The organism is Flavobacterium anhuiense (assembly GCF_900101855.1).
Classification (GTDB): Bacteria; Bacteroidota; Bacteroidia; order Flavobacteriales; family Flavobacteriaceae; genus Flavobacterium; species Flavobacterium anhuiense.
Genome location: NZ_FMVC01000004.1, coordinates 403,700 through 461,370 on the forward strand (window position 1 = coordinate 403,700; position 57,671 = coordinate 461,370).

Genomic DNA, 57,671 nt, shown 5'->3' on the forward strand with positions numbered 1-57,671 from the left:
CAACTTCCAATCCGAATACCTCCTGAAGCTGTTTCTTTCCATATTCATATCGGTGAGGCAATTCTCCTGCGCCTCCCCAAGAAAGCGATATTGTGGCAACTTTATCTCCCTTTTTTAGTACTTTTGGCTTAATAAGATTTTTCATAAAACAACTTTTGAAATACAAATATACAGAAGTAAAACTTTTTGTTCTGAAACCAAAAAAGCCTTTCTGAATTTTACTTCCGAAAGGCTTTTCCTCTACAAATTAATTGGCAAAATTATTTCCATCCGCCGCCCAAGTCTCTGTAAACATGAACTGCAGCATTTAATTGTTCTTTTTTCGTATCTATTAATTCTAATTTCGCTTCCAAAGCATCTCTCTGTGTCATCAAAACTTCGAAATAATCTACTCTAGCCGATTTAAACAAATCGTTAGAAACATCAATTGAAGTATTCAGAGCGTCTACTTGTTTCGATTTAAGATCGTAACCTTTTTGCAGATTCTCAATCTTAGACATTTGGTTTGAAACTTCTAAATACGCATTTAAAACTGTACGATCATAGTTGTACAATGCCTGAAGCTGTCTTGCATTAGCACTAGCAAACTCTGCTTTGATAGCGTTTCTGTTAATCAGCGGCGCCACAAGATCTCCTGCTAAAGAATATAAGAGCGATTCAGGCATAGTAAACAAATAAGAAGGTTTGAAAGCATTTACTCCTATCGCTGCTGTAATATCCAAAGAAGGATAAAACTCTGCACGAGCAACTTTTACATCTAATTTTGCAGCAACCAATTCCAATTCTGCTTGCTTAATATCTGGACGGTTCTGTAATAGCTGAGAAGGAATTCCAGAACTTACAGCAGCTGGCAATAAGCTTAAGAAGTTAGTGCTTGTCGTTCTTTTTATTTCCTGAGGATATCTACCCAACAAAAAGTTGATCTTGTTTTCAGTCTCTTTTATCTGCTGCAAAATATCAAACTCCATACTTTGTGAAGTTAGAACTTCTGCTTCAAATTTCTTAACTCCCAATTCTGTTGCTCTTGCCGCTTGCTTTTGAACTTTTACAATTTCTAAAGCGTTAGTCTGCAATTTAATGGTCTGTTTTACAATATCCAATTGATTGTCTAGAGCCAATAATTCATAATAAGAATCAGCAACTTCTGCGATGAGGTTGGTAATTACAAAATTTTTACCTTCCACTGTAGCTAAGTATCTGTTTAAAGCTGCTTTTTTAGAATTACGCAATTTTTTCCAGATATCTACTTCCCAATTTGCATAAGCTGCAATGGTAAAATCTCCCAGCGGGTCTGGCGTTTCTACTCCCGGCTTGATCTCTGTTGTAGCATCACCTGCACCTTGACTAGTATATCTACCCACTTTTTCTACTCCTGCTCCCGCACGCAGACCTGCTGTCGGCAATAAAAGTCCTTTTTTAACACGGATATCATTCTTTGCAATTTCGATTTCCTGTAAAGTGATATTCAGTTCCTGATTATTTTTGAGCGCAACATCTATTAAATCTATAAGATTTTGATCTTTAAAATAATCTCTCCAGTTTAATGCTGCCGTGTTGTTGTTTGCATCCTGCGTTTGAGCTGTTGCGCCAAACGATTCAGGAACTGGCGTATTTGTAGTAACTGCTGCCTCAGGCGCAGGGGTTTTACACCCTGCAAGTGCCAGACATACAGCTAATGCAATACTATATTGATATGATTTAACTTTATACATGATTGTTATCAATTTCTTCTGTTAATGGATTTTCTTCTTCATGTTTTACCAATTTGTATTTTTCTGCAATTTTGGCAAAAATGAAGTATAAGCCTGGAATTACAAATACACCGCAAATGGTTCCGATAAGCATACCTCCAGCAGCTGCGGTACCAATTGTTCGGTTACCAATTTTACCTGGACCAGTTGCAAAAGCAAGCGGTAATAAACCTGCAATAAAGGCAAATGAAGTCATCAAAATTGGACGGAACCTAGCTTTTGCTCCTTCCATAGCTGATTGTAAAACCGATAATCCTGCAGCATGTCTCTGTATCGCAAACTCCACGATCAATACCGCATTTTTACCTAATAAACCAATCAACATTACCATGGCAACCTGTGCATAAATGTTGTTTTCTAATCCTGTCAATTTCAATAAAAGGAAAGCTCCAAAAATACCTGCTGGTAACGAAAGAATTACTGATAATGGCAGAATGAAACTTTCATATTGCGCAGCTAATACTAAGTAAACAAATCCTAAACAGATTAAGAATACCCAAATAGCTTGATTACCTTGCGCTACCTCATCGGCAGAAATACCCGCCCAGTCAATGTCATATCCTCTTGGTAATTTTTCGGCAGCTACTCTCTGAATTACTTTAATTGCTGTACCAGAACTATACCCTGGAGCTGGCGAACCACTGATTTGAGTTGAGGTGTACATATTGTGACGCGTAATTTCTGAAAGTCCGTACACTTTTTCTAATTTCATAAAAGCAGAATAAGGCACCATTTCATCGCGATCGTTTTTCACATACAATTTCAAGATGTCATCTGGCTGTGCACGATATTCCGGTGAAGCCTGAACAATAACTTTATAGTTGATACCGAATTTAATAAAACTGATTTCGTAGTTACTTCCCACAAGAGTTGATAACGTATTCATCGCATTTTCGATAGAAACCCCTTTTTGCTGTGCCAAGTCGTTATCGACTTTCATCATGTATTGAGGAAAACTAGAGCTATAGAAACTAAATACGTTTGATAATTCCGGCTGTTTGTTTAATTCAGCAACGAAATCATTATTAACCTGCTCCATTCTCTTATAATCTACAGAACCGGTTTTATCTAACAAACGAAGTTCAAACCCTCCAGCAGCACCATATCCTGGTACAGCAGGCGGTTGGAAAAATTCGATATTTGCTCCCGTAATATCTTTACATTTTTCTTCCATTTCGTGCATAATCTCCAAAACAGATTCTTTTCTGTCGCTCCAGTCCTTCAAGTTAACCAGACATGTTCCAGAGTTGGCTCCTGTACCTTCAGAAAGAATCTCATATCCTGCTAATGAAGAAACAGATTTTACTCCATCGATATCTTCTGCAATTTTCTGAACTCTCTCTGCAATGTTATTTGTTCTTTCTAAAGATGAACCTGGAGGAGTCTGAATTACGGCATAAAACATTCCCTGATCCTCATTTGGAATAAATCCTGAAGGAACTGAACTGCTTATTAAAAATGTTCCAATACAGAAACCTACAAGCGCCAAAATGGTAACCACTCTTCTATCAACAATTTTACCCAATAGATTTTGGTATTTTCCTTGCGCTAGATTGAATTTTTCGTTGAAAGCATCAATAAATCTATTGGCTGGCGTTGGTTTTTTAGGTTTTCCATGATTGTTTTTTAACATCATTGCACAAAGCGCAGGTGTCAATGTCAAAGCCACAATACCAGAAAGAATAATCGCAGTTGCCATAGTTACAGAGAACTGTCTATAGAACACTCCAACAGGACCAGACATAAACGCAACTGGAATAAATACCGCAGCCATTAAGAAGGTAATTGCAATAATTGCCCCTGCGATTTCATGCATGGCTTGTTTTGTCGCTTTAAATGGCGAGAGATGTTCCTCTTCCATCTTGGCGTGAACAGCTTCGATAACTACAATCGCGTCATCGACGACGACTCCAATTGCCAATACCAAAGCGAATAATGTAATTAAGTTCAATGAAATATCAAAGAAAGTCATGAACACAAAAGTTCCGACCAACGATACTGGTACTGCAATTGCCGGAATAACCGTAGAACGCCAGTCTCCCAAGAAAAGGAAAACGACTAAACCTACTAGAATGAATGCTTCAACAAGCGTATGGATTACTTTTTCAATGGAAGCATCAAGGAATTTAGAAACGTCATACGAAATTTCATAATCCATTCCTTTTGGAAATCTCTGTTTGATTTTTTCAAGTTTCGCTTTAACTTCTTCAATAACTTGATTCGCGTTACTTCCAAAAGACTGTTTTAATACAATCGCTGCAGATGGTCTTCCATTCAAATTAGAATAGATGTCATACATTGAGCTTCCAAATTCGACTTTGGCAATATCTTTCAGACGTAAAAGTTCTCCATTTGGATTTGCTTTTACTACGATATTCTCATATTGCTCTTTTGTTGTAAAACGCCCAGAATATTTCAATACATATTCAAATGCTTGAGAACGTTTACCAGAACTCTCTCCAGTTTTACCTGGAGAAGCCTCTAAACTCTGACTTGATAATGCTTCCATTACTTCATCAGCAGAAATTTTATAGGCCAACATACGATCTGGTTTTAGCCAGATACGCATTGCATATTCACGTGTTCCTAAGATATCTCCAGAACCAATACCATTTACCCTTTTCAGCTCAGAAAGTACATTAATATCAGCATAGTTATATAAGAACTTCATGTCTGTATTTTTGTCTGTACTGTAAAGGTTCACGTACATCAACATACTTGGCACCTCACGGGTAATCTTGATTCCCTCACGAATTACCAAAGGAGGAAGTTTATTGGTAACAGAAGCCACACGGTTCTGTACGTTAATGGCTGCTTGGTTAGGATCTGTCCCTAAGTTAAAAACCACTTTGATTGTAGCTTCTCCATCGTTTCCTGCATCAGAAGCCATATATTTCATTCCTGGAACCCCATTTAAGGCTCTTTCCAAAGGAATAACAACTGCCTTAACCATCAATTCACCGTTAGATCCAGGATAATCTGCAGTAACGTTCACCATTGGAGGCGAAATTGTAGGGAATTGTGTGATTGGTAAATTTAAAACCGACAACACCCCTAAAAAGACAATAATCAACGATATTACTATCGACAGAACAGGTCTTTGTATAAATTTATTAAACATTTTTATATTTTTTAAATGATTAAACTTATTGAAGTTTAAAATGTTTCAAGTTTCAGGTTTCAAGTTTTTGGTTCAGTACGAAACCTGAAACTTGAAACTATTAAAACAAAAAACTATTCTGCTTTTAAGCGTAAATGATTGATTACTTCTTTAGGAGATTCGTAATCGAATTTAATCTTGTCGTTTTCTTTTACTTTCTGAACACCTTCAAGTAAGATTTTATCATTTTCTGTAATACCACTTTTGATTACGTATAAATCAGGAATTTCTCCTGTGATTGTAATCTCTCTAGAACTCACTTTGTTGTCCTTACCAACTACAAAAACATATTTTTTGTCCTGAATTTCGTAAGTCGCTTTTTGCGGAATTACAACAGCATTTTTAAGAGGAACATTCATTTGAACCTGTCCTGTTTCTCCATTTCTAAGTAATTTTCCAGAATTAGGGAACCTTGCTCTGAAAGCGATATTTCCAGTTTCATTGTTGAACTCACTTTCAATAACTTCAACATTTCCTTTTTCTTTAAAAAGCTCTCCGTTAGCCAAAACTAAATTCACTTTGTTATCAGCACGGTCTTTAATGTGCGTTTCGTAACTAATGTATTCTGGCTCAGAAACATTGAAATAAGCAAACATCTGACTGTTGTCTGAAAGACTTGTCAATAGTTCTCCTTCGTCAATTAAACTTCCAAGTTTTAAAGGAATACGGTCGATTGTTCCGTCAAACGGAGCTCTGATTTCCGTGAATAATAAATGAAGTTTTGCTAACGATACTTCAGCTTTTGCAGATTGCAGTTTTGCTTGCGCCACACTCAATTCGTTTTTAGAAACGATATTCTTGTCTGCCAATAATTTAGCATTTTGCAATTCGATTTCTGCCGATTTTTGTTCAGACTGCGCTTTTAATAGTTCTGCCTGATACATGTTTGGCATAATTTTGAACAACAATTGTCCTTTTTTTACAAACTGTCCTTCGTCAACATATATATTTTGTAAAAACCCTTTTTCTTGGGCACGAAGTTCTATATTTCGAACCGATTTTATTTGTGAAACGTATTCTTTAGTAAATGAAGTGTCGATTCTAACCGGATTAGTAACGGTAAATTTTTCAACTTCTTCTTTTTCTTCTTTTTTAGATGTACAACTCGTTAAGCACACCAAGGCCATTAAGCCTGTGAACACAATGATTTTTTTCATGATTTAGTTTGGAAATTAAGCGATTGAATGCTTTTGGAATAAAAATTCCTTTTGGATGTTAAAATGCATCAGTCAGCCTTAGTCCAGACCTTAACCTTCATATAAGCAGAAGTAGAAAAATATACAACAGCAAGATACGCAGAGATCAAAACTCAGGTAACCGATGTATACTGTAAAATCAAATTCTTAATACTCGTTGAGTAATATAGATAGGATTTGAATGCCCGAAGACAGGCGCAGAAAATTTTAAACGATTAGAATCATTCGCTGCAGACTGATCTGAAAGTGCCAGATACAAAGCGTCTACCAAACTATACGAAGCAGTAAAATACTTGTTCGTTAGTAAATTAGTGTCATCACCGCCAAGAAAATCCTCTTCAATATCAACATCGGCAACGTCTTCTATTATAGAACTGCCTCGATCTTGATTGGTAAATTTAACTCTATGTTTTTGCAGATGATGGTGATTATGAGGACCAAAAGTATTGGCATTCAAATATTGGCCTCCGCCAAACAGAAGCATATTCATGAATACTAAAAATACGATTAAATTTCTCATTTCGGTGCGAAAGTAATAAAAGAATTAAAACAAAAAAAGATTTTTTAACAAGCTTTAACAGTTAGATAAAATGAAAACGTTTTCGGTAGCTTTTTACATGAAGATTAGATGAAGAAAAATATTATTTCATTCAAAAAAAACACACATAAACAACTACAATACAATCATTTATAAAAACGAAATGGAATTTTATTTTTAAATTTTAATTTGCATTATTGTAAATTCTTGACCAGCTTTTACAAACATTTTATGAGTATCTATAAATCCTATTTTTTCATAAAATGTTTTTTTATTACTTCTGGCGTTACACCAGACTTTTTCTATTTTTTTACTTTTTGCAAATTCCAATATATATTTTAGAAGATAGGAAGCCATTCCTTTTCCCTGGTATTCTTCTAAAGTAGCTAATTTTCTAAACTGCATTTCTTTCCCTTCTATAAAACAAGAAACTATAGAAACTAATTTACCATCTTCAAAAACTCCAAAATGAAATCCTGAATCGTCTTCTTCTAGCTGAACAAAATCAAAAGGCTGGTCAGGCCACATTACTTCATGGCGGATCTGCCAAGTATCAGATGCTTTGATTGTTTTTATTTCCATAAGTTATTTAGTAATCTTTTCAAAAATAATTGATTTTAATCTACATAATAAAGGAAAAAAAAAGAAACATACAAAACTAACAATCAAATACTTATAAAAAATAAACCAGATAAATCATTCAATTTAAATCTATTATGTTTATTTTTATGGTACCAAAATCAAATAAGATCCTTATGAAAAAATTCTTTTTAGTAGCATTTTTATGTTTTTGTGTAAATGGATTTGCGCAATTAATACAAGTTGGACCGCAGTTTTCGACCAATATTACTTCCGTTGATGCAAAAAACTTTAGTTCCGACCATACCAATACAGGAGTTGGTTTTTCTGCTTTTGCTCGAGTAAATCTTACCGTTTTTTATGCGCAGGGCGAATTTGGTTATGCCCAAACTAATTTCAGCGTTTTCCAAGACGGTGTAGGAGAAACCGAATTTAAATTATCTGGAACCGATGCGACCTTAATCGCTGGTTTTAAAATCATTCCGCTTGGAAAAATAGGAAATGTAAGAGTCTTTGCAGGGTACAATTGGAAGAATTATTCGGACATAAACCCAAGCAATAATTTAAATCATATAGCATTTGAAAGAAACAATCACAGTGTGCTTGGCGGTGTCGGCGTAGATGTGTGGCGACTTACTTTTGACGTAAGGTATCTTGCAGGACTCAGCGACATAGATGCTTCTAGTGGCGAAATTAAAACTGGAATAACCAGTCTTTCACTTGGATTTAAATTTTTATAAAGTATAAAACATAAAAAAGGGAATCAATTGATTCCCTTTTTTTATTTAGATCTTAACATAATAACTTTCTTCATTATCATTATCTATCTTCTGTATTCCTGTTTTTGTTTTAACCGCAACATTAACGACATGAAGAATATTTGACTTTTCATTCAGACTGCAGTTCCAAATTGTTCCGTCTGAAAGGATGATTTCTGAGAATACTGATGCAGTGCAGTTTGCATCATTATAAACTAAATTTTCTGTTTTTAGAAGTTTCTTTACTTTTGTTTTTTTGTCTACTTCATAAAACGCTATTTCATTTTCTTTGATCTCAATTAATTCGTCAAAACTAGATTGATTGGCATTATCTGCCGTAGCTGCAGACCAAACTGGCTGATTCCCTGTTCGCTTCCAAGTTCCAATGGCTTGACTTAAAATTTCTTTTCTCAAAAGGCTACGTAAAGTATCCACTTTATTTACAGCATCTTTTCCAATTTCATTGTCTGGTATAATCTTTGCTGCTAAAGAAAATAAGTCGATCGCTTTTACAAACTCGGCTTTTTTGTAGTAAGAAACAGCTAATTCATATTTGCTTTTTTGAAATGCTGTTTTTTGGTCATTCTGTCCAAAGAACTTGAATGTACTTAGTAATACAATCAGGGCAAATGTGTTTTTCATTAAATTTTGTAGGTTTTTTATTATTTCACAAACCTAGTCTTTTTTAAAGAAATTCATTTACGGTTTTCCGTATTTTTGATTATTATTAATTATTCTAAACAAATAACGTTATTTTATTAAAAATAAAATAACGTTATTAACGAATTCATTAAAAACATCTCAATCTATTTAACAAGTAAAACATTGTTTTCTGGCGTTGCATCCATAAAAATCCCCCCATCGAGCTGAATTTGCAGTATTTTTTTTGTGCTTTTCAAAATGATTTTAGCCGTTTTCTGATTTTTTTCCCAAATTGCTGGTGTTTGATGTAAGATTACTTTCGATTTATCAGCGTAAGTAATTACAACGTCAAACGGAATGGCAAAACCTCCAATGTTTTCTACTGTTATCATTTTCTTGTCAGCAGAAATACCTTTTACTGCGATATCTAAATAATTGTTGGTAAAGAACCAATTATTAAAAAACCAATTTAAATTTTTACCTGTTGAGGTATTAAATGAATTAAAATAATCCCACGGAATTGGATGTTTGCCATTCCAAGTATCCATGTAATCGTGTAGTGCTTTTTTGAATAAGTCGTCGCCCAATAAATCTTTCAGTGCCAGATAAGAAAGCGAAGCTTTTCCATAAGAATTATTACCGTAACCAGCACCAGAAACCTGTGTAGACATTGTTATAATAGGCTGATCTTCTTCTGAAGATCGATCGTTTATATAATGTTTTACTCTGAATTCTTTATAAAAGTTATCCGCGGCCTCTTTTCCATGCTCAGCAATCCCGATTAAATATTCAAAAGTTGTTGCCCATCCTTCGTCCATAAAAGCATAACGTGTTTCATTAATTCCCATATAAAAAGGGAAATAAGTATGTGCTACTTCGTGATCTTGCACTAGCTGTGCAAAAACAGGATCTCCCATTTGTGAGTCGTTGCACATCATTGGATATTCCATATCGGCAAAACCTTGAAAAGCCGTCATCTTAGAAAAGGGATAAGGAACTCCTGGCCAATTATTAGAAAACCAATCTAAAGCATATTGATTGTTTTTTACAGAATTTACAAAGTCAGTTCCTTTAATATCGTAAGCTGCCTGAATACTCGCACGTCGATTTGTTTTCTTGTCTACAATTACACTGCTGGCATCCCATAAATAATGGTCACTTAAACCAAAACATACATCTGTGATATTTTTAGCTTCAAATTTCCAAACATTCCAATCGTACTGTTTGGTTACGATACCGCTTTTCATTTCTTGCTCGTTAGCGATATGCAAAATTTCATTGGTTGTATAAGATTTCTTCAAACGCGATGCAAATTCAGGCTGTAAAACCTCATCCGGATTTAATAAATCGCCTGTCGCGTAAACCACATAATTTTTTGGTGCTTTTACAGAAAAAACATAATCGTTAAAGTCATTATAGAATTCCTGACGGTCTGTGTGCGGCAATCTATCCCAACCATTGTAATCGTCAAAAACAGAAACTCTCGGATAACTATATGCTACAAAGAAAGTAGTTTCATCAATCTGACCTTCTCTTCCGCTCTCTTTAGACAAAGGATAATTCCACTCAATATTTATAGTTGTTTTTGAGTGCGGTAGAATCGGTTTTTGCAATTTTACATTTCCAACTGTTCCCCAATTTTTAGCATCTTCTTTATAGACTTCATTTTCTATCTTTAATGAAGTAATCGTCAATCCGTCGCTTAAAAAATCGCTGCTCACATCGCTTCCACGAGACGAAGTGGGTTTATGAAGATTATTTACAAAACGGATAACTAAATTTCTCAACGTATCCTTGCTATTGTTCTCGTAAATAATAGTTTCTGTGCCTGAAACCAATCTGGTTTTAGGATCAACAGAAATTTCCATATTATATTTTCCGCGGTTCTGCCAATAGTTTACGCCAGGTTTCCCGTCTTTAGAACGTGTTCCGTTTTCGTAGGCTTTTTTTATATTTCTCGGCACGTAAAGCTCTTGAGCAATAGTATCTTGGGCAAAAAGAACAAATGCTATTAATGCAAATTGCAAAAATCTCTTTTTCATAATGATTCTTAGGTCTTTAAATTGTTTGGTATATAACTAAGACTGCTTTTTTTAAATAATGTTACAAATTTAGTTATTAATTGTTAATGGTTTGTAGTTGATGGTTTGTAGTTGATGGTTGTTGGTTAATGGTGCTTTTTAATTTTTAATTTTTAATTTTTAATTTTTAATTTTTAATTTTTAATTAAAAAAACTTAGCATCTCAGAACCTTAGCATCTTTAAAAAAGAAAAAACCGTCTGTCACCAAAAGCAACAAACGGCATCTACAATTAATATATAACCTTGATGACTACAAAATATAATCTGTATTAATAAAATTCGATTCTTTGCTGTTAAGCAATTCCTGCAGAATCTCATTATTATAATCGATATCTTTTGAAGCTACAAACGTACGGATTGAGAATGAACGTAAAGCATCTGGAATACTCAAAGTTCCGACAGCAGAATCTTTTCTTCCTGTAAAAGGGAAAGCGTCTGGACCTCTTTGGCAAGAACTGTTGAGGTTTACTCGACAAACTAAGTTTACTAAGGCATCAATAAGCGGTGCCAATGTTTTTATGTCTTTACCAAACAAACTTACTTGCTGTCCGTAGTTTGATTCTGCCATATCTTTCAATGGTTCTTTAATATCTTTGAAAGAAAGTACAGGAACAACTGGTCCAAACTGTTCTTCGTGATACACACGCATTTCTTTGTTTACTGGATAAAGAACTGCTGGAAAAATATAGTTTTCAGTATGTTTACCTCCTTTTTCATTTATCACTTTGGCGCCCTTTTGAACAGCGTCGTCAATTAAACCTTGAATATATTTTGGTTTATCAGTTTCTGGAAGCGGCGTTAAAGAAACTCCTTTTTCCCACGGATTTCCAAAAACCAAACTATCTACTTTCTCAGCAAAACGTTTATTGAACTCTTCTCTAATTGATTCGTGAACGTATAAGACTTTCAGCGCCGTACAACGCTGTCCGTTAAAAGATAAACTTCCTGTGATACATTCTTGAATAGCCAAATCTAAATCGGCATCTGGAAGGATAATCGCTGGGTTTTTAGCTTCTAAACCTAAAATTAGACGCAATCTGTTTTTGTTCGGATGCTGATCTTGCAAAGCAATCGCCGATTTACTGTTTCCGATTAATGCTAAAACATCAATTTTTCCAGATTTCATAATCGGAGAAGCCACTTCACGCCCTCTACCATAAACAATATTGATTACCCCTTTTGGGAAACTGCTTCTGAAAGCTTCCAACAATGGCGAAATACATAAAACACCATGCTTAGCAGGTTTGAAAATTACAGTATTTCCCATAATCAAAGCTGGAATCAGCAATGAGAAAGTTTCGTTTAAAGGATAATTGTAAGGTCCAAGACATAAAACCACTCCAAGAGGTCCGCGGCGAATCATGGCGTTTACTCCTTGAACTTTTTCAAAGTGTGAACTGCGTCCGTTTAGTTCTTTGTAGCTTGCAATTGTATCGTAAATATACTCTACTGTTCTGTCGAATTCTTTTTGCGAGTCTCCTAATGATTTTCCGATTTCCCACATCAAGTATTTTACCACTTCTTCGCGGGTTTCCTTCATTTGCTTCACAAATTTTTCCATGCATTTAATACGATCCACTACTTTCATAGTTGGCCATAAGCCTTGTCCCATGTCGTATGCATTGGTAGCAGCTTCGACAACTTCTGCTGCTTCTTTTTCTCCCATAAAAGGAATAGAACCTAATAAAGTCGGCGAATATTTTTCGGTTGAAGAAATAGTAGAAAACACAGGTGTGGTTTGCCCTGTCCATTGTTTCAATTCTCCATTTACAAGATAAGTATCTTGATTTATCAGCGCATTAATCTGATATTCTTCTGGTATAAAACTCATAATTTGGTTATTTAATGGTCTGGTAATTCTATTTTCAAAATAAAAAAGAGGCTTTTTTATTGCCTCTTCTTCTTTTTATGGATGTACTGTTTCACCTTCCCAATCTAGGATTCCTCCAAGCAGATTGTAGGCGTTTTCTATACCCAATTCGTTCATGATCTGGCATGCTTTTGCGCTTCTAGCCCCAGAACGGCAGTATACATAATAATTTTTATTTTTGTCTAATTCTTCTATTTCATAGATAAATGCTTGCCCTTTATTGATATCAATGTTTAGAGCATTCTCAATGTATCCGTCATTAAATTCGTCTTCAGTTCTTACATCAAGTATAACTGCATTTTCGTCAGCCTGTAACTGAGCAACCCAATCTTCTTGTGATAAATTCATAGTAAAATGTGTTTTTGTAAAATTACGACGTTTCTTTATATAAAAAACGTACCAAATGCGATTTCGATTATTATTCTCAGAAAACGTTTTAGAGAAAGTATTATAATCAGTGAATTACAAATTTAGTTACTATTTTTAAAAATTCAGCCTACAAAATCGATAGAAAATAGGATTTCTTCATTTACATAGAATTACTCATAAATCTAGTTTTCTGACAATTATTCCCATTTCAAACCATTATCTTTGTAATCAAATACATTTTTTAATTCGATTTTGATAAAAACTTAGTCACAATGATTTACATCTTTTGGTTCAAACTAGATCCAAAAAATAGAAAATTCGACTTGGCTCTATGTGACAAAATTATTACACAACATGCAGCAATCATTAAAAACCATATTTCCTAATTTCTCTAACGAACTTATCGCTACAATCGAAGAAAACGGAAGTCTTCAGGATTTTAAAGCCGGAACCATTTTAATGCGTACCGGACAGTATATTAAAAATACCGTTCTGATCATTAAAGGTAAAATCAAAATATATCGCGAAGGTGAAGATGGCGGAGAATTTTTAATGTATTACTTACAGCCTGGACAAGCCTGTGCGATTTCGATGATCTGCACTGCAAAAAGCGAAAAAAGCCAAATTATGGCAAAAGTAGTAGAAGATGTAACTGTAATGATGATTCCGCTGCAGCTAATGGACAAATGGATGATGGAACACCGTTCTTGGTACGAATTTGTTATTGAAACTTACCGAAGCCGTTTTGAAGAAGTCTTGGAAGTTGTAGACAATATCGCTTTCCGTTCTATGGATGAAAGGTTAGAATTCTATTTAAAAAGACATTCTGATGCCTGCGGCTGTTCTGAAGTAAATCTTTCGCATCAAGAAATTGCAACCGAATTAAATACATCACGCGAAGTGGTTTCCAGATTACTCAAAAAAATGGAACAGCGTGGTTTGGTCAAACTGAACAGAAACCAGATTGAATTGCTAAATTTTAACCATTAAGATATTAAGTTAATTAAGTTGGATCGCTTAATATTTCTTAACCTTTAAAAGTATCATTAAGAAAGCATTGCTTAATTTCCTTAATTTCTTAATGGTAAAATTATTTTAGGTCTGTGATAAATGTTACTGTAGAATTCTAATTTCCGAAGCAACTTTGCATTAAAATAAATGCAATGGAATACTTAGGATTTTTCGCCTCAATCATAATCGGAATTACACTTGGCTTAATTGGCGGCGGTGGTTCTATTCTGACAATTCCAATTTTAGTTTATTTATTTAAAGTCAATCCCGATCAAGCGACTTCTTATTCCTTATTTATTGTCGGATTAACAGCGTTATTTGGAAGTTACAGCCATTATAAAATGGGAAATCTAAAACTGAAATCAGCTTTGTATTTTGCGGTTCCTTCGGTTGTTTCTATTTTGATAATCCGCGAAGTAATCTTTCCGCAAATTGCATCGACTTTGTTTTCTGTCGCTTCTTATACGGTTTCAAAAGATTTTCTGATTATGATTATCTTTTCAATTTTAATGATTACTGCCGCTATTTCGATGATTAAAAAAAATCAAACCGAAATAAAATCGGTTGAAACCAATTATTTCCAGCTTAGCTTCATTGGATTCTTAGTCGGAATTGTAACTGGTTTTCTAGGCGCTGGCGGCGGATTTCTGATTATTCCTGCCCTTCTTTTTTTCGCTAATCTTCCAATGAAACAAGCCGTTGGAACTTCATTATTAATCATTACCATAAACTCGTCAATAGGTTTTGCAGGCGACCTATATATCGGAACACCTATAGATTATACTTTTCTGATGAGCGTTTCAGCTATGGCTTTAATAGGCATGTTTATTGGGAGCCAACTTTCTAAAAAAATTGACGGCACAAAATTAAAACCTCTTTTCGGATGGTTCGTTCTCATAATGGGATTTTATATTATTGCTAAAGAAGTCCTATTCTAACAGCAATTTCAAAAAATTTATTTAGTTTCACTTGTAGAGTAATCTTTGTCAAAGCATTATGCTCTGACAAAGATGAAACTAAAACTTTTAGAGTTCTCCGAATTTATCTTTATAACGTTCCAATTCTATTTCGGTTCTAGAAAGCAGTTTTTCTAATAATTGGATTTTATCTTCATAAAGTTCTTTTATAATCGAAGTGTTATCGGCATTAATTAAAATACTGCCGTTATTATTTCCATTTATTTTATTGAAACTATTAAAATATTTGTCGTAATCAAAACTAATTATATCCTCTACGCTTACATCTAAAATCTTCCCTATCTCAACCAGTTTTTCATAACTCAAAGAAGTTTTTCCTTTTTCAATTTTACTGTAGCCCGCTTGGGTTACACCTAATCTTTCCGCCATATATTCCTGAGTGTAATTTTTTAACTCTCTAATGTTTTTAATCTTGCTTTTAATTGTTGTGGCCATAATTTTATTCTGATTTGGGATCATGTATAGTTAAAACAGCCAGCCGTTAATTTGTAACGACTTAACTATACTTATTTTTGGGTATTTGTTAAGCTACTTCATAATGAACACTATGACTTAGCGTTTTGTTAATTTTCTTTTTTTGATAATAAAATAACCATATATCAGTGCTGCCATTATGAAAAAAACATCATAATGGGAAATAGTAAATACAAACATCTCTGATTTTTCTTAAGCAGTTCTTTGTATACTGCGTTCAAATTGAAGATCTAAATAACTATCGATCTGCTTGCCAATTAACACGCGGTCTTCTGGCTCAATTTTAGTTCTTATTTCATTCTGGTAAATATCTTTAACAAAAACAAAATATACAAACTCGTCTTTATTACCAAACCTGGCGATTATAATAAATGCATAGCATAAAAGCGCAGGAATAATGTAATACAAGTCCATTAAATTGGAAAACAGCATGCAATAATACGCAACAGTTGTTACAGCTATAAAAGCGCCATTTTCTAGAAAATATTTTCTCTTTTTTTTGAGCAGTCCGAGCTCTTTGATTTCATCAAATTGATACTGCCAGTTTTTAGATTTATAACAAAACCTAACCTCGTCGGAAAAAATTGTTAAAGGCATAAATTCAGTAGGTAAAATAGATTTAAGTTTTAGTAAAAATCGTATCCAAAAATTCTTTTAGGGGGAAAAATTCTTAGATACGCAATATTAAGCATTAACTGCTTTTTTTTTCGGCAATACAGCTTATAGAATATAACTGTTGGTTGTAATTAAATCTTTTGTAAAAATTGCCTTATGGTTTTTTACTGCTAAATATGCTAATTAATAGAAAATATTATTATGGCGTTTTCGCCGCAGCGAACGGGCTATCCGCTAAATTCCCGATTAACAAAAACTACGGCTAAAAAAGCCTTGTTTTTCTAAATCGGGAGATACCGCTTCTATCCCTAACGCAGACTCAGGTAAAATGACGTTCTGTTTTTAATATTTTCAATCAATTGCCTTCAGCTTTAGCTGGAGGCAAACAAATGTATACAAAAAGGCTTTAGCCAAAAACCGCAAAGTTTGGCTAAAGCCCAATTTCAAATTCAACAAAAAACCTCCAGTTAAAACTGGAGGCAATTGATTTGATATTGAAGGAATTAAAATTCGTGTATTTCATAGTTACAAAATTCAGAATTCCATTCAAATCAAAATAAAAATTCGTGATCCCGATAGTTATCGGGAGTGGCTGTAAAAAAATCAATGCTCCCCATACCCTACATCATCCATTTTACCGCTAAAAACACGATATTGAATAACAAAGTAAACAATCACCAGAAACAAAGCGATAAAAAACCAGCTCAAACCAGCGTTTAATCCGTATTCGTGAGCAGCAGTATTATAAATCGTTAATGACGGATTTACTTTATTGGTTGAAGGCAACACATTTGGAAAAATCGAAACCGCTGTAGAAGCAAATCCTCCAACTAAAAACAAAGTCGAAAACAAAAATCCGTGACCGTCTTTTTTAAAAGAACGAACTTTGAATAATCCAGCAATTCCAACAAAAGTCATTAAAGGAAAAAACCAGAGAATCGGGTTTTCAACAAAATTATGAAATGGTTTCGGCTCAATAAAGTGCCAAATTTGAAGCGAAATACAAACTAAAACCAATAGCACAATATTCAAGGCAAAAACCACTTTTTTCAATTTCGGATTTAGCGCCGAATTTGTTTTATAAACAATCCAGTTTGCACCATGAATCGTCAATGCGACAACACTCACAATTCCTAAGAAAAGCGTAAACCAATCAATAATTCCCAATTCATTCGCTTGCGGACTAAAAGTTGGATTCCATAAAGGCAGAAAAAAATAATGCGCTTCTTGCGTTGAAACGCCATTTTGAACCATTCCGAGATTGACACCTCGAACGATATTTCCTAAAGCAATTCCGAAGAAAAGAGCCAAAAGCAAACTTGCAATTCCGAAAGCTTTATCCCAAATTGCTTCCCACATATGATTATGAATCTGTCCACGCATTTCCAATCCGATGGCGCGAAAAATCAACAGCCATAAAATCATAATCAAAGGCAAGTAAAATCCACTGAAAGACGAAGCGTATAAAGTTGGAAATGCAAAAAACAAAACGCCTCCAGCTGCAATCAGCCAAACTTCATTGGCATCCCAAAATGGACCAATCGAATTGACAATTACTTTTTTATCTCTTTCTGTTTCGGCAAAAAATAAATGAATAATTCCTGCACCAAAATCATAGCCGTCTAAAACGAGATAAACAGCCAAAATTCCCATTAAAACTACGTACCAAAAAAATTCCATACTTATATTTTTTCTGTTGAAAGTTCCACATGACGCGGCCCTTTATTGATAATTTTTCCAATCAAAAGCAAAAACAGCATTCCCAGTAAAAGGTATAAACCGATAAAACCAAGCAATGTAAACAAGGTGTTTCCTGAAGAAACCGTCGGCGAAGCTCCAGATGCTGTTCGCATTAAATTATAAACCAGCCAAGGCTGCCTTCCTAATTCGGCCGTATACCAGCCTGTGGTATTGGCAATATATGGAAATGGCATCATAAACATCAAAGACCATAAAAGCCATTTGGTTCCAAATAGTTTTCCTCTTATTAATTGAAAAAGTGAAAGCACCATTAATCCAATAAACACAGTTCCAAGACCAACCATAATATGATAGGCATAATACAATCCCGAAATATTAGTTGGATGCAGATCTTCTTCAAATTGATCTAAACCTTGAATTTCCTGATTCCAATTTCCGTACGTAAGGAAACTTAGAATATTTGGAACGGCAATTTTATTGTCCAGTTTTTTGTCTTTCACATCGGGCTGTCCGATTAAGACAATCTCTGAACCTTTTTTCTCGGTATGAAAAATCCCTTCCATCGCAGCAAAAGTTACGGGCTGATATTTCACGACATTTTTAGCCAATAAATCTCCTGTTGGAACAGCTACGATAATACTCGAAATCAATCCGAAGATTACCCCTGTTTTTAAAAATAGTTTTCCGAAAGAAACATTTTTATTACTTAAAATATAGAAAGCTCCAATTCCAGCCACGACAAAAGAACTTGTCACTAAAGAAGCCGCTTGATTGTGCAGAAAAGAAGGCCAAAGCCAAGGATTCAAGAATAATGCTTGAAAGTTATTCAATACAAATTTTCCGTTTTCCAGAATTTCGTAACCCACAGGATTTTGCATCCAAGAATGTGTAGCAATAATTAAAAATCCACTGGCCCATGAACCAATCATAATTAATAATCCGGTTACAAAATGCCATTTATGTCCGAGAAGTTTTTCTCCAAATAAAAATAATCCAAGAAAAGAAGATTCGAGAAAGAAAGAAAACATTCCTTCCATTGCCAAGGTCTGACCGATGATTCCTCCTGTCAATTCAGAGAATTTTGCCCAATTGGTTCCAAATTGAAACTCCATCGGGATTCCTGTTACAACGCCCATTGCAAAATTGAGAGCGAAGATTTTCATCCAGAAATGGGTGGCGTGATTGTATTGTTCGTCTTGAGTTTTGAGATATTTCCACTTGAAGTAAACAATGATGAGCGAAAGGCCCATTGTAAGTTGTGGAAAGAGATAATGAAAAGTAATCGTGAAGGCAAATTGCATTCGATCATAAAAGAGCATTTCTTCCATAATGGTAATTTGTTTATGAAGTTCCACAAATTTAACCATTAGAACCCGAATTAACGCCCTTTAAAAAAAGTTTATCGCCCGATATTTGTTAAACTTTTCAACAATTTAAAGGGTAGAAATAACACTTGTCAATACAGCTTTGTCAAAGTTCAAAACTTTGACAAAGTTTCTTCGCATATATTTTTTGCGAACTGTTTTCTCATTTCGACGAAGAAGACTCGAGCGATAGCGAATAGGCGAAGCAAATCTTCGCAAGTAACTCCGTAACGAGAAGCAATTCTTTGTCGAGCTTCTTACGAAGATTTCTCCCTTCGGTCGAAATGACAAGATTGCGTATAGATTTACATGATCAAAAAAAATAACCCGTGGTTTCAACCACGGGAAACGTATTGTAATATCCATTGTGTTCCTGCGGTTGAAACCGCAGGCTATGTTTGATTTTGATTGCGTGGTTATTATTTTATTTCTCTAAAATCCCCTTTTCAACACTTTCATTAATCAAACCTTCGGCATAATTCCATATCGATTTTGAACCTTCCTCAATAACGCTTTTCTTTTCGTAAACTTTATCGTATTTCACTCCAAACTCTTTCCAAGTTCCGCCATTGTTTGATGTATTCTGCAATAAAGGTTCAAGTCTGTCCATAGATTTTGCAAATTTAGCTTCGTTGGTTTCTCCTGCTTCAAATTCTTCCCAAATGGAAATAAATTCTTCTTTTTGTTTTTCAGGAAGTAAACCAAAGATTCTGTTTGCTGCTAGACGTTCTTCATCTGTGTTCGAATGATTTTTTACGGTATCGTAAATAAAAACATCGCCAGCATCTATTTCTACAATATCATGAATCAAAACCATTTTTACGACTTTCAAAACATCAATCGGTTCATTTGAATGTTCTGCTAAAACAATTGCCATTAAAGCCAAATGCCAGCTGTGTTCTGCATCATTCTCGCATCTGTCGCTGTTGAATAATTTGGTCTTGCGCTGAATGTATTTTACTTTATCAATTTCTTTTATAAAAGCAATCTGATCCAATAAGTCTTGTGTCTTCATTTTCTTTTTTGTTTTGAAATGACATTCGTCATATGCAAAATTAAAGCTTAAAGCGTAATTGCTCCACTTTAAATTTAATTTATCTCAACTGAATATGTCAAACACCACATTTTTTTACACAAAAACCTAATTTCTGTAACATTAGTCACCTATTTTTTTAAAAAACAAGACTACCTTTGTCTTCCATTATTTTTATTACTGAATCATGAAAATAGAACAAATTTACACCGGATGCCTTGCTCAAGGTGCATACTATATTACTTCAAATGGCGAAGCGGCCATTATTGATCCGCTTAGAGAAATTCAGCCTTATCTGGATCGTTTAGAGCGCGATGGAGTGAAACTGAAATATATTTTTGAAACGCATTTTCACGCCGATTTCGTTTCTGGACACGTAGATTTAAGCAAAGAAACGGGAGCTCCAATTGTTTACGGACCAAATGCTGCCTGCGAATTTGACTGCATTTCTGCAAAAGACGGACAAGAATTTAAAATCGGAAAAGTAACTATTAAAGTGTTGCACACTCCTGGTCATACTATGGAAAGCTCTACTTTTTTACTGATTGATGAAAACGGAAAAGATCACGCCATTTTCTCTGGAGATACTTTATTCATTGGAGATGTTGGACGTCCAGATTTAGCTCAGAAAGCGGCTGGAATGACACAAGACCAGTTAGCTGGAATTTTATTTCATTCGTTAAGAGATAAAATCATGACGCTTGCTGATGACGTAATTGTATATCCTGCGCATGGTGCTGGAAGTGCTTGCGGAAAAAACATGAGCAAAGAAACCGTTTCGACAATCGGAAATCAAAAAGCTACCAATTACGCTTTACGTGCTAACATGACCGAAGAAGAATTTATCAAAGAAGTTACTGATGGATTATTGCCTCCTCCTGCTTATTTTAGCATGAACGTCGCAATGAACAAAGGTGGTTATGAAAGCTTTGAAACTGTTTTACACAACGGAATGAGAGCTATAAACGTAAAAGATTTTGAAGCCGTAGCAGAAGAAACTGGCGCTTTAATTCTAGATACAAGAAGTGCTGCCGATTTTAGTAAAGGATTTATTCCGCAGTCTATCAATATTGGAATCAACGGTGATTTCGCTCCATGGGTTGGAACTTTAATTGCAGATGTAAAACAGCCAATTATATTGGTTACTGCAACTGGAATGGAGGAAGAAACTGTAACGCGTTTAAGCCGTGTTGGTTTTGATACGATTATCGGACATTTGGAAGGCGGTTTTGAAGCTTGGCAAAACGCAGGTTTCGAAATTGATACTGTAAACAGAATCACTGCTGAGCAATTTGCTAGTGAATTTAAATTCGGAGAAGATAAAGTGGTTGATATCCGTAAAGAAACAGAATACGCCGCAGAACATATAGATGACGCTTACAGCAAACCTTTGGCTTATATTAATGATTGGGTAAAAGATATTAATCCGAATGAGCATTTTTATTTGCATTGCGCTGGAGGTTACAGAAGTATGATTGCTGCTTCTATCCTTCAAGCAAGAGGTTTCAGAAATTTTTCTGAAATTGAAGGCGGTTTCGGAGCGATTTCAAAAACTAATGTCCCAAAATCAGATTTTGTTTGTCAGAGCAAAACATTAAAAGCATAAATATAATTTTACCATTAAGATATTAAGAGAATTAAGTTGGAATGCTTAATTTTTCTTAACCTTCTTTTGAAAAGTTTCATTAAGTCAGATTGGCTTAATTCTCTTAATATCTTAATCGTTAAAAATAAAAAATCTAAATTTTAAAAGTAAATGAGTATACTTGAAATCATTAAAGAACCTTGGCCTTGGTACGTTGCAGGCCCTTTGATTGGATTAACAGTTCCAATTTTATTAATTATCGGAAATAAATCTTTCGGGATTAGTTCTTCGCTTCGTCACATTTGTGCGGCTTGTATTCCTGCAAATATTTCATTTTTTAAATACGACTGGAAAAAAGAAAGCTGGAATCTTTTCTTTGTTCTTGGAATATTTTTCGGAGGTTTTATTGCTGCTCATTTTTTATCAAATCCAAATCCAGTGGAAATTGCTCCTGAATTATCAGAGAAATTAGCCACTTACGGAATCACAGATCATAGCGGTTTGGTTCCCGCACAATTATTTTCTTGGGAAAGTTTATTGACTCTTCGCGGATTCATTATGATTGTTGTAGGCGGATTCTTAGTAGGTTTTGGAACTCGTTACGCCGGAGGTTGTACAAGCGGTCATGCGATTATGGGATTATCAAATTTACAATGGCCTTCATTAGTTGCAACAATCTGTTTTATGATTGGCGGTTTTGTAATGGCACTTCTGATTTTGCCTTATATTCTTTCACTTTAAAATTTCAAAAATGAGTTTAGAAAATAAAAATATAGACGGCGAAGGAATCAACGCAAGCCAGAAAAAAGAAACGGCAATAGGCAATTTAAAATATTTAATCGTTGGAATCTTTTTCGGAATTGTATTCGTAAAAGCAGAAATCATCAGCTGGTTCCGTATTCAAGAAATGTTCAATTTGGAATCATTTCACATGTATGGCGTAATTGGATGTGCTGTCGCAGTTGGATTAATTTCTGTTCAATTGATTAAAAAATTCAATATCAAAACTCTTGATGGTGAGAAAATAGAAATTCAGCCAAAAACTTTCAATAAAGGTCAAATTTACGGCGGATTATTATTTGGTTTTGGATGGGCCATTACTGGAGCTTGTCCAGGTCCGCTTTTTGCGCAAATTGGCACAGGAGCAACTGTAATTGTGGTTACTTTGGTTAGTGCCATTGCTGGAACTTGGGTTTATGGTTTGATTAAAGATAAATTGCCTCATTAAAAAATGAATACAACAGAAAAGCTATCTCTTAGAAAAGCGAATCTTTCAGAAATACCTCAAATCTGGGAAATCCTACAAGATGCCATCGAACAAAGAAGATTAGACGGAAGTACACAATGGCAGGATGGATATCCGAACGAACTTTCCATTAAAAGCGATATCGAAAATGGTTACGGTTATGTTTTTACCGAAGATGAATCGATTTTGGCTTATGCAGCTATTATTTTTGACAAAGAACCTGCTTACGAAAATATAGAAGGCAAATGGCTTACTGATGGCGATTATACTGTTGTGCATCGTGTAGCGGTTTCAAAATTGGCAAAAGGAAAAGGCATTGCAACAAAATTATTCCAAAGCATTGAAGGTTTGTCTGTCGAAAATAATATTTACAGCATAAAAGTAGACGCCAACTTCGATAATACTCCGATGCTGAAAATTTTAGACCGATTAAAATATACGTACTGCGGAGAAGTCTATTTTAGAGGCTCTGCAAGAAAAGCATTTGAAAAACGATTGATATAAATATACAATCCGTAAAATTGATAACCCGACATTTTAAAAATCTGTCGGGTTATTTTTTTTTAGATCTAGCAAATCAAACTTGAAACTTGGAACCTGAAACAAATAAAAACCATAGTTTTTTTTCTTCATCAATTTTTAATTTCATTTCGTTAAGTTTGCTTTAAACAAAAAGCCCCATACATATATGAACCGCTCCGAGCAATTAACCAAACTAGACAATACCGAAAAATGGGACGTAATAATAATTGGCGGAGGTGCAAGCGGTCTCGGGACGGCAGTTGATGCAGCAAGCCGCGGTTATAAAACCATTTTATTTGAAGCTGTAGATTTTGCAAAAGGAACTTCTAGCAGAAGCACCAAATTGGTTCATGGCGGTGTACGTTATTTAGCTCAAGGAGATGTGCATTTAGTTAGAGAAGCATTAAAAGAACGAGGCTTATTAGCGCAAAACGCAGCTCATTTAGTGAAAAACCAATCGTTTGTAATTCCGAATTACCATTTGCTGAGTGGTTATTTCTACACTATCGGATTAAAAATTTATGATCTATTATCAGGCTTTTTAAGTTTAGGAAGTTCTAAATATCTTTCAAAAAAGAAAACTATAGAAATGCTTCCAAACGTAGAGGAAAAAGGTTTGGTCAATGGCGTTATTTATCATGATGGCCAATTTGATGATTCTCGTCTGGCTATTAATCTTGCTCAAACAGCTGTAGAAAACGGAGCTTGTCTTTTAAATTATATAAAGGTTACCAATTTATTGAAAGACGAAACAAATAAAATTATTGGCGTTCAGGTTCAAGATCAGGAAAGTGGAATTAAATATGATATAAAAGGTTCTGCTGTAATAAATGCAACGGGAGTTTTTACAAATGCCATCATGAAGTTAAATGATACGGTATATAAAAAATACATTGTTCCAAGTCAGGGCATTCATTTGGTTCTTGATAAATCTTTTTTGCCAGGCGAAAATGCTTTAATGATTCCGAAAACCAAAGACGGAAGAGTTTTATTCGCTGTTCCATGGCACAACCGAATTGTAGTTGGAACAACCGATACTTTAATAAAGAAACAAAGTTTAGAACCTATCGCTTTAGAAAGCGAAATTCAATTTGTTTTGGAAACCGCACAAAGATTCTTGGCAAAAAAGCCAGAAAGAAAAGATGTATTATCTGTTTTTGCAGGACTGCGTCCGTTGGCAGCGCCGAAAGAAGAAGACAAAAGCACCAAAGAAGTTTCTAGAAGTCATAAAATTATAGTTTCTGAGACGGGTCTTATCACGATTACTGGAGGAAAATGGACAACTTACCGAAAAATTGCTGAGGACATTATTGATAAAGCCATTAAGACTGGCAAATTACAACCTAAAGAATGCCATACAGAACATCTTTCAATTCATGGAAATCAGCCAACGAATGCTCCAGACAGAGAAAATCACCTTTATATATATGGTACTGATATTTCGAAAATAATTGAATTACAGGAAAGCGAACCCGAATTAAAAGAAAAACTGCACCCTAATCATGAATTTACAATGGCAGAAGTAGTTTGGGCAATCCGTTATGAAATGGCACGAACTGTAGACGATATTTTAGCCAGAAGAGTTCGTTTATTATTTTTAGATGCCAGAGCTGCAATTGAAGTTTCGGAGAAAACCGCACGAGTACTCGCCAAAGAATTAAATCATAATGAAGCGTGGATACACTCAGAAATTTCCAATTTTAGACAAATTGCGAAGGGTTTTCTTTTGTCTGAATTCCAATAAATCACTAAAATTTCGTTGATTCTGAGAATCTTTCGGATTAAACGCATCTTACAAAAATAGGTTGAGAAATATTTTATACACAAAATTTCACTCGAAATTAAAAAACCATTAATTCACAAAATATCAAACCTTTACAATAAAAATTATTTTAATTTTATCATCTAAAAAACATTCTCTTTAGTTCCTTGAAAAACCTGCTTTTCTTGTATTAACAAAAAATTAACACAACACTTGTATATACAACTATTAAAAGTTATACATTTGTATATACAAATTATACACTTACGACTATGACAATTGAAGAGGTTATTAAGAGTACGGTTAAGATGGATAATGCGAAAAAAGTTATTCTGAATATCATGTACACGCAGAATGTGGTTCAGGATCATTTCAACGAGTTGCTGAAACCGTATGATTTATCTGGAGAACAGTACAATGTGTTACGTATATTAAGAGGACAAAAAGGGAAACCTGCTAATATGTGCGTGATACAAGAACGAATGCTTGCTAAAACAAGCAACACAACACGATTGGTAGACAAATTATTATTAAAGGATTTTGTTACGAGAAATGTTTGTCCGGATAATCGAAGAAAAATTGAAGTTTCCATTACACAAAAAGGATTGGATGTTTTAAAAGAGTTAGATCCGAAAGTTGATGAACACGAACAAATGTTTGCAAATAATTTAAAACCTGAAGAATTAGTTTTCCTAAATCAATTATTAGAAAAATATAGAACCAACAAATAAAATAATAAAAACTATGAGCAATTTCTTAGAAAATCAAAATTGGAGATACGCAACTAAACAATTTGATGCTTCAAAAAAGATATCTGATGCAGATTTAAATACATTAAAAGAAGCCGTTAGATTAAGTGCATCGTCATACGGATTACAACCTTACAAAGTAGTTATTGTTGAAAATCCAGAATTAAGAGAAAAATTAAAAGGTGCTGCTTGGGGGCAAACTCAAATTACAGATGCTTCTCACCTATTCATTTTTGCAAACGACTTAAACCTTGATGCAGGTTCTGTTGACAAATATATCAGCAATATCAGCGAAGTGAGAGGCGTTCCTACAGAAGCTTTAGGCGGATTCAGCGATATGATGAAAAATGTAATTGCAAATTTATCTGAAGATGCAAAACATATCTGGACCGCAAAACAAACCTATTTAGCTTTAGGAAACTTATTAAACGCGGCTGCTGAATTAAAAATTGATGCAACTCCAATGGAAGGTTTCAATGCGGCTCAATTTAATGAAATCCTAGGTTTCGATAAATTAGGTTTAAACGCTTCTGTTATTGCAACTGTAGGTTACAGACATGATGATGACAAATCTCAGCACCAGAAAAAAGTTAGAAAATCACACGAGGAATTATTTATCACTATATAATTATTATTAATCAAATTCAAATTTAATTTTAAAAACATGAAAAATTTAAAAACTATTGCAATAGCATTATTCGTAGCAGCAGCTGGAATCTCAGTAAACGCTCAAACTAAAAAAATCGACGTAAAAGCATCTACTATTAAATGGGTAGGTAAAAAAGTAACTGGAGAGCACTCTGGAACTGTAAACTTCAAAGAAGGAGCTCTTGTTTTCAAAGGAAAAAAATTAGCTGGTGGTAACTTTACAGTTGACATGACTTCATTAACTGCTACAGATTTAACTGGAGAATACCAAGGAAAATTAAACGGTCACTTAAAAGCTGACGATTTCTTCGGAACTGACAAATTCCCAACTTCAAAATTAGTTTTCAAAACTATCGGTGCAAAATCTGCTGACGTTTATACTGTAACTGCAGACTTAACTATCAAAGGAATTACTAAACCTGTAACTTTTGATATCACTGTAAAAGGAAACACTGCTACAACTGCTTTCAAAGTTGACAGAACTAAATATGACATTAAATATGGTTCAGGTAGCTTCTTCGACGGTTTAGGAGATAAAACTATCAACGACGAATTTGAATTGGCTGTAGCTTTAAAATTCTAATATTTCAAGCTTACTAATTCAGAAATACAATAAACCCCAGCAGTATAAAACTGTTGGGGTTTATTTTTAAGTACTTCTTTTAATTTTTATTGGATTTTGTCTTGTATCAAAAACATCCAAAATTTCAATTGAATTTCTCTTTAAATTAATCCAATAAATAATTTTATAATTTTTGTAGACCAAATATCGTATTTCTTCAGAGTAGCTTTCTAAAAGTTCTTCTTTTTGTCCTATTGCATTTGTTGGTTTGGGTTTTAATTTTAAAGTTTCTTTGGTAATCCCAAGTACAATCTTTTTCGCAACAGTTAAGCTTGCTTCTTTCTTATAATAATCAAAAATCTTTTTTAATTCAGTTTTAGCAAAATCTGTCCAATAAATTTTCAACTCCATTTCTCAATCTCAGAAATTAACTCATCAACATCTGTTATTCTTTCATTTTTAGAATCGTCTAAAGAGTCATCAATTCTTTTATGAAATTCAGCAATAGACATTGGTTTTAATTCTAAATCTTCTTTAATTTCTTTTTTTAACAATTTTTCAAACTGAGAAATTGCCTTCTCACTTTCAAGTTTAAGAAAGTCTCTAATAAAAATCACTTTTCGAGTATCTAAATCCATTTCTTTTATTTTTATCAAAGTTACAAATTATCTTTAAATGAAATTTAATTGCAAATAATTTTAAAATAGACTTTTACAATAAAAAAAGGCTTTAACCCTTTTCAAAAACTTAACATTCTTAATAATATAGTAACTCTTTCGTAATAAGTATCAGGACTTTGATTAACATACGGCTTCTAATTTTGGGACAATTAAAAAAGTCAAAAACTAGAAATTAAAATCATAGTTATGAAAACAAAATTACATATTGCATGCATAACCTTCATTATCAGCTTTTTCGCACAAGCACAACAACAGCCAAAAGGAATCATCGGCACTTCGAACTGGATGACCAACTGGACAAGCTTTAAACCTGCTGGCAATGACTATGGCGAAGCAACAAACATAATTGCAGGAACAATCGATAAAGACACAAGATTAACGAAACGTAACATCTACCATTTAGTTGGCGTTGTGTATGTTACAAATAATGCAACCTTAACGATCGAACCTGGAACCGTTATCCGTGGCGATGATAAAACCTGCGGAACTCTTGTCATCACTAATGACGCAAAAATTATGGCAGAAGGTCTTGAAACTGATCCAATTGTTTTTACGTCTGAAAATGAAATAAACAACAGAAAACCCGGTGACTGGGGCGGAATTATCATTTTAGGAAAAGCTCCAATAAACTCTCTAGGAGGCATTCACACTTTGCCTTTCGATTTAGATCCAACTTTAAATCATTACGGAGGACAAGATTCAGAAGACAATTCAGGGGTTATGAAATATGTGAGAATTGAATATGCCGGCAGAAAATTAAGTGCTTCTAAAGAATTAAACGGTCTTTCTCTTGCTGGTGTTGGGAGAAAAACAACCATCAGCCATGTTCAAATCAGTTATTCAAATGACGATTCTTTTGAATGTTATGGTGGTGATTTGAATCTAAGCAATTTAATTTCGTACAGAACAACCGATGATGATTTTGATTTTACGCAAGGTGCTCAAATTAATATCTCAAATAGTATTGCAATTCGCCATCCGTTTTCTTCAGATATTTCAGGTTCAAGATGTTTTGAGGTAGATTCATATGAAAAAGTTGCTTCTACAGACATGACCAAAAAGATGACTAAAATCAATGCAAGCAACATTACATTGGTTAATTTAGAAGAAAATAACCAAGGTTTGGTTAGAGAATCTGCTTACATCAAAGAAAATACATTTTTCAACTTAACGAATAGTGTGGTTTCAGGCTTTGCTCCTTTTATTTTATTGGAAGGAAATATCGGAAACGGTGAAGCTAATTTGTCTAAAATTAGTTTCAAAAACGTTGTGGCAAACAATTGTACAGGCGAAATTGAAAGTGAATCTGGAAGCAATATTCCAGGTATAAAAAGCTATTATGGCAATCCAGCTTACGGAATAGAATACACAAAAATGAAACTTAACGAGTTATTTGCAATACCAAACATCAAAGGAAATCCAGATTTTAGATTAAACGTAAATAACACGATAGCAAGTGGAAATTAACGAGTTATAAAAGTATTCCGAATCAAAATTTAACAAATTTTACAAATTCGAAAAGTTTTTTTTCAAATTTTATGTACTCTAATTAAAATTACATTTATATCTTTGTCACATCAAAATAAAAAAATGAGAACAATTTTAAACAATACTTGGTGGTGGAGCAATTTACGTCAGACGTCGTGAACGAAGCTTCCTATGGTATTGTAAGAAATATAAAAATATAAAGGGCTTGTCATCACGACAAGCCCTTTTTTTTGATCAAAACCGAAAATAAATTAACAACACATAAAAACTATATATTTTGAAACCTTTTATTCTTAATACACATTACAAACAAATTCTGGCAGATACGGTTACGCCAGTGAGCATTTATTTCAAAATCAGAGATAAATTCCCAAACAGCTTATTGCTGGAAAGTAGTGATTACCACGGAAATGACAACAGTTTCTCGTACATCTGCTGCAATCCGATTGCTACTATAAAGATTGAAAACGAAGTTATTTCTAAAACTTTCCCTGATGGAACTTCAGAGAAAATAGCTATTGATGCTTCAACTAATATTCCGCAAGTAATTCAAGAATTTTCAAGTCAGTTTAAAGCAGAAAAGAACGATTTTAAATTCATCAATAATGGTTTATTCGGATACATTTCTTATGATGCCGTTCGTTACTTCGAAAAAGTTTCAATTGCAAAAAAAGACAATGCGACTTCTATTCCAGATGTTTTTTATGCAGTTTACCAAAATATTATTGCAATCAACCATTTCAAAAATGAAGCATATATTTTCTGCCACAGCGTTGACAATAAAAATAATATTGCAGAAATCGAGCAATTACTGCAATCAAGAAATATTGCTTCTTATAAATTTTCTAAAGAAGGAGAAGGTTTTTCTAACCTAACCGACGAAGAATTTAAAGCAAACGTAGCTTTAGCCAAAAAACATTGTTACCGTGGTGATGTTTTCCAATTGGTTCTTTCTCGCCGATTTACACAAGGTTTTAAAGGAGACGAATTTAATGTGTACAGAGCTTTAAGAAGCATCAACCCTTCTCCATATTTATTCTTCTTTGATTATGGCGATTTCAAAATATTCGGTTCTTCGCCTGAAGCTCAAATTATTGTAAAAAACAGAAAAGCTGAAATTCATCCAATTGCAGGAACTTTCAAAAGAACAGGAAATGATGAGCGTGATGCACTTTTAGCAAAAGAACTTTCTGAAGATAAAAAAGAAAACAGTGAACATGTTATGCTAGTAGATTTGGCAAGAAATGATTTAAGCCGAAATGGACATGATGTAAATGTTGAAAAATACAGAGAAGTGCAATTTTTCTCTCACGTAATTCACTTAGTTTCTAAAGTGACAGGACATTTACACGACAAAGCAACCACAATGCAAGTGGTTGCAGATACTTTCCCAGCAGGAACTTTGAGCGGTGCTCCAAAACACAGAGCAATGCAGTTAATAGAAGAATGCGAGAAAACAAACCGTAACTTCTACGGAGGTGCAATCGGTGTTATGGACTTTGACGGGAATTTTAACCACGCGATTATGATTCGAACTTTCCTTTCTAAAAACCATCAATTGCACTGTCAAGCAGGAGCCGGAATTGTAGCTAGTTCTGATGAAGAAAGCGAAATGCAGGAAGTTTACAATAAATTGAGAGCATTGAATACGGCGCTAGAAATGGCAGAAAATATTTAGTGTTCAGTCGCAGTTTTCAGTCTCAGAACTTGAAACTATAAACAATTAACTATAAACAATAAACCATAAACAATTAAAAACTATGAAAAAAGCAGTATCTATTTTAGTTTTAATCATTGCCATGACTTCTTGCAATTCAGAAAAAAAGCAAAATCCGATTGAAGGAACCTGGCGTCTTATATCAGCCGAAACAACTGAGAAAGATTCTACTTTTTCAACTTTCAATCCAAAAACAAAAATGATTAAGATTATTAACGATACACATTTTGCTTTTTTTAACCATGATTTAAAACACGGAAAAGATTCAACAGGAGCATTGTTCTTTGGCGGAGGCGGAAAATATACTTTGAAAGACAGTATTTACGCAGAACATTTAGAGTTTTTCAACAACCGCGATTGGGAAGGCAACAAATTTGAATTTGTGGTGAAAGTTCAAAACGATACCTTAATTCAAAAAGGAATAGAAAAAGTAGAAAAATTAGGAGTAGATCACATTATTATTGAAAAATACGTTCGAGAGAAATAAATAAAATTTAGTTGCCAGTCTCAGTATCAGTTTTCAGCAAAAAACTTAGTTACTCAGAACCTTAGCAACTTAGCAACTTAAAAAAAATGAAAAAGATTTTAGTTATAGACAATTACGATAGTTTCACTTACAATTTAGTGCACTATTTAGAAGATTTAAATTGCGAAGTTACCGTTTACAGAAACGACGAATTTGATATTGATGAAATTGCATCTTTTGAGAAAATTTTACTTTCTCCAGGGCCTGGAATTCCAGACGAAGCCGGTTTATTAAAAGCAGTTATCGAAAAATACAGTCCGACGAAAAGTATTCTTGGCGTTTGCTTAGGACAGCAGGCAATTGGAGAAGTTTTTGGCGGAACACTTTCAAACCTTGATAAAGTATATCACGGCGTTGCAACAAATGTAAAAACAGTAGTTTCAGACGAAATTTTATTTGAAGGTTTAGGAAACGAATTTGAAGTAGGAAGATACCATTCATGGGTTGTAGACAGTAATTTACCTGAAGATTTAGAAGCGACTTCGGTAGACGAAAACGGACAAATCATGTCTTTGCGTCATAAAAATTATGATGTAAGAGGCGTTCAGTTTCACCCAGAAAGTGTTTTAACACCAAATGGAAAAAGGATTTTAGAGAATTGGATAAAGAGTTAGTTTACAGTATTCAGTCTCAGTTTACAGTCTCAGTAAAAAACTTAGAACCTTAGCATCTCAGCAACTTAGAATCTTAAAAAAATGAAAACTATATTAAATAAATTAATCAACCACGAAGTGCTTTCTAAAGAAGAAGCAAAAAACGTATTGATTAATATTTCAAGCGGTCAGTATAATCCAAGTCAGATTTCGGCTTTTTTGACTGTTTTTATGATGCGAAGCATTACAATCGAAGAACTTTCGGGATTTCGCGAAGCTTTACTAGATTTATGCATTCGTGTTGATTTATCAGCCTACAATACCATCGATTTATGCGGAACAGGAGGTGACGGAAAAGACACTTTCAATATTTCAACTTTAGCTTCTTTTGTATCGGCTGGAGCTGGAATAAAGATTGCAAAACATGGAAATTACGGCGTTTCTTCTATTTCTGGGTCAAGCAACGTGATGGAAAAAATGGGAATTAAATTCAGCAACGATCCTGAATTTTTAGAGAAATGTATTGATAAAGCTGGAGTTTGCGTTTTACATGCTCCCCTATTTCACCCAGCGATGAAAAATGTTGGTCCGATCAGAAAAGAATTGGCTGTAAAAACCTTCTTTAATATGTTGGGACCAATGGTAAACCCATCGTTTCCACAGAATCAATTGGTTGGCGTTTTCAACTTAGAATTAGCTAGAATGTACGCTTATCTATATCAAAATACCGATGTGAATTTTACCATCCTGCATTCGCTTGACGGATATGATGAAATTTCCTTAACAGGGCCGACAAAAACAATTTCTAACCACATGGAAGGAATGTTAAATCCAGAAGATTTTGGTGTTCATCTTTTATCTCAAACTGAAATTGAAGGTGGAAAAACTATCGAAGAATCAGCAGAAATCTTTACCAACATTATTTCAGGAAAAGGGACTGAGGCACAGAATAATGTGGTTTGTGCCAATGCTGCAATGGCAATTGCAACAGTTACAAAATGTTCTCCAAAAGAAGGTTTTGAACTAGCGAAAGAAAGTTTATTGTCTGGAAAAGGACATCAGGCATTAAAAAAATTACAAGAATTAAGTAAATAAAATTTTGTTTCATCCCGATAGCTATCGGGACAGTTTCAGGTTGTTTTGAACGTTCTACAACTTGAAACATGAAACGTGAAACGTGAAACAACACAACATGAACATTTTAGATAAAATAATAATAGACAAAAAACGAGAAGTTGTTCTCAAGAAATCGATTATTCCGGTTTGTCAATTGGAAGCTTCTGTATTTTTTGGAAAACAGACTATTTCTCTTAGTCAGAAATTGAAAGAAAGTAATTCTGGAATTATTGCTGAACACAAACGCCGTTCTCCTTCAAAATCAATCATCAACAATAATTTTACTGTTGAAGAAGTAGTAAAAGGTTACGAAAATGCTGGTGCTTGTGGCATTTCAGTTTTAACAGACGGAAAATATTTCGGTGGTTCTCTTGACGATTTACTTTTAGCAAGAGCATCAGTAAATATTCCGCTATTGCGAAAAGAATTTATTGTAGATGAGTACCAGATTTTAGAAGCGAAAGCACATGGAGCCGATTTAATTTTATTAATCGCGGCAGTTTTAACCCGCGAAGAAATTAAATCTTTATCTGAATTCGCTAAAAATTTAGGCTTAGAAGTTTTACTGGAAGTTCACAATCAAGAAGAATTGGAAAAATCAATTATGCCAAGTTTAGACATGATTGGCGTGAATAACAGAAACTTAAAAACGTTTGAAGTTAGCTTAGATTTCAGTAAAGAATTGGCATCTCAAATTCCAAATGATTTTGTAAAAGTTTCTGAAAGCGGCATTTCATCAATTGAAGCCATCCAAGAATTAAAACCATACGGTTACAAAGGTTTCCTGATTGGAGAAAACTTCATGAAAACCGATAACGCAGGACAAGCCGCAACGGATTTTATTAAAAATCTGGGCGTTTAAAAAATAGCCACGAATTCACGAATTTAGTTTACAATCATTCGTGAATTCGTGGCGGAAAAACTTTGCGAACTTTTTCGCATTCAAAACACAATATAATAGAAAAAAACTTAGCGCACTTTGCGGTAAAAAACACAACGAAATGAAACTCAAAATATGCGGCATGAAATATCCCGAAAACATTCTCGAAGTAGGATCGCTCCTACCCGATTATATGGGGTTTATTTTCTGGGAAAAATCCGCTAGATATTGTAACGGGAATGTTCCCGAATTAATAAAAACGATTAAAAAAGTGGGCGTTTTTGTCGATCAGAGCCAAGAAGAAATTTTGGAGAAAGTTGCAAAATACAATTTACAAGCCGTTCAGCTTCACGGACACGAATCCGTTGAATTTTTATCAGAATTAAAAAATCAATTGCCAAAGAAAATTGAAATCATAAAAGTATTTTCTGCAGATGAAAATTTTGATTTCGAAACCATTAAGCCTTTTGAAAATGTCTGCGATTATTTTCTGTTTGACACAAAAGGAAAATTGCCTGGCGGAAACGGAACAACTTTCGACTGGAGCATCTTAAAAAAATACAATTCGAAAAAGCCTTTCTTTTTAAGCGGAGGCATCGGAATGAACGAATTAAAAGCCATTGAAGAAATTTCAAAAACCAAATTGCCAATTTATGCGGTAGACGTAAACAGCAAATTTGAAATCGAACCAGGGCTAAAAAATAAAAATCTATTAAGTAATTTCAAACGCAAATTTGAGATTGTAAACATTTAAACTTTAAAAAAGATGAGTTTTAACGTCAACGAAAAAGGATATTACGGAGAATTTGGAGGAGCCTATATTCCTGAAATGTTATATCCGAATGTAGAAGAATTACGCCAAAAGTATTTAAGTATAATGGATGAACCTGATTTTAAAGCAGAGTTCAATCAATTACTGAAAGATTACGTTGGGCGTCCTAGCCCGTTGTATTTTGCAAAACGTTTATCTGAAAAATACAATACCAAAGTTTATCTAAAAAGAGAAGACTTAAACCATACCGGCGCACACAAAGTAAATAATACGATTGGTCAGATTTTATTAGCAAAACGTCTAGGTAAAAAAAGAATTATTGCCGAAACTGGAGCTGGACAGCACGGTGTGGCAACTGCAACGGTTTGCGCATTAATGGGAATTGAATGCATCGTTTATATGGGTGAAATTGACATTGCACGTCAGGCACCAAACGTTGCGCGCATGAAAATGTTAGGCGCAGAAGTTCGTCCAGCGCTTTCAGGTTCAAGAACTTTAAAAGATGCCACGAACGAGGCGATCCGGGATTGGATCAATAATCCTGTTGATACACATTATATTATCGGATCTGCAATTGGTCCGCATCCTTATCCAGACATGGTGACGCGTTTTCAAAGCATTATTTCAGAAGAAATCAAATGGCAATTGAAAGAAAAAGAAGGACGCGAAAATCCTGATTATGTAGTTGCTTGTATTGGCGGAGGAAGTAATGCCGCAGGAACTTACTATCACTTTTTGCACGAGCCAGAAGTTGGAATTATTGCGGTTGAAGCCGCTGGAAAAGGCGTTGACAGCGGTCATAGCGCAGCAACAAGCAAATTAGGAAAAGTTGGTGTTATCCATGGCTGTAAAACGCTTTTAATGCAAACACCAGACGGACAAATTACAGAACCTTATTCTATTTCAGCAGGTTTAGATTATCCAGGAGTTGGACCTTTGCACGCACATCTGGCACAAACAGGACGCGGCGAATTTTTCTCTGTAACCGATGATGATGCTATGAATGCAGGTTTACAGCTTACAAAATTGGAAGGAATTATTCCAGCGATTGAAAGTGCGCACGCATTTGCAGTTTTAGATCAGAAAAAATTTAAACCAAGTGATATTGTTGTAATTAGTCTTTCTGGACGTGGCGACAAAGATTTAGATAATTATATTGATTACTTTAAATTGTAATAAAAGTATTAATTTGCACATCTCTAATCGCAACTATTAACGAGAAAAATATAATTATGGAAAAGTTATTCTCATACGGAACATTAAGATCGAAACAAATTCAAATGCAGATTTTTAAAAAAGTATTAGTTGGAACTCCAGATCAGCTCTTGGGTTATAAACTAAAAAGTTTACAGATTGAAGAAGAATTTGGAATGGCAGATTATGTGGTTGCAATACCAAGTGAAAACACCGAAGAAAATATTCATGGTGTAGTTTTTAATGTTTCTAATGCGGATTTAGCAAAAGTCGATTTATTTGAATCTAATTCATATAGAAGAGTTCAGGTCAAACTGAAATCTGGAACAATTGCTTGGGTTTATACGGAAAATAAATAATTAAAAAATGATTTTAGCAGCGGCACAGACAAAACCAAAGCGCGGAAACATTGCTTCAAATTTATTAAATCATTATCAGCTTATTGAATTGGCAGCTCAAAATGGAGCTCAGCTAATTGCTTTTCCTGAAATGTCAATTACAGGATATGAAAGGGAAAATGCGATGGAATTGGCTTTTGCCGAAGATGATTACAGGATAGATCATCTGAAAGATCTGGCAACCGACAATAATATTGTCATTATTGCTGGCGCTCCGATTTTAATTAAAAATGAATTGTTCATTGGTCAATTTATTATTGCTCCCAACGATTCGGTTTCTATTTATACAAAGCAGTTTTTGCATGAAGGCGAAGATGAATTTTTCCAATCTTCATTTGACAACAATCCGATGGTTACGATTGAAGATCAAAATATTGCATTTGCGATTTGTGCTGATATTGATCATCCGAAACATCCTGAAAATGCTGCAAAAAATAATGCCGATATTTATATCGCGAGCATTTTCTTTTCGCCAAACGGAATTCCGAATGCGTACAGAGATTTGCAAAATTACGCTGAAAAACATCAAATGAATGTTTTGATGTCTAATTTCAGCGGAGAATCTTGGGGATCGCCTTCAGCTGGACAAAGCGCATTTTGGAATACTAAAGGCGAATTAGTTGCTCAAATGAATGACTCAGATTCTGGTTTATTATTAGTTGAAAAACAAAATGATAATTGGATAAGCAAGGTTTTAAAGTTTTAAAAAATATGCCACAGATTACACAGACTCTCAAAGATTTTTTTCACGCAGATTTAAACTTTTAATCTTTGGCTAAAGCAAAATATAAACATACCTAACAGGTTTTTGAAACCTGTTAGGATAAAAAATATTAAAAATGAACAGAATAACTCAAAAATTACAAGAAGATAAAAAGATCCTTTCTATTTATTTTTCTGCGGGATATCCGAACTTAAATGATACTGTGCAGATTATTCAGGATTTAGAAAAAAACGGAGTCGATTTAATCGAAATCGGGCTTCCTTTCAGTGATCCTTTGGCAGACGGACCGACAATTCAGGCGAGTTCAACACAGGCGCTTCATAACGGAATGACAACTCAAATTCTTTTTGATCAGCTGAAGAATATCCGCGAAAGCGTAAAAATTCCGTTGATTATTATGGGGTATTTTAATCCGATGCTGCAATACGGAGTTGAAGCTTTTTGCCAGAAATGTGCTGAAATTGGAATTGACGGTTTAATTATTCCAGATCTTCCTGTTGATGTTTATGCAGATGAATACAAAGCGATTTTTGAAAAATACGGATTGATCAATGTTTTCTTGATTACGCCTCAAACTTCAGACGAAAGAATTCGTTTTATTGACAGCGTTTCAAACGGATTTATTTATATGGTAAGTTCTGCAAGTGTTACAGGATCTCAATCTGGATTTGGTGATGTACAAGAAAGTTATTTTGAAAGAATCGCTAATCTGAATTTAAAAAATCCTCAAATTGTTGGTTTCGGAATTTCAAATAAAGAAACTTTCAATCAGGCAACAAAATATGCAAAAGGCGCTATTATCGGAAGTGCTTTCATTAAACATTTAAGTGAAAAAGGAAGCGGAAAAATTGAAGAATTTGTTGGAGAGATTCGATAAACAAATCTGATTAAAAATATAATATCCGTTTAGTTTGTCATTTCGACGAAGGAGAAATCTTCGTTGCAAAATCGACAAAGATTGGATTTCACTTTACGGAGCTACTTGTGGAGATTTCTCCTTCGTCGAAATGACAAGATTGTGAAAAAGCCTGAAAAATAGAGTTTTCAGGCTTTTTTATTTTAACTAATTAAAGCACGATTTAACATAAATTATCGAAAACGCTTTATGTTAATATTGTGTTAAAATAAAATTAAACAAGCGTTTAAATTAAACAAGTGTTTAATTTTGCATCCGATTAGAAACAACACCATGTCACACATCGAATTGAACGATAAAAAAATTCAGATTCTTAATGTTGCAGAAAGGCTTTTTTCTGAGAAAGGATTTGAGGGTACATCGATACGGGATATCTCCAAAGAGGCCAAAATTAACATTGCCATGGTCTCGTATTATTTTGGGTCAAAAGAAAGACTGCTGGAAGCTCTTATTTTCCACAAAACCGTTGATTTAAAATTACAGCTTGAAAACTTATTGCAAGAAGACATAGAACCTCTTGAAAAAGTCAATAAATTAATCGAAATTTACATCAACAGAATTTGCCTTAACAAAGGGATTTACAGGGTTTTACATTTTGAACTTTACAATAAAAAGAGAGAAAAAAGCCTTCAAGCTTTTACTGAACTTAAAAAAGGAAATTTAAAATCAGTTGAAAGCATTATTAAACAAGGTCAAGCCCAAGGAGTTTTTAGAAAAGATGTCAATATCCAGCTCATCACTCCAACCATTATTGGAACCTTTTTTCACTTTCACATGAATCGCTCTTTCTTCGAAGAAATATTTGATTTAAAAACAGAAGAAATGTTTAACAATTACATTAAAAACGATCTTACAAAGCACATTCAACAAACTATAAAAGCGCTACTTGTTTATGAAAATTAGTCAATTAATGCTCTTTGGAGTTTTCTTTATCGGAATATCTTCAGTAGATGCACAAGAAAAAACAAGTTTAACCTTAGGCGAAGCCGTGAAAATGGCTTGGGAAAAGAGTGACGAAGTTACGCTTGCCAATACCAAGGTAAACACTAAAAAATACGAATTACAGACGGTTAAGAATAACCAATATCCTGATTTAAAAATTTCTGGCCAATACCAGCGTCTTACAAAAGCTTCTATTGATTTGCCAAATCAGGGTCAAAGTGCTTCTTTAGCATCTCCAGACCGTGCCATGCTTGGAATGGCTAACTTAAGTTTGCCAATATTTGCTGGATTTAAAATCCAAAGTAGCATTGATGCTTATGATAGCATGTATGAAGCTGAAACTGCAAATGCTGCAAAGACAAAAGAAGATGTAGCACTAAAGGTAATCACTTACTATACAGCTTTATACAAAGCACAAAAAACTTTAGACGCTCTAAACGAAAATCAAAAAAGCGCCAAGCAGCGTGTTACTGATTTTATTGAATTAGAGAAAAACGGAATTATCCCGAGAAACGATTTATTGAAAGCGCAACTATTGGTTTCAAAAACACAATTATCTATTGATGAAGCTAATAATAATATCAATAACATTAATTTCTATCTGACAACATTGCTTAAATTAGACCCAGCTGTTAAAATACAGGTAAATGAGGATGATTTTTTCAATTTAAAAACAACAGGCGCGCCTTCAACAGATGCATTGGCTCTTGAAAACAGAAAAGATCTTGAAGCTATCCGTTTACAGCAAAAAGCTTCTGAAGCAAATGTTAAGATTGCAAAAGCCGGATATTACCCAACGCTTTCATTACTTGGAGGTTATACTGCTTTGGATCTTAAAGACATCATTACTGTAAAATATGCAATGAATTTCGGTTTAGGTTTATCTTATGATTTATCTGGAATCTTAAAAAACAATGCACACGTAAAAGAAGCCGAAAGCAAAGCTCTTGAAGTAAAAAACACTGAAGCAATCATGACAGACCGTATTAAAGTTGAAGTTCAGAAATCTATTGAAGATTATGACTTAGCAATCAACCAAAGTGTGGTGTATGACGAAGCGCTTCAGCAAGCAGCAGAAAACTACAGATTGGTTAAAGATAAATTTGACAACGGTCTTGCTGACACCAATGATTTGGTTGAAGCCGATGTTGAACAATTAAGTGCCAAAATTAACACTGCTGTAGCAAAAGCAACCATTATTCAAAAATATTACGAATTACTTTCAGTATCAGGACAATTATCACAATCATTCAATCTTTCTAAAATATAATCGATAGCTCTCATGGAAAAGAAAAAAACAAATAAAAAATTCATCATCATACTTGCAGTTCTGATTTTAGGAGGCGGAACTTACGGAATATCTAAATACCTACACGGACAAGCTCACGAAGAAACAGATGATGCTCAGATTGAGAAAAGAATGAACCCGATTATCCCAAGAGTTTCAGGATATATCAGCAAAGTTTATGTGAAAGATAATGATTATGTAAAAAAAGGAGATACTTTATTTACAATCGACAAGAGAGATTATCAATTAAAGATTGACGAAGCTAATGCTGCATTGTTAGCCGCTGAAGGACAATACGAAGCTGCAAAAGCAGATATCGGAAGTGCAAATGCAAGCATCTCAGTTTCTGATGCTCAAATGAGATCTGCAACAGGTTCTATTGAAAGTGCCAAAATTAGATTGAGACAGCTTACAAATGATTATAACCGTTACAATAACTTGTACAAAACACATACAATTACAAAACAGCAATACGAGCAAGCGTTAACTGCAAAAGAAGAAGCTGAAAACCAAGTGCGTGTTTTAGAACAACAACAAAGAGCTAGTTCTTACCAAAAATCGGTTATTCAGTCAAAATCTAAAGTTTCTGACAAACAAACAGAAGTTGCAGCAGCAAACATCAAAAAAGCAAAAACAATGCTTGATGTGGCTCATTTAAACCTTTCTTATACTGTAGTAACAGCTGCAATTGATGGTCAAGTTTCTAAAGTTGATATTCAGCCAGGACAATTGGTTCAGCCAGGACAATCTTTATTCTACATTATTAACAATAATGAGGCTTGGGTTGTAGCTAACTTCAAAGAAACACAATTGAACAAAATGGTTGTGGGGCAAAAAGTAAGCTTAAAAGTAGATGCTTATCCGAACTATGAGTTTAAAGGAACTGTATCTTCTTTCTCTCCTGCAACAGGATCTCGTTTTTCATTATTGCCTCCTGATAATGCAACAGGAAACTTCGTAAAAACAATTCAAAGATTACCAGTAAAAATTACCATAGACGAATCTAACGATCCTGAAAAAGTAAAACTTTTAAGACCAGGGATGAACGTTGACGTAGATGTACATTTGAAATAAAATAAATGGCAACAGCAGTACAAGACGACGATTTAGTAGAATACGGTTTCAGACGTGTTATCATTACGATTACAGCAGTACTTTGTGCACTGTTGGAAATCGTTGATACGACGATTGTAAACGTAGCGCTTACAGACATGCGCGGAAGTCTTGGTGCTACCTTGACCGATGTCGCATGGGTAATTACAGCATACGCAATTGCGAATGTTATTGTAATTCCGATGACGAGCTGGCTATCGCAGCAATTTGGAAGACGTAATTATTTTGTGGCTTCCATTATAATATTTACAGTCTGCTCTTTTTTGTGTGGTAATGCCACCAATATTTGGGAACTAGTCGCTTTCCGTTTCGTACAAGGTATGGGCGGTGGAGCATTACTTGTAACAGCCCAAACGATTATTACAGAAAGTTATCCCGTAGCAAAACGTGGAATGGCGCAGGCTATTTACGGAATGGGAGTAATTGTTGGTCCAACTCTTGGTCCGCCATTGGGAGGATATTTAGTAGATAATTATTCTTGGCCTTATATTTTCTATATCAATATTCCGTTGGGAATTATTGCTACGATTTTAGCTTTAACTTTTGTTAGAAGTCCGAAATATGGAGAAAAATTAAAATCCAATCAGGTTGACTGGTGGGGAATTATTTTACTGAGTGCCTTTATCGGCTCTTTACAGTTCGTACTAGAACACGGACAGCAAGATGACTGGTTTAATGATTCAACAATTGTAGCCTTAAGTGTTGTTACTGTTCTAGGATTGGTTCTTTTTATTTGGAGAGAGCTTACTTACGAGTATCCGATTGTAAATCTTAGTGTTCTAAAAGATGGGAATCTTAGAATTGGAACTGTAATGTGTTTCATTCTTGGTTTCGGATTATATGGTTCTACTTTAATTATCCCAATTTACACGCAATCAATTTTAGGATGGACCGCTACAGATGCGGGGTTGTTGTTGATTCCAGGATCTATCACCACAGCGCTTATGATGCCATTTGTAGGTAACATGATTCAGAAAGGTGTTCCGCAGGGATACATGGTTGGAGTTGGATTTTTAATTTTCTTCTTCTTCACTTTCATGATGTATAGCCGCATGACACCAGATACTGGAGTTGAGCATATGTACTGGCCTTTAATTTTGAGAGGAATTGGTTTAGGATTGCTTTTCGTTCCTATAACAACGCTTTCGCTTTCTACATTAAAAGGAAAACAAATTGGTGAAGGAGCTGCTTTTACTGGAATGATGCGTCAATTAGGTGGATCTTTTGGTATTGCGATTATTACTACTTTCATTACCCGTTTCAGCCAGTCGCATAGAGTAGATTTAATTAATAATCTAGACCCTGCCAAATTTGACGTGCAGCAGCGTATTGCAGGAATGCAGCACGCCTTTATGGCAAAAGGATATAGTGCGGATGTTGCTTTGAAAAAAGCATATCAGGCAATAGAACTTTCAGTTATGAAGCAAAGCACCGTAATGGCTTATATGGATATTTTCCTTTACCTAGGAATTATGTTTTTATGTTGCATACCGATTATTCTCTTTATCAAAAAAGGGAAGAACAAAATTAGTGCAGCCGACGCAATGCATTAATAATAATAATTTTATAATACGCAGAAACGCCGAATTCATCATTTAGAATTCGGCGTTTATTTTTTTAGTTTAACTGCAAAGTGCGCAAAGAATTTTAATTCTGAGAATCTTTAAAAACGCAAAGTTCGCAAAGCTTTGTGATAAAAACTTTGCGAACTTTGCGAAAACCTTGCGTCCTTGCGGTTAAAAAAACTCAGAATCTTAGTATCTCAGAATCTTAGCAACTTTAAAAAATCATCTTGTAAAAACCAAGTGATTTCCTTTAGAAAGATTCGCATCAAACTGATATCCTTCGTAATTAAAACCTTTTAAGTCCTCTATAGTTTCTGCATTAGTGTCAATAATATAACGCACCATCATACCTCTCGCCTTTTTGGCAAAGAAACTGATCATTTTTAATTTTCCGTCTTTGTAATCTTTAAAGTCTGGAGTAATCACAGGCACTTTTAAAGCTTTTACATCAACAGCAGAAAAATATTCGTTACTAGCTAAATTCACAAACAATTCATCTTTTTTCAATTCTTTGTTTAAGGCTTTAGTTACTGTTGGTTTCCAGAATTCGTGTAGATTTTTAAATTCACCAACTGGCATTTTAGTTCCCATTTCTAAACGATATGCTTGCATTAAATCTAATGGTTTTAAAAGTCCGTAAAGGCCAGATAAAATTCTAAGTTTATCCTGAAGAACATCTAATTTTTCTAACGGAATGGTATAAGCATCCAAACCTGTGTACACATCGCCATCGAAGGTATAAACTGCCGGACGGGCATTTTCAGGTGTGAAAGGTGTTTTCCAATCCTGATTGCGTTTCCAGTTTAAATCGGCTAGTTTGTCTGAAATTGACATTAGCTCTGATAATTCAGATGGCTTTTTTTGTTTTACTACTTTATGAACCACTCTTGCTTCTTTTAAAAATGAAGGTTCTGTATATTGAGATGTTGGCAATTCTTTTTCGAAATTCAATGATTTCGCAGGAGATATAACAATTTTCATGTGTGCTTTTTTCTATGTTTCAAAAATACAAATTGCATTTCTAAAAATAGATTATCATAATTGATTTGTTTTATTGTGGTATATTTTTTCGCCACGAATTACACGAATTTCCACGAATTATTTTTTGCCACAGATTACAGATTAAAAGGATTAAAAAAATCTGTGTGAATCTTTTTAATCTATGGCAGAAAAAAATTACGACCTGCATGAAAGAAAAATTAGTGGAAATTCGTGAAATTCGTGGCAACCCTTTCTCAATTCATAAAAATCGACGCTACAAAATGTGAAATTGTTCAAAAAAGTGAGCTCTAGATTATAATAGGCATTTTCTATGTTGTAAATTTGCATGCATTTTATTTCGATCGAAATTTGAAATGTATTTTTATTCAAAAATGGAATTCGTGGCGATACAAACAAACTATAAAACTGCTTTACAAAACAAAATCTTCGATATCATTTCGAAAGCTTCTCAGGAATTAAATGTTGACTCTTATGTGATAGGAGGATTTGTTCGTGATTTGCTTTTAAAACGAGGTTCTAAAAAAGACATTGATGTAGTTGCTGTTGGAAGCGGCATCGAATTGGCTCTTAAAGTTTCCGATTTACTTCCGAACAAACCAAAAGTTCAGGTTTTTAAAACTTACGGAACTGCTATGCTTCGTTTTGAAGATACAGATATTGAATTTGTTGGCGCCCGAAAAGAATCGTACACTCGCGATAGCCGAAATCCGATTGTGGAAAACGGAACTTTGCAAGACGATCAAAATCGTCGTGATTTTACAATCAACGCATTGGCTTTATCATTGAATTCAACCAATTTCGGAGATCTTTTAGATCCATTCAATGGATTAACAGATTTAGAAAATAAAACAATCAAAACACCATTGGATCCAGATATTACCTATTCTGATGATCCTTTGCGCATGCTGCGTGCGATTCGTTTTGCTACTCAATTGAATTTTGAAATTGAAGAAAATTCATTGAACGCCATCACAAAAAATGCCGAACGCATTAAAATTATTTCTGGCGAAAGAATTGTAGATGAATTGAACAAAATTCTTCTAACAGATAAACCTTCGACAGGATTTTTACTTTTATACAAAACTGGACTTTTAGATTTAATCTTACCTGAATTAACCGCTTTAAATCAGGTAGAAGAAATTGAAGGTCATACACATAAAAACAATTTTTACCATACGCTTGAAGTTGTAGATAACATTTGTCCAAACACAGATGATGTTTGGTTGCGTTGGGCGGCTTTATTGCACGATATTGGAAAAGCGCCGACAAAACGTTTCAGTAAAAAACAAGGTTGGACTTTTCACGGACATGAATTCTTGGGCGGAAAAATGGCAAAAAAAATCTTCGAACGTTTACACATGCCTTTGAACCACAAAATGAAATTTGTTCAAAAAATGGTTATTATGAGTTCGCGTCCGATTGTTTTGGCTCAGGATATTGTGACTGACAGTGCGGTTCGTCGTTTGGTTTTTGATGCTGGTGAAGATGTAGAGAATTTAATGACGTTGTGCGAAGCGGATATCACAACCAAAAATCCTTCAAAATTCAAGAAATATCATAAAAATTTCGAAATCGTTCGCAAGAAGATCGTTGAAGTAGAAGAACGAGATCATGTACGTAATTTTCAGCCGCCAATTACTGGAGAAGAAATTATGGAAATATTCGATCTAAAACCTTCAAGAGAAATCGGAATTTTGAAAGAAGCGGTAAAAGAAGCAATTCTTGAAGGCGATATTCCAAATGAATATCAGGCGGCTTATGATTTTGTGATTAAAAGAGCTGCCAAACTAGGCTTAAAAAAAGTTGAGAAATAAGTATTATTTAATAAAATGAAAAAAGAGAATAAATCAGTAATCATTTGGTTACTATCGGGCTGTGTTTTATTGTTTTTAATGGTCGTTGTGGGCGGTATCACGCGTTTGACCAATTCAGGTTTATCTATGACCGACTGGCATTTGGTAACCGACACCTTTCCGCCTTTAACAGAAGCCAAATGGCAGGCTGCTTTTGATGAATATAAAAAGTTCCCTGAATATCAAAAAATCAATATTCACAACGATTTTCAATTAGCCGATTATAAGTTCATTTATTTCTGGGAATGGTTTCACCGTTTCATCGGACGTATTATTGGTTTGGTTTTCTTTGTGCCGTTTGTTTACTTTTTAGCAAAAAAGAAATTAGATACACCAACCATTAAAAAATGCATCGTTCTTTTAGCAATGGGAGCTTTCCAAGGATTCTTAGGATGGTTTATGGTAAGAAGCGGATTAATTGACAATCCAGATGTAAGCCACTTCAGGCTTTCATTACACTTAACTTTTGCTTTCATTACTTTCGCATACACACTTTGGGTTGCGCTAGATTTAATTTATCCTGAAAGAAATATCAATAAGATTTTACCTTTAAGAAATATTGCTCGTTATGCTTTAGTCGCTTTATTAATCCAAATTATTTACGGCGGATTTGTGGCAGGTTTAAACGCAGGATTAATTCACAATCACTGGCCTTTAATGAGCGACGGAGAATTTATTCACGAATCGGTTTTTATTGAACAGTCTTCTTTAATAAAAAATTTAATTGAAGGAAAAAGCGGGGTTCAGTTTGTACACAGAACTTTTGCTTATGTTGTAGTTGCGATTATTCTTTTCCTTTTCTTTAAAAGCAAAAAATATACGCTTACGCATACTCAAGCAAACGGAATCAAAACTTTAGTGGTTTTTGTTTTCATTCAGTTCTTGCTTGGCGTTTTTACTTTATTATATAGTGTTCCTTTGGCTTTAGGATTAATTCACCAAATTATGGCGTTTTTCCTTTTAAGTGCTATGACATATACATTACACCGTTTGAGCAAATAAAACGGAACATATTAAAACATAAAAAAGGCTGTCTCAAAAGGACAGCTTTTTTTATAAGCTTCAGAGAAGCGAAATATTTATAGAAAAAGATAAATCTTTACAATATAAAAAGCTCCGGAGGAGCGACATATTCTTTTAGTCTTAATATATGCCGCTCCTCCGGAGCTTTTTATTTTGTTTTATTATAATTCTATAAATCTTGCACCCCGCTGGGGTTTTACTGAATTAAAATCTGCTTATTTTCTACTTTTAAAAATATAATTTTATCCCAACCAAGCTTTAAAATCCTGCACTTTTTCTCGGCTTACAATTACCTCATCATCTTTGTAACTTGGCAAAATCACTTTTAATCGTGAATTGGTATACACTTGAATTTCTTTGATTGCTTTTAGCGGAACAATAAATTTTCTGCTTACGCGAAAGAAATCCTTTTTGTCTAGTTCTTGTTCTAAAATCTCCAAAGTCGAATCGATCAGATAGTCACGATTGTCATAGGTATGAATGTACGTTCCTTTATTTTCACTGAAAAAACATTCAATTTCTTCAGTTGTAATTACTTTTAAATGCTGTCCTATTTTAACTGTAAATCTCTTTTTATATGTTTTCTCAAAAGGATTAGATAACATTTGGCGAATCTGCTCAAAATCAAGCTGAAGATTTGAAGATTCAGTAGCTGCTTTCGGAAGACGCGATTTGAATTTTGAAACCGCAGTTTCCAAATCATCTTCGTCAATTGGCTTTAGGAGATAATCGATGCTGTTCAATTTGAAAGCTTTTAATGCATATTCATCATAAGCCGTTGTAAAAATGATAGCGCTTTTAATGTCTATTTTTTCAAAGATTTCAAACGATAAACCATCTGACAACTGGATATCCAAAAAAATCAAATCGGGATGCGGATTATTTTCAAACCATTGAACCGATTCTTCAACTGAGTGAAGCATCGTTTCTACGGTTACGTCTAGCTTTTCAAGTTTTCTCTGCAACAGTCTTGCAGCTGGTTTTTCGTCTTCTATAATTAATGTAATCATTTACTATATTGTAAAAAAGTGAAAAATGTTAATCCGTTGAATAAAATTATTTTAAACACATAGAAACATAGTTTTATAGGAATCTACTACAGGCGTTTCACTTAGAATATTACACATAGAATTATGTGTTAAAGCTTGCTTTTTTTACTCTTAAACACAAGCAATAAAAATCTATGTTTCTATGTGTTAAAATTAAATTTGCTTGCTTTCACCAAACAAGGCAAAATATACATTCAAAGTTACTCCCATTTATTTTTATTTGCAGCATCTTTTTCCATGTATTTCTGGATTTTTCTTTTTTCCCAATCTGATCCAAAAAACCAATCAGTCCCGAAAACAGATAACGCGTGTGCTAATAGACCAATTCCCCAGAAAAATGCAGTCGAATAAGTATGCCATTCTGTTAAACCACTAAAATCCATTCCTTCGTTAAAATTATCGCGAGTCAAACTTGATACAATGATGATAATATTTACAATAAGGAAAATTTTCAAATGTGAGTAAAACCTTTTAAGTCTTTTTACTCTTCTATAAGCTGCATTATAATTTTCATCGTCTGTATATTCTCCAAAATGCTGTCTTGCGTAATCTTCGTACATTTCTCTTCTAAAACGTCCCATAACTATGTTTTAATTATTTCCACTTGTTTTTATTCTGTTTTTCCTTCTCCATAAATTCTTTGATTTTTCTTTCTTCCCATTCCTTGCCCATTCCTGGAAAAACCTCAAAAACTTTTAGTCCGTGAAAAACAACTCCTACTCCCCACCATAACAATGGCCAGAAAAACCATAAGTATTGAGGCGATGTATATAAATTGATAAAGATTAAAATAGCGTTTACTAAAATGTATGCTAGAAGATTTCCGTAAAACCCTTTAATGCTTTCAACTTTCTTTTTGGCTTGGATATATTTTTCCTCGTCGCTTAAATTCCTTTCCATAATTATTCCCATTTTTGTTTTTTATACTTTTTTTCTAAAATGCTTCTTAGTTTTCGCTCTTCCCATTCTTGTCCAAAAATCTTGTAAGAAGCAAACAAATCGATTGCAGAACCTACAATTACAGCGGTCCAAATAATTACAATTACCCAATTTATGTATTTAATCGGAAAAAATTGCAATGGCAGATTGGTGTATTCCTTTAAAAGAAAAACTATCAATACAATGGTGTAAAAGAACAAATGCTTGTAAAAAGATTTCAGCTGAATTACTTTTTTACTGGCTAATTCTTGCAGCATTACTTCTTCCTGATCGTTATTCAAATTTTCCATGATTATTTTTCTAAACGTTGCTGGTTTTCTTTTTCTAGAATTTCTCTGATTTTTTTCTCTTCCCATTTCTTATTGAAAAAAGGCGGCAGACTAAAAACTTTTAATCCGTGTAAAATAATTGCGACCCCCCAACCCAAAACAGACCATATAAACCATAAGTATTCTGGACAAGTCATTAAGTTAACCACAATTGCTATTGGGTTGCACAAAACATAAACAGTCAAATGTTCGTAAAACCCTCTTATTTCTTTTACCTTTTTTTGAGCTTCATAATAGCGGTCTGCTTCTGTGAAATCTTTTTCCATTATTTCCACGTCTTTTGTCTGTTATCTTTCTCTAAAATCTCACGAATTTTTCTTTCTTCCCAATCAGAGCTATATCCAAAAACTTTAAAAGCATGCATGGCAACTCCAAATCCCCAGCCTAAAGCAGAAAACCAAAACCATTGAAATCCTGGCGAAAATTTTAGATTAATAAAAATCAAGAACGGAATCACACAACAATATGAAATTATATTTCCGTAAAATCCTTTTAGTTCTTCTACTCGTTTTTTGGCTCTATAATAAGCTTTTGCTTCATCCGTATATTCTGCACTCATTTCCATAACGGCAATTTGTTTGGTTAAAATTGGAATTCTAACGGTGAAATTCTTTCCATCTTCCTCAATCTTCACTTTTCTATCTGTTATAATTCCGTATCTGTTTACAATATTCTGCAGTCCTACACCTTGTCTATCCTGCAAGACTTCTTTTTTCTGAAGATCATTCTGAATAGCCAGATAATCTTTATCAATAAAAATTCTAATATGAAGTGGTTTCTGCTCGCTTACTACATTGTGCTTTACGGTGTTCTCCAATAAAAGCTGTAAAGAAAGTGGCACCACTTTGGCTTCCGGATTAATGTTTTCTGTTGGCAGTTCGTAAAACAAACTATTCTCGAAACGCATTTTCAGCAGATTCATATAGGTTTTTGCAAATGACAATTCGTCTTCAACCGAAACCAATTCTTTGTCTTTCTGTTCTAAAACATATCTGTAAATTTTAGAAAGAGAGGTTGTAAAACGCTGCGCATTATCTGGATTTTCTTCTATTAAAGAACTAAGAACATTCAAGCTGTTAAAAAGAAAATGCGGATCGATCTGATTTTTTAAGCTTTCGAATTTGGCATTTGCCGTTCCAGCAATAATTTTCTGTTGTGTTACTTTATTTTCCTGATAGAGTTTATAAAAATTAAGTCCATGAAAAAACAAAAGCACAATAAAGGTCATTACTGCAGATTCGATATAATTTTCTGCCCTTTCATTGGCAAGAAAACCTATAATCGTTTTATTCTCGATTATTACGCTTGTAAACAAACGCAATACTCCAATTATAATCATCGAAACTAAAAATGAACTTACAAAACCAATGAATATTCTCTTTATGGAATATGGATTTTCTCTGAAAACCCTATCTAAAAAATCAAAAAGAACAACGTTTACGATATACAAAACCACACTGTAAAGCATGCAGTACAAGAAATAAATGTAAAGATTCTTGGTAAAAACTGCAGTTCCTAAAGAAGCAAACCGAATTAGAAAAGAGAATAAAAATACTATTCCTCCAACTAAGCATGCTTTTAACAAATTAGGTTTTAATATCATCATATTTTATAAACTAGTGAATTATTTACAAGTTTTCTGAATTTCTAATGCTCTATCCAATCCCCATTTTGGAGAATAAGGTGTTGCTGGTTTAAAAGTATTAAAAAGTTCAATAGATTTATCAACTTGCGCGCATAAAGGTTTAGTGTCAACGCCTGTCCATTTTGCTCCTCCTATTTGATAATCTGCTTCGCCAAAAACCGCTCTTGGATTATTTGGATCTAATGCTTTAGCTTTCGCGTAAGCTTCCATCACTTTAGCAGAATATTTCATTCCGTTTGTCATTGGGTCTGCCACAACATAACCTGTATAAATTAAAGCTTGCATTACATACAATTCTGAATTGGCTTGGTCTTTTATTAATTCAATATCTAAGGCATCTTGCGCTTTTGTCAATAGCAAATCGATTTTTGTTTTATCTTTTTCAGTAAAAACAGCTGTTGCATTGATTAAAGCTACATAATAATTTGGCAAGTAACTGTTTTTTTCAGCCGCAGCAATTCTTTCAAATAATGCAGAAGCTTCAGCATTTTTTCCTTCTTTCCAAAGTCCGAAAGCTTTGTTCATTCCTTGCTCAAATTGTGTTTGAGCTGAACTTATTACTACTATAAAAAGTGCTGCTAAAGTGATGATTTTTTTCATTTTATAAGTTATTTAATGGTTTTGTTTATATGGATTAGTTATTTGTCTATTTAGAATACAATTTCAACTTTTGAATCTTTGCTGATATTAAATTTAGCATCTTGATATGACGGAGGTCCCATAAATCCTTTTGCGTTGTTTGAAGCTGCATACTCTTCAGATGGAATTCCCATTGCGTTTCTGTCAAGCTTTCCATTGCTATTTTCATCATGATAAGTAGAAATTGCATATTCTCCCGCTGGAAGATTATCGAAAGTTACAACCGCTTTGTTGTTTTTAATTTCCGAAGCCAGACTTTTGTAAGTTGTTTTAAGAAATGTTCCGTCTGAATTGTATAATCCTACTTTAACCATTCCTGTGTCGTTTTTTAATCCAGAAACAGTCACAGTTAATTTCGCATTTTGAGCAGACATTAAGCTGCAGATAAATAAGATCGTTATTGTAATAATTTTGGTCATGATTTCTTTTTTTTTAAAGTTTCTAAGTTACTAAGGTTCTGAGATTCTAAGTTTTTTTTGTTGATGATTAAAACTCTTTTTTTAAGGTTCAGAGGAACAAAGTGGCAAAGTGGCAAAGGTTTCTTTTTTTTACTTATGTAAGATTCAGAACCTTAAACCTTTGCCACTTTGTTTCTTTGTTCCTTTTAATTTACACTTCAAAAGTATGCTGGTTTTTAGTCTTTTAAAATTAAATGATACTGAGTTGTTGATTTTGGTTACTGAATTGTTTTTTTTAAAGTGACAAAGGTTCAGAGGGACAAAGTAACAAAGGTTTCTCGCATAAACTCTTTTAAAAGCTTTGTCACTTTGTTACTTTGTCACTTTGCTACTTATAAGTTTTTCAACTGATTCTCATTTTTATTCTGGCTAATCGTCCAGAAGAAACCTATGAAGAAGAATCTGTCTGCTGTTGGCACTACGGCTTGTCTTTGATATACTCCGCTTGCGTCTGGTGTTTTGGCGTAATCGTATCCGAAAATATTTTGAGTTCCTAAAACATTCGAAACTGAGAAATAAAGGATTTTTTGTGTTGTTAATAAATACGCCCAGCTAAAACTTAAACTATTATATGATTTTGTTTTTCCGTTCATAAATTGCGTCTGGTTCGGATCATTGTACGGACGTCCTGAGCTGAAACTGTTTGTTAAACTCGCCTGAGATTTCCAGTCTGTAATAAAATATTTTGCAACTACAGATAAATTATGGTTGGCAATAAAACTTGGAGTTGCCATGTTTGGAAAGTTTTTATACTGTCTTTCCGAATCTATATACGAATATGAAATCCAATATTCTAAGTTTTTATACAAATTGCTGTCTCTCCAAAATAAATCCAATCCTTTTGCATAACCCGATCCGTTATTATTGAAGACCGAATTGTACTGAATATCTCTCGTGTCGTACTGCACCAAATTGCTGTAATCTTTGTAGTAAGCTTCTGCTCTCAATGTTTGCCCTGGTCTTGTAAACGTATAATTTAAAATGTAATGTCTTGCTTTCTCACTTTCAAACTGATGGTATTTAGAAAATTTAATATAATCTACAACTGGCGTTTGAGAATAATCTCCGTAAGCAAAAGAGAATTGACTGCTTTTTGAAGCTTTATAACCTAATGAAGCTCTTGGCGCAATATTATTTTCGTTTAAAAGACTGTTGTTTGAATATCTCAAACCGACTTTCAAAGCTAATTTTTTAGAAAACATAATATCGCCTTCAGTGTAAGCTGCAAAAATGTTAGAATCGTAACCATTTGTAACATCAAGAGCGACATTATCTGCTACATTTTCGTCATATTTTGTAATGAAATAATCAGATCCGAAAGACAATTTAAAATAGTTTGAAAATTTCTTGCTAAATTTCAATTTCAGTTGCGCTGCATTTTCTTGGCTATTTACTCCTGTAATATCATATTTCAGTTTGTTTTTGCTGTAACCGTAACTAACTCCAGAAGTAATCTGCCATCCCGTTCCAAAACTTCCTTTGTAAGATGAATTCAAATAGAAGTTATTGTTGTTCATATCGGTTCGAATCGGATTCTCGAAATTGACATTTTTCTGATTTAAATCAAATTTTTCAGAATCAAAAGAAGCATACAGCTTAAATATTCCGTTTGTGAAATTGTATCTATACACTGTCTCTCCTCCAAGTGACTGATAAGGATTGTTCCAATCTACATTTTGAGGAATAACCGCTTGATAAGGTGCTAAATTCACGTACATCATATTTACGCTCAATGAACTTTTTTTGAATTTTTGCGTATTTCCCAAGCTTAAACCAACCGTCATTAATCCGATATCTGTTTTTTCGTGATCTTCTTCATCTTGTGTATTTAGAAGTAAAACACTTGATAAAGCTTCGCCATATTCTGCAGAATACCCTCCAGTAGAAAATGCAATTCCGCTGAACAAGAATGGAGAAAAACGGCTTCTAGTCGGTAAATTATTAGTTGTTGCACCGTAAGGCTGCGCTACACGAATTCCATCTACAAAAGTTTGAGTTTCGCTCGCTTCACCTCCACGCACAAACAAACGTCCGTCTTCGCCAACCGTCTGCGTTCCTGGCAAAGTCTGCAATGCTGCCACAATATTTCCAGCAGAACCTGCTGTGGTCACAATATCTAAAGGTTTTAAAACTGAAACTCTCGCCTTATCTCCAGATTCTAAAGTTCCCGCTGTAATGACAACAGCATCTAGAGCATTAACATTTTCTCTTAATTTTACTGTTTGATCTTTATAATTGGCAACATCAATTTCTTGCTTGTAAGTTTCAAAAAGTAAAAAACTAACCACTAGAAACTTGTTTCCTGTTTCTGTAGTTTCAAAAGAAAAATCTCCAGTCTCAGAACTTGTTGCTCCATCGTAAGTTCCGTCAATGTAAATATTTGCACCTGCAACTGGTTTTCCTTTTTGATCTACAACTTTCCCTGAAATCGTATTTTGAGCAAAAATTAAAGCGGTAAAAAATAAAAAACTAACTGTAAAAAATAATCTGGTTTTCATGTCATCTTTGGTTTTTGATGATGCAAATGTATTTTAACAATTCATGTTAAAAAATATATAATAACCCAATTGTAGATTTTCGAGGATGAGTTGTAAAATACTAATTTGTATCTTAGCTAGGAAAACCAAAATCATTATTTTATGTCAGAAAGTAAACGAATTTCAAATTTATATCAGTCTATTTACAACGGAAATCCTTGGCTTGAAGTTAATTTAGACAATACTTTAAAAAACGTTACGGCTGAACAGGCTTACAGAAAAATAAACCCAAACCTTAATACAATTTGGGAAATTGTAAATCATTTGATTCAATGGAGAAGGAATATTTTACAGCGTATGCAAGGAGAAACAATCATAACTCCAGACCATAATTATTTTGTTCCCGTTATAGATCCTTCTGAGGCTGCTTGGGAACAATCGCTTCAAACGCTTGCAAAATCCCAAGATTCCTGGAATGCTTTTTTTGAAAGTTTTGATGATGAAGATTTAGCGAAAATTTACGTGAATAATGGTCATACTTATTACGAGCACATTCACGGAATTATCCAACATGATGTATATCATTTGGGACAGATTGTTATTTTGAAGAAACTGCTTTAATTATAAAAAAAATTTTCGCACAGTATTGTTATTTTGATGAATGAGAAATCTTCGTTGGTAGCTCGACAAAGATTGACGACTTTCTTTACGGAGTTCCTTGTAAAGATTTTTCCTTCGTCGAAATGACAAAATTGAGACTAATTCTAAAATTAATTGATCAAATGAAGACCTCAATTTTTATTCTAGCATTTTTATTTTTTAATGCCATCGGTTTTTCACAAGAAACCGAAGTGAAATACGATGAAGCTTTAGCTAAATCACTTCACGCCGACGAATACGGAATGAAGAAATATGTTTTTTGTCTTTTGAAATCTGGAAGCAATACAACGGCTTCTAAAGAAGAAACCCAAAAACTCTTTGCAGGCCACATGGAAAATATTGGCAAATTGGCCAAAGAAGGAAAATTGGTTGTAGCTGGACCTTTTATGAAAAATGACCGAAATTATCGTGGAATTTATATCTTTAATGTCGAAACGATAGAAGAAGCCAAAGCCCTTGTTGCCACCGATCCGGCAATAAAAGCCAATTTACTCGAAGCCGAATTAACGCCTTGGTATTGCACCGCTGCTTTGCAGGAAACTGTAAAAATACATGACAAAATTGCCAAGACGAAAATGTAAAATATGAAAACCGAAAAAGAAAAAATGATCTCTGGCGAATATTATAATGCCTTTGATCCAGAATTGGTAAAAGGTCGTCGTGCGGCAAAAAACCTTTTGCATAGCTTAAATGTAAAAGAATACAGAGTTACCAAAAAAGCAAAAGAGATTTTAAAGGAATTAATTCCAAACGCAGGAGCTGGTTTTTATATTGAACCTCCTTTTCACTGTGATTACGGTTACAATATTTTTGCAGGCGAAAATGTTTATTTTAATGTGAACTGTGTGGTTTTGGACTGCGCACCTGTAACAATTGGGTCGAATGTGTTTATCGCGCCAAACGTTCAGATTTATACTGCTTCTCATCCGCTTGACGCTGAATTGAGAAAAACATTAGAAAATGCGTATCCAGTTACAATTGGAGACGATTGTTGGATTGGCGGAAATTCTGTTATTTGTCCAGGTGTGACTATTGGGAAAGGCTGTGTCATTGGTGCTGGCTCTGTCGTTACAAAAGATATTCCAGACAATTCGCTTGCTGTTGGAAATCCTGCAAAAGTTATTCGAAAATTAAATCAAGAACCTGAATCCAAAAAATAATGCTTACCCTTAATAAAGTTCACCATATTGCCATTTTATGTTCCGATTACGAAAAATCGAAATATTTTTATACCCAGATTTTAGGCCTGACTGTAATTAGAGAAATCTATCGCGAAGAACGCCAATCTTATAAATTAGATTTGGCTTTGAATGGTTCTTATGTTGTCGAATTATTTTCTTTTCCGAATCCGCCGAAAAGACCTTCTCGCCCTGAAGCGGTTGGTTTGCGCCATTTGGCTTTTGAAGTAATTAATCTAGAAGAAACGATTGCTTTTTTAACTTCAAAAAATATAGAATCAGAACCGATAAGAATTGATGAAACCACAGAAAAACGTTTCACTTTTATTGCAGATCCTGATTTATTGCCGATTGAGTTTTATGAAAGATAGTTTTTTGCCACAAAGGCGCTAAGACGCAAAGATATTTCGCATTTTTTGTCATTTCGACGAAGGAGAAATCTCCGCGAGAAGCTATACAAAGATTGGCGATTTTGATTGCGGAGTTACTTGTGAAGATTTCTCCTCCGTCGAAATGACAAACTACCTGTTTAGTCTTTGCCTTAAATAAAAAACTTTGGGTCTTAGCGCCTTTGTGGCAAAACCTTAACACGAAAGCTTTTCTTACTAATCCCCATTTTAACACACTAAATTCAAGATTTCCTATAAAAAACCGAATTTGATGCTTAATTTTGTAACCCGCACAAAAAAAGTGCGATTTCAAATTTACTTCTGATGAACAAAACGGCGCAAATCAAAAAAAATCATCAATTAATCAAACTCCGAAAATTAGTTATTGTTTCTATCTTAATTGGCTTCCTTTCTGCTTTTCTCGGAATTTCGCTCAAAAAAATAACTGAATATTACGAAGAGATTTTCTTTCACGAAGTATCAGTTCATCCCATATTTTATATCGTATTTCCAGTTTTCGGTCTGTCGGTAATTTATTTCTTAAGGCAATACCTTTTCAAGAAAAAAGAAAATAAAGGAATCAAGGAAGTTTTTGAAAGCACGGCATCAAAATCTAAAAATCTCCCATCTTATAAAATTCCATCACATTTCATAAACGGATTATTAACCGTTATTTTTGGCGGTTCAACAGGAATCGAAGTTTCTACAGTTGTTGCTACGGCAACTATTGGTTCTGTTGCACACGAAAAAGAAAATGTTTTCCGTCAATACAAAACAGAATTAATTTGTGCAGGAGTTGCAGCCGGAGTTACAGCACTTTTCAGCAGTCCGATTGCGGGCGTTTTATTTGCTTTCGAAGTAATTTCCAGAAAAGTAACACGAGCATTTGTAATTTCGAATTTAATCGCTGTTTCAATTGCTTTT

General features: G+C 34.1%; 60 protein-coding genes (2 of these 60 running past the window's edge). 33 read left to right on the forward strand and 27 right to left on the reverse strand.

Going from position 1 to position 57,671, the window contains the following annotated elements; translation table 11 throughout:
- The 6 genes from BLP44_RS12820 to BLP44_RS12845 all read right to left on the reverse strand — a co-directional run.
- Positions 1 to 145 carry the beginning of a S66 family peptidase gene (locus BLP44_RS12820; RefSeq protein WP_091133446.1) on the reverse strand. It extends 896 nt beyond the left edge of the window, so only the first 145 of its 1,041 coding nucleotides appear in the window; its start codon is at positions 143 to 145; its stop codon lies off the left edge, out of view.
- Positions 146 to 260: 115 nt separating this feature from the next.
- A complete protein-coding gene (locus BLP44_RS12825; RefSeq protein ID WP_091133448.1) occupies positions 261 to 1,712 on the reverse strand; it encodes a TolC family protein in 1,452 nt (483 codons plus the stop codon).
- Positions 1,705 to 4,872: an efflux RND transporter permease subunit gene (locus tag BLP44_RS12830; protein WP_008468297.1), complete on the reverse strand. Its 3,168-nt coding sequence runs from the start codon at positions 4,870 to 4,872 to the stop codon at positions 1,705 to 1,707. The genes BLP44_RS12825 and BLP44_RS12830 overlap by 8 nt, the downstream gene beginning before the upstream one ends.
- 113 nt (positions 4,873 to 4,985) lie before the next feature.
- Complete coding sequence (locus BLP44_RS12835; RefSeq protein ID WP_091133450.1) at positions 4,986 to 6,068, reverse strand: efflux RND transporter periplasmic adaptor subunit; 1,083 nt, start codon at positions 6,066 to 6,068, stop codon at positions 4,986 to 4,988.
- Positions 6,069 to 6,246: 178 nt separating this feature from the next.
- Positions 6,247 to 6,627 carry a hypothetical protein gene (locus tag BLP44_RS12840; RefSeq protein ID WP_091133452.1) on the reverse strand — a complete coding sequence of 127 codons (381 nt, stop codon included), beginning with the start codon at positions 6,625 to 6,627 and terminating at the stop codon, positions 6,247 to 6,249.
- A 195-nt stretch (positions 6,628 to 6,822) separates the two neighbouring features.
- Positions 6,823 to 7,227, reverse strand: a complete 405-nt coding sequence (locus BLP44_RS12845) for a GNAT family N-acetyltransferase (RefSeq protein WP_091133454.1) — start codon at positions 7,225 to 7,227, stop codon at positions 6,823 to 6,825.
- A 173-nt stretch (positions 7,228 to 7,400) separates the two neighbouring features.
- Here BLP44_RS12845 and BLP44_RS12850 point away from each other — a divergent pair, with 173 nt between their 5' ends.
- Positions 7,401 to 7,964, forward strand: a complete 564-nt coding sequence (locus BLP44_RS12850) for an outer membrane beta-barrel protein (protein WP_091133456.1) — start codon at positions 7,401 to 7,403, stop codon at positions 7,962 to 7,964.
- 45 nt (positions 7,965 to 8,009) lie between these two features.
- Here BLP44_RS12850 and BLP44_RS12855 read toward each other — a convergent pair whose 3' ends face one another.
- The 4 genes from BLP44_RS12855 to BLP44_RS12870 all read right to left on the reverse strand — a co-directional run bounded on the left by BLP44_RS12855 (position 8,010) and on the right by BLP44_RS12870 (position 12,924).
- Positions 8,010 to 8,624: a hypothetical protein gene (locus BLP44_RS12855; protein ID WP_091133458.1), complete on the reverse strand. Its 615-nt coding sequence runs from the start codon at positions 8,622 to 8,624 to the stop codon at positions 8,010 to 8,012.
- Positions 8,625 to 8,788: 164 nt separating this feature from the next.
- A complete protein-coding gene (locus tag BLP44_RS12860; protein ID WP_091133461.1) occupies positions 8,789 to 10,666 on the reverse strand; it encodes a M1 family metallopeptidase in 1,878 nt (625 codons plus the stop codon).
- A gap of 290 nt (positions 10,667 to 10,956) precedes the next feature.
- The gene (locus BLP44_RS12865) at positions 10,957 to 12,537 is read right to left on the reverse strand and encodes an NADP-dependent glyceraldehyde-3-phosphate dehydrogenase (RefSeq protein ID WP_008468287.1); all 1,581 of its coding nucleotides are present in this window, start codon (positions 12,535 to 12,537) and stop codon (positions 10,957 to 10,959) included.
- Between the two features lie 75 nt (positions 12,538 to 12,612).
- Positions 12,613 to 12,924 (reverse strand): rhodanese-like domain-containing protein, encoded by a 312-nt coding sequence (locus BLP44_RS12870; protein WP_008468286.1) that lies wholly within the window; start codon positions 12,922 to 12,924, stop codon positions 12,613 to 12,615.
- A 375-nt stretch (positions 12,925 to 13,299) separates the two neighbouring features.
- Between BLP44_RS12870 and BLP44_RS12875 the strand changes: the two genes are divergently transcribed.
- Together BLP44_RS12875 and BLP44_RS12880 are read left to right on the forward strand one after the other, a co-directional pair.
- Positions 13,300 to 13,935 (forward strand): Crp/Fnr family transcriptional regulator, encoded by a 636-nt coding sequence (locus BLP44_RS12875; protein WP_091133463.1) that lies wholly within the window; start codon positions 13,300 to 13,302, stop codon positions 13,933 to 13,935.
- Positions 13,936 to 14,108: 173 nt separating this feature from the next.
- Positions 14,109 to 14,894: a sulfite exporter TauE/SafE family protein gene (locus tag BLP44_RS12880; RefSeq protein WP_091133465.1), complete on the forward strand. Its 786-nt coding sequence runs from the start codon at positions 14,109 to 14,111 to the stop codon at positions 14,892 to 14,894.
- A gap of 87 nt (positions 14,895 to 14,981) precedes the next feature.
- On the opposite strand, the gene BLP44_RS12885 is transcribed toward BLP44_RS12880, so the two are convergent.
- The 5 genes from BLP44_RS12885 to BLP44_RS12905 form a co-directional block, all read right to left on the reverse strand.
- Positions 14,982 to 15,368: a helix-turn-helix transcriptional regulator gene (locus BLP44_RS12885; RefSeq protein ID WP_008468283.1), complete on the reverse strand. Its 387-nt coding sequence runs from the start codon at positions 15,366 to 15,368 to the stop codon at positions 14,982 to 14,984.
- 231 nt (positions 15,369 to 15,599) lie between these two features.
- Entirely contained in the window at positions 15,600 to 16,004 is a 405-nt protein-coding gene (locus tag BLP44_RS12890) for a hypothetical protein (protein WP_091133467.1), read from the reverse strand.
- Positions 16,005 to 16,625: 621 nt separating this feature from the next.
- A complete protein-coding gene (gene cydB / locus BLP44_RS12895; RefSeq protein ID WP_091133469.1) occupies positions 16,626 to 17,702 on the reverse strand; it encodes a cytochrome d ubiquinol oxidase subunit II in 1,077 nt (358 codons plus the stop codon).
- A gap of 2 nt (positions 17,703 to 17,704) precedes the next feature.
- Positions 17,705 to 19,051: a cytochrome ubiquinol oxidase subunit I gene (locus BLP44_RS12900; RefSeq protein ID WP_091133727.1), complete on the reverse strand. Its 1,347-nt coding sequence runs from the start codon at positions 19,049 to 19,051 to the stop codon at positions 17,705 to 17,707.
- Between the two features lie 460 nt (positions 19,052 to 19,511).
- Positions 19,512 to 20,102 (reverse strand): HD domain-containing protein, encoded by a 591-nt coding sequence (locus BLP44_RS12905; protein WP_091133472.1) that lies wholly within the window; start codon positions 20,100 to 20,102, stop codon positions 19,512 to 19,514.
- Between the two features lie 205 nt (positions 20,103 to 20,307).
- Here BLP44_RS12905 and BLP44_RS12910 point away from each other — a divergent pair, with 205 nt between their 5' ends.
- From BLP44_RS12910 to BLP44_RS12945, 8 genes are all read left to right on the forward strand, one after another.
- The gene (locus tag BLP44_RS12910) at positions 20,308 to 21,726 is read left to right on the forward strand and encodes an MBL fold metallo-hydrolase (RefSeq protein ID WP_091133475.1); all 1,419 of its coding nucleotides are present in this window, start codon (positions 20,308 to 20,310) and stop codon (positions 21,724 to 21,726) included.
- Positions 21,727 to 21,882: 156 nt separating this feature from the next.
- On the forward strand, positions 21,883 to 22,446 hold the full coding sequence (locus tag BLP44_RS12915; protein ID WP_066035164.1) for a YeeE/YedE family protein: 564 nt from the start codon (positions 21,883 to 21,885) through the stop codon (positions 22,444 to 22,446).
- A 10-nt stretch (positions 22,447 to 22,456) separates the two neighbouring features.
- Entirely contained in the window at positions 22,457 to 22,933 is a 477-nt protein-coding gene (locus BLP44_RS12920; RefSeq protein WP_091133477.1) for a DUF6691 family protein, read from the forward strand.
- A 3-nt stretch (positions 22,934 to 22,936) separates the two neighbouring features.
- A complete protein-coding gene (locus BLP44_RS12925) occupies positions 22,937 to 23,455 on the forward strand; it encodes a GNAT family N-acetyltransferase (protein ID WP_091133480.1) in 519 nt (172 codons plus the stop codon).
- Positions 23,456 to 23,639: 184 nt separating this feature from the next.
- Positions 23,640 to 25,217: a glycerol-3-phosphate dehydrogenase/oxidase gene (locus BLP44_RS12930; protein ID WP_091133482.1), complete on the forward strand. Its 1,578-nt coding sequence runs from the start codon at positions 23,640 to 23,642 to the stop codon at positions 25,215 to 25,217.
- A 290-nt stretch (positions 25,218 to 25,507) separates the two neighbouring features.
- On the forward strand, positions 25,508 to 25,966 hold the full coding sequence (locus tag BLP44_RS12935) for a MarR family winged helix-turn-helix transcriptional regulator (protein WP_091133484.1): 459 nt from the start codon (positions 25,508 to 25,510) through the stop codon (positions 25,964 to 25,966).
- Between the two features lie 13 nt (positions 25,967 to 25,979).
- Positions 25,980 to 26,612 carry an NAD(P)H-dependent oxidoreductase gene (locus BLP44_RS12940; RefSeq protein ID WP_091133486.1) on the forward strand — a complete coding sequence of 211 codons (633 nt, stop codon included), beginning with the start codon at positions 25,980 to 25,982 and terminating at the stop codon, positions 26,610 to 26,612.
- Positions 26,613 to 26,648: 36 nt separating this feature from the next.
- Positions 26,649 to 27,215, forward strand: coding sequence for a YceI family protein (locus BLP44_RS12945; protein ID WP_066033853.1), 567 nt, complete (start codon positions 26,649 to 26,651; stop codon positions 27,213 to 27,215).
- Positions 27,216 to 27,281: 66 nt separating this feature from the next.
- Here BLP44_RS12945 and BLP44_RS12950 read toward each other — a convergent pair whose 3' ends face one another.
- Together BLP44_RS12950 and BLP44_RS12955 are read right to left on the reverse strand one after the other, a co-directional pair.
- Complete coding sequence (locus BLP44_RS12950; protein ID WP_091133488.1) at positions 27,282 to 27,605, reverse strand: type II toxin-antitoxin system RelE/ParE family toxin; 324 nt, start codon at positions 27,603 to 27,605, stop codon at positions 27,282 to 27,284.
- Entirely contained in the window at positions 27,596 to 27,832 is a 237-nt protein-coding gene (locus BLP44_RS12955; protein WP_091133490.1) for a hypothetical protein, read from the reverse strand. Before BLP44_RS12955 ends, BLP44_RS12950 begins: the two co-directional genes overlap by 10 nt.
- A 228-nt stretch (positions 27,833 to 28,060) precedes the next feature.
- Between BLP44_RS12955 and BLP44_RS12960 the strand changes: the two genes are divergently transcribed.
- The 15 genes from BLP44_RS12960 to BLP44_RS13030 all read left to right on the forward strand — a co-directional run bounded on the left by BLP44_RS12960 (position 28,061) and on the right by BLP44_RS13030 (position 43,094).
- The gene (locus tag BLP44_RS12960; RefSeq protein ID WP_091133492.1) at positions 28,061 to 29,341 is read left to right on the forward strand and encodes a hypothetical protein; all 1,281 of its coding nucleotides are present in this window, start codon (positions 28,061 to 28,063) and stop codon (positions 29,339 to 29,341) included.
- Between the two features lie 298 nt (positions 29,342 to 29,639).
- Positions 29,640 to 31,040, forward strand: coding sequence for an anthranilate synthase component I family protein (locus BLP44_RS12965; RefSeq protein WP_091133494.1), 1,401 nt, complete (start codon positions 29,640 to 29,642; stop codon positions 31,038 to 31,040).
- Between the two features lie 82 nt (positions 31,041 to 31,122).
- Entirely contained in the window at positions 31,123 to 31,566 is a 444-nt protein-coding gene (locus BLP44_RS12970; RefSeq protein WP_091133497.1) for a hypothetical protein, read from the forward strand.
- 86 nt (positions 31,567 to 31,652) lie between these two features.
- Positions 31,653 to 32,219 carry an anthranilate synthase component II gene (locus BLP44_RS12975; RefSeq protein WP_091133499.1) on the forward strand — a complete coding sequence of 189 codons (567 nt, stop codon included), beginning with the start codon at positions 31,653 to 31,655 and terminating at the stop codon, positions 32,217 to 32,219.
- 81 nt (positions 32,220 to 32,300) lie between these two features.
- A complete protein-coding gene (trpD, locus tag BLP44_RS12980) occupies positions 32,301 to 33,293 on the forward strand; it encodes an anthranilate phosphoribosyltransferase (RefSeq protein ID WP_066033848.1) in 993 nt (330 codons plus the stop codon).
- A gap of 97 nt (positions 33,294 to 33,390) precedes the next feature.
- Entirely contained in the window at positions 33,391 to 34,176 is a 786-nt protein-coding gene (gene trpC, locus BLP44_RS12985) for an indole-3-glycerol phosphate synthase TrpC (protein ID WP_091133501.1), read from the forward strand.
- 139 nt (positions 34,177 to 34,315) lie between these two features.
- Complete coding sequence (locus tag BLP44_RS12990; RefSeq protein ID WP_091133503.1) at positions 34,316 to 34,948, forward strand: phosphoribosylanthranilate isomerase; 633 nt, start codon at positions 34,316 to 34,318, stop codon at positions 34,946 to 34,948.
- A gap of 12 nt (positions 34,949 to 34,960) precedes the next feature.
- Complete coding sequence (trpB, locus tag BLP44_RS12995) at positions 34,961 to 36,142, forward strand: tryptophan synthase subunit beta (protein WP_091133505.1); 1,182 nt, start codon at positions 34,961 to 34,963, stop codon at positions 36,140 to 36,142.
- Positions 36,143 to 36,198: 56 nt separating this feature from the next.
- Positions 36,199 to 36,519, forward strand: coding sequence for a gamma-glutamylcyclotransferase family protein (locus tag BLP44_RS13000; RefSeq protein WP_008468243.1), 321 nt, complete (start codon positions 36,199 to 36,201; stop codon positions 36,517 to 36,519).
- Between the two features lie 7 nt (positions 36,520 to 36,526).
- On the forward strand, positions 36,527 to 37,264 hold the full coding sequence (locus tag BLP44_RS13005; protein WP_091133507.1) for a carbon-nitrogen hydrolase family protein: 738 nt from the start codon (positions 36,527 to 36,529) through the stop codon (positions 37,262 to 37,264).
- Positions 37,265 to 37,397: 133 nt separating this feature from the next.
- The gene (gene trpA / locus BLP44_RS13010) at positions 37,398 to 38,159 is read left to right on the forward strand and encodes a tryptophan synthase subunit alpha (RefSeq protein WP_008468239.1); all 762 of its coding nucleotides are present in this window, start codon (positions 37,398 to 37,400) and stop codon (positions 38,157 to 38,159) included.
- Between the two features lie 312 nt (positions 38,160 to 38,471).
- On the forward strand, positions 38,472 to 39,101 hold the full coding sequence (locus tag BLP44_RS13015; RefSeq protein WP_066033843.1) for a TetR/AcrR family transcriptional regulator: 630 nt from the start codon (positions 38,472 to 38,474) through the stop codon (positions 39,099 to 39,101).
- Positions 39,091 to 40,410 carry a TolC family protein gene (locus tag BLP44_RS13020; RefSeq protein ID WP_091133509.1) on the forward strand — a complete coding sequence of 440 codons (1,320 nt, stop codon included), beginning with the start codon at positions 39,091 to 39,093 and terminating at the stop codon, positions 40,408 to 40,410. Before BLP44_RS13015 ends, BLP44_RS13020 begins: the two co-directional genes overlap by 11 nt.
- A 12-nt stretch (positions 40,411 to 40,422) precedes the next feature.
- Positions 40,423 to 41,502, forward strand: a complete 1,080-nt coding sequence (locus BLP44_RS13025) for an HlyD family secretion protein (protein WP_008468231.1) — start codon at positions 40,423 to 40,425, stop codon at positions 41,500 to 41,502.
- 5 nt (positions 41,503 to 41,507) lie between these two features.
- Positions 41,508 to 43,094 (forward strand): MDR family MFS transporter, encoded by a 1,587-nt coding sequence (locus BLP44_RS13030; RefSeq protein WP_091133511.1) that lies wholly within the window; start codon positions 41,508 to 41,510, stop codon positions 43,092 to 43,094.
- Between the two features lie 234 nt (positions 43,095 to 43,328).
- Here BLP44_RS13030 and yaaA read toward each other — a convergent pair whose 3' ends face one another.
- Positions 43,329 to 44,087: a peroxide stress protein YaaA gene (yaaA, locus tag BLP44_RS13035; protein ID WP_091133513.1), complete on the reverse strand. Its 759-nt coding sequence runs from the start codon at positions 44,085 to 44,087 to the stop codon at positions 43,329 to 43,331.
- A 392-nt stretch (positions 44,088 to 44,479) separates the two neighbouring features.
- Between yaaA and BLP44_RS13040 the strand changes: the two genes are divergently transcribed.
- Positions 44,480 to 45,922: a CCA tRNA nucleotidyltransferase gene (locus BLP44_RS13040; RefSeq protein WP_091133729.1), complete on the forward strand. Its 1,443-nt coding sequence runs from the start codon at positions 44,480 to 44,482 to the stop codon at positions 45,920 to 45,922.
- A 15-nt stretch (positions 45,923 to 45,937) separates the two neighbouring features.
- On the forward strand, positions 45,938 to 46,963 hold the full coding sequence (locus BLP44_RS13045; protein ID WP_008468227.1) for a COX15/CtaA family protein: 1,026 nt from the start codon (positions 45,938 to 45,940) through the stop codon (positions 46,961 to 46,963).
- A 263-nt stretch (positions 46,964 to 47,226) separates the two neighbouring features.
- Here BLP44_RS13045 and BLP44_RS13050 read toward each other — a convergent pair whose 3' ends face one another.
- The 9 genes from BLP44_RS13050 to BLP44_RS13090 form a co-directional block, all read right to left on the reverse strand.
- On the reverse strand, positions 47,227 to 47,994 hold the full coding sequence (locus tag BLP44_RS13050; RefSeq protein ID WP_008468226.1) for a LytR/AlgR family response regulator transcription factor: 768 nt from the start codon (positions 47,992 to 47,994) through the stop codon (positions 47,227 to 47,229).
- Between the two features lie 239 nt (positions 47,995 to 48,233).
- Positions 48,234 to 48,614 (reverse strand): 2TM domain-containing protein, encoded by a 381-nt coding sequence (locus tag BLP44_RS13055; protein ID WP_008468224.1) that lies wholly within the window; start codon positions 48,612 to 48,614, stop codon positions 48,234 to 48,236.
- Positions 48,615 to 48,627: 13 nt separating this feature from the next.
- Entirely contained in the window at positions 48,628 to 48,945 is a 318-nt protein-coding gene (locus tag BLP44_RS13060) for a 2TM domain-containing protein (RefSeq protein ID WP_008468222.1), read from the reverse strand.
- A complete protein-coding gene (locus tag BLP44_RS13065) occupies positions 48,936 to 49,262 on the reverse strand; it encodes a 2TM domain-containing protein (RefSeq protein ID WP_008468220.1) in 327 nt (108 codons plus the stop codon). The genes BLP44_RS13060 and BLP44_RS13065 overlap by 10 nt, the downstream gene beginning before the upstream one ends.
- Positions 49,263 to 49,264: 2 nt before the next feature.
- On the reverse strand, positions 49,265 to 49,567 hold the full coding sequence (locus BLP44_RS13070) for a 2TM domain-containing protein (protein WP_091133515.1): 303 nt from the start codon (positions 49,565 to 49,567) through the stop codon (positions 49,265 to 49,267).
- On the reverse strand, positions 49,567 to 50,904 hold the full coding sequence (locus BLP44_RS13075; RefSeq protein WP_091133731.1) for a 2TM domain-containing protein: 1,338 nt from the start codon (positions 50,902 to 50,904) through the stop codon (positions 49,567 to 49,569). The genes BLP44_RS13070 and BLP44_RS13075 overlap by 1 nt, the downstream gene beginning before the upstream one ends.
- A 21-nt stretch (positions 50,905 to 50,925) precedes the next feature.
- The gene (locus tag BLP44_RS13080) at positions 50,926 to 51,546 is read right to left on the reverse strand and encodes a hypothetical protein (protein ID WP_091133517.1); all 621 of its coding nucleotides are present in this window, start codon (positions 51,544 to 51,546) and stop codon (positions 50,926 to 50,928) included.
- 50 nt (positions 51,547 to 51,596) lie between these two features.
- Positions 51,597 to 52,004, reverse strand: coding sequence for a DUF2141 domain-containing protein (locus BLP44_RS13085; protein ID WP_170830238.1), 408 nt, complete (start codon positions 52,002 to 52,004; stop codon positions 51,597 to 51,599).
- 371 nt (positions 52,005 to 52,375) lie between these two features.
- Positions 52,376 to 54,541, reverse strand: a complete 2,166-nt coding sequence (locus tag BLP44_RS13090; protein WP_091133521.1) for a TonB-dependent receptor — start codon at positions 54,539 to 54,541, stop codon at positions 52,376 to 52,378.
- Positions 54,542 to 54,682: 141 nt separating this feature from the next.
- Between BLP44_RS13090 and BLP44_RS13095 the strand changes: the two genes are divergently transcribed.
- From BLP44_RS13095 to BLP44_RS13115, 5 genes are all read left to right on the forward strand, one after another.
- Positions 54,683 to 55,141: a DinB family protein gene (locus tag BLP44_RS13095; RefSeq protein WP_008468214.1), complete on the forward strand. Its 459-nt coding sequence runs from the start codon at positions 54,683 to 54,685 to the stop codon at positions 55,139 to 55,141.
- Positions 55,142 to 55,302: 161 nt separating this feature from the next.
- Positions 55,303 to 55,761 carry a YciI family protein gene (locus tag BLP44_RS13100; RefSeq protein ID WP_091133732.1) on the forward strand — a complete coding sequence of 153 codons (459 nt, stop codon included), beginning with the start codon at positions 55,303 to 55,305 and terminating at the stop codon, positions 55,759 to 55,761.
- Between the two features lie 3 nt (positions 55,762 to 55,764).
- Positions 55,765 to 56,340, forward strand: a complete 576-nt coding sequence (locus BLP44_RS13105) for a sugar O-acetyltransferase (RefSeq protein ID WP_091133523.1) — start codon at positions 55,765 to 55,767, stop codon at positions 56,338 to 56,340.
- Positions 56,340 to 56,729 (forward strand): SMU1112c/YaeR family gloxylase I-like metalloprotein, encoded by a 390-nt coding sequence (gene gloA2, locus BLP44_RS13110; protein ID WP_091133525.1) that lies wholly within the window; start codon positions 56,340 to 56,342, stop codon positions 56,727 to 56,729. Before BLP44_RS13105 ends, gloA2 begins: the two co-directional genes overlap by 1 nt.
- A 342-nt stretch (positions 56,730 to 57,071) precedes the next feature.
- On the forward strand, positions 57,072 to 57,671 hold the beginning of the coding sequence (locus tag BLP44_RS13115) for a chloride channel protein (RefSeq protein ID WP_091133527.1). It continues 681 nt past the right edge of the window; 600 of the gene's 1,281 nt are visible here — the first part of the coding sequence; the start codon lies at positions 57,072 to 57,074; the stop codon falls past the right edge of the window.

Coding starts and splice junctions, on each gene's coding strand:
- BLP44_RS12960 (WP_091133492.1), top strand. CDS start 28,061: ATGAAAACAAAATTACATATTGCATGCATAACCTTCATTATCAGCTTT.
- BLP44_RS12850 (WP_091133456.1), top strand. CDS start 7,401: ATGAAAAAATTCTTTTTAGTAGCATTTTTATGTTTTTGTGTAAATGGA.
- BLP44_RS13075 (WP_091133731.1), bottom strand. CDS start 50,904: ATGATATTAAAACCTAATTTGTTAAAAGCATGCTTAGTTGGAGGAATA.
- BLP44_RS12970 (WP_091133497.1), top strand. CDS start 31,123: ATGAAAAAAGCAGTATCTATTTTAGTTTTAATCATTGCCATGACTTCT.
- BLP44_RS12870 (WP_008468286.1), bottom strand. CDS start 12,924: ATGAATTTATCACAAGAAGATTGGGTTGCTCAGTTACAGGCTGACGAA.
- BLP44_RS12835 (WP_091133450.1), bottom strand. CDS start 6,068: ATGAAAAAAATCATTGTGTTCACAGGCTTAATGGCCTTGGTGTGCTTA.
- BLP44_RS13045 (WP_008468227.1), top strand. CDS start 45,938: ATGAAAAAAGAGAATAAATCAGTAATCATTTGGTTACTATCGGGCTGT.
- BLP44_RS12855 (WP_091133458.1), bottom strand. CDS start 8,624: ATGAAAAACACATTTGCCCTGATTGTATTACTAAGTACATTCAAGTTC.
- BLP44_RS13020 (WP_091133509.1), top strand. CDS start 39,091: ATGAAAATTAGTCAATTAATGCTCTTTGGAGTTTTCTTTATCGGAATA.
- BLP44_RS13015 (WP_066033843.1), top strand. CDS start 38,472: ATGTCACACATCGAATTGAACGATAAAAAAATTCAGATTCTTAATGTT.
- trpA (WP_008468239.1), top strand. CDS start 37,398: ATGAACAGAATAACTCAAAAATTACAAGAAGATAAAAAGATCCTTTCT.
- trpD (WP_066033848.1), top strand. CDS start 32,301: ATGAAAACTATATTAAATAAATTAATCAACCACGAAGTGCTTTCTAAA.
- BLP44_RS13080 (WP_091133517.1), bottom strand. CDS start 51,546: ATGAAAAAAATCATCACTTTAGCAGCACTTTTTATAGTAGTAATAAGT.
- BLP44_RS12975 (WP_091133499.1), top strand. CDS start 31,653: ATGAAAAAGATTTTAGTTATAGACAATTACGATAGTTTCACTTACAAT.
- BLP44_RS13030 (WP_091133511.1), top strand. CDS start 41,508: ATGGCAACAGCAGTACAAGACGACGATTTAGTAGAATACGGTTTCAGA.
- BLP44_RS13050 (WP_008468226.1), bottom strand. CDS start 47,994: ATGATTACATTAATTATAGAAGACGAAAAACCAGCTGCAAGACTGTTG.
- BLP44_RS12935 (WP_091133484.1), top strand. CDS start 25,508: ATGACAATTGAAGAGGTTATTAAGAGTACGGTTAAGATGGATAATGCG.
- trpB (WP_091133505.1), top strand. CDS start 34,961: ATGAGTTTTAACGTCAACGAAAAAGGATATTACGGAGAATTTGGAGGA.
- BLP44_RS13090 (WP_091133521.1), bottom strand. CDS start 54,541: ATGAAAACCAGATTATTTTTTACAGTTAGTTTTTTATTTTTTACCGCT.
- cydB (WP_091133469.1), bottom strand. CDS start 17,702: ATGGAATTTTTTTGGTACGTAGTTTTAATGGGAATTTTGGCTGTTTAT.
- BLP44_RS12955 (WP_091133490.1), bottom strand. CDS start 27,832: ATGGATTTAGATACTCGAAAAGTGATTTTTATTAGAGACTTTCTTAAA.
- BLP44_RS13085 (WP_170830238.1), bottom strand. CDS start 52,004: ATGACCAAAATTATTACAATAACGATCTTATTTATCTGCAGCTTAATG.
- BLP44_RS13005 (WP_091133507.1), top strand. CDS start 36,527: ATGATTTTAGCAGCGGCACAGACAAAACCAAAGCGCGGAAACATTGCT.
- BLP44_RS13000 (WP_008468243.1), top strand. CDS start 36,199: ATGGAAAAGTTATTCTCATACGGAACATTAAGATCGAAACAAATTCAA.
- BLP44_RS13065 (WP_008468220.1), bottom strand. CDS start 49,262: ATGGAAAATTTGAATAACGATCAGGAAGAAGTAATGCTGCAAGAATTA.
- BLP44_RS12990 (WP_091133503.1), top strand. CDS start 34,316: ATGAAACTCAAAATATGCGGCATGAAATATCCCGAAAACATTCTCGAA.
- BLP44_RS12905 (WP_091133472.1), bottom strand. CDS start 20,102: ATGAAGACACAAGACTTATTGGATCAGATTGCTTTTATAAAAGAAATT.
- BLP44_RS13105 (WP_091133523.1), top strand. CDS start 55,765: ATGAAAACCGAAAAAGAAAAAATGATCTCTGGCGAATATTATAATGCC.
- BLP44_RS12910 (WP_091133475.1), top strand. CDS start 20,308: ATGAAAATAGAACAAATTTACACCGGATGCCTTGCTCAAGGTGCATAC.
- BLP44_RS13025 (WP_008468231.1), top strand. CDS start 40,423: ATGGAAAAGAAAAAAACAAATAAAAAATTCATCATCATACTTGCAGTT.
- gloA2 (WP_091133525.1), top strand. CDS start 56,340: ATGCTTACCCTTAATAAAGTTCACCATATTGCCATTTTATGTTCCGAT.
- trpC (WP_091133501.1), top strand. CDS start 33,391: ATGAACATTTTAGATAAAATAATAATAGACAAAAAACGAGAAGTTGTT.
- BLP44_RS12945 (WP_066033853.1), top strand. CDS start 26,649: ATGAAAAATTTAAAAACTATTGCAATAGCATTATTCGTAGCAGCAGCT.
- BLP44_RS12925 (WP_091133480.1), top strand. CDS start 22,937: ATGAATACAACAGAAAAGCTATCTCTTAGAAAAGCGAATCTTTCAGAA.
- BLP44_RS12885 (WP_008468283.1), bottom strand. CDS start 15,368: ATGGCCACAACAATTAAAAGCAAGATTAAAAACATTAGAGAGTTAAAA.
- BLP44_RS13070 (WP_091133515.1), bottom strand. CDS start 49,567: ATGGAAAAAGATTTCACAGAAGCAGACCGCTATTATGAAGCTCAAAAA.
- BLP44_RS12865 (WP_008468287.1), bottom strand. CDS start 12,537: ATGAGTTTTATACCAGAAGAATATCAGATTAATGCGCTGATAAATCAA.
- BLP44_RS12860 (WP_091133461.1), bottom strand. CDS start 10,666: ATGAAAAAGAGATTTTTGCAATTTGCATTAATAGCATTTGTTCTTTTT.
- BLP44_RS12930 (WP_091133482.1), top strand. CDS start 23,640: ATGAACCGCTCCGAGCAATTAACCAAACTAGACAATACCGAAAAATGG.
- BLP44_RS12875 (WP_091133463.1), top strand. CDS start 13,300: ATGCAGCAATCATTAAAAACCATATTTCCTAATTTCTCTAACGAACTT.
- BLP44_RS13100 (WP_091133732.1), top strand. CDS start 55,303: ATGAAGACCTCAATTTTTATTCTAGCATTTTTATTTTTTAATGCCATC.
- BLP44_RS12900 (WP_091133727.1), bottom strand. CDS start 19,051: ATGGAAGAAATGCTCTTTTATGATCGAATGCAATTTGCCTTCACGATT.
- BLP44_RS12950 (WP_091133488.1), bottom strand. CDS start 27,605: ATGGAGTTGAAAATTTATTGGACAGATTTTGCTAAAACTGAATTAAAA.
- BLP44_RS12880 (WP_091133465.1), top strand. CDS start 14,109: ATGGAATACTTAGGATTTTTCGCCTCAATCATAATCGGAATTACACTT.
- BLP44_RS12890 (WP_091133467.1), bottom strand. CDS start 16,004: ATGCCTTTAACAATTTTTTCCGACGAGGTTAGGTTTTGTTATAAATCT.
- BLP44_RS12920 (WP_091133477.1), top strand. CDS start 22,457: ATGAGTTTAGAAAATAAAAATATAGACGGCGAAGGAATCAACGCAAGC.
- BLP44_RS13040 (WP_091133729.1), top strand. CDS start 44,480: ATGGAATTCGTGGCGATACAAACAAACTATAAAACTGCTTTACAAAAC.
- BLP44_RS12845 (WP_091133454.1), bottom strand. CDS start 7,227: ATGGAAATAAAAACAATCAAAGCATCTGATACTTGGCAGATCCGCCAT.
- BLP44_RS13060 (WP_008468222.1), bottom strand. CDS start 48,945: ATGGGAATAATTATGGAAAGGAATTTAAGCGACGAGGAAAAATATATC.
- BLP44_RS13095 (WP_008468214.1), top strand. CDS start 54,683: ATGTCAGAAAGTAAACGAATTTCAAATTTATATCAGTCTATTTACAAC.
- BLP44_RS12840 (WP_091133452.1), bottom strand. CDS start 6,627: ATGAGAAATTTAATCGTATTTTTAGTATTCATGAATATGCTTCTGTTT.
- BLP44_RS12830 (WP_008468297.1), bottom strand. CDS start 4,872: ATGTTTAATAAATTTATACAAAGACCTGTTCTGTCGATAGTAATATCG.
- BLP44_RS12940 (WP_091133486.1), top strand. CDS start 25,980: ATGAGCAATTTCTTAGAAAATCAAAATTGGAGATACGCAACTAAACAA.
- BLP44_RS12825 (WP_091133448.1), bottom strand. CDS start 1,712: ATGTATAAAGTTAAATCATATCAATATAGTATTGCATTAGCTGTATGT.
- yaaA (WP_091133513.1), bottom strand. CDS start 44,087: ATGAAAATTGTTATATCTCCTGCGAAATCATTGAATTTCGAAAAAGAA.
- BLP44_RS13055 (WP_008468224.1), bottom strand. CDS start 48,614: ATGGGACGTTTTAGAAGAGAAATGTACGAAGATTACGCAAGACAGCAT.